This window comes from Nonomuraea sp. NPDC049400 (assembly GCF_044466425.1).
In the GTDB taxonomy this organism is placed as follows: Bacteria; Actinomycetota; Actinomycetes; order Streptosporangiales; family Streptosporangiaceae; genus Nonomuraea.
The window spans coordinates 1-57,671 of the sequence record NZ_JBITMP010000024.1 but is presented as its reverse complement, the minus strand read 5'-3'; the positions used below and the strand labels follow the sequence as shown (position 1 = coordinate 57,671).

At 70.5% G+C, this 57,671-nt stretch carries 41 protein-coding genes (1 of these 41 running past the window's edge); 28 read left to right on the top strand and 13 right to left on the bottom strand.

Annotated features, from left to right (window positions below):
- Positions 1-34, top strand: the 3' portion of a protein-coding gene (locus ACIBVN_RS32765; RefSeq protein WP_397143035.1) for an aldo/keto reductase. 965 nt of this gene lie to the left of the window's left edge; the window shows 34 of its 999 coding nt (coding positions 966-999); its start codon lies off the left edge, out of view; its stop codon occupies positions 32-34.
- Positions 35-273: 239 nt separating this feature from the next.
- Here ACIBVN_RS32765 and ACIBVN_RS32760 read toward each other — a convergent pair whose 3' ends face one another.
- Positions 274-1,125 (bottom strand): SDR family NAD(P)-dependent oxidoreductase, encoded by an 852-nt coding sequence (locus ACIBVN_RS32760; protein ID WP_397143033.1) that lies wholly within the window; start codon positions 1,123-1,125, stop codon positions 274-276.
- A gap of 240 nt (positions 1,126-1,365) precedes the next feature.
- On the opposite strand from ACIBVN_RS32760, the gene ACIBVN_RS32755 reads away from it, so the two are divergent.
- Together ACIBVN_RS32755 and ACIBVN_RS32750 are read left to right on the top strand one after the other, a co-directional pair.
- A complete protein-coding gene (locus ACIBVN_RS32755; RefSeq protein WP_397143031.1) occupies positions 1,366-2,307 on the top strand; it encodes an RNA polymerase sigma-70 factor in 942 nt (313 codons plus the stop codon).
- Between the two features lie 53 nt (positions 2,308-2,360).
- Positions 2,361-2,744, top strand: coding sequence for a hypothetical protein (locus ACIBVN_RS32750; RefSeq protein ID WP_397143029.1), 384 nt, complete (start codon positions 2,361-2,363; stop codon positions 2,742-2,744).
- 99 nt (positions 2,745-2,843) lie between these two features.
- On the opposite strand, the gene ACIBVN_RS32745 is transcribed toward ACIBVN_RS32750, so the two are convergent.
- Positions 2,844-4,073 (bottom strand): cytochrome P450, encoded by a 1,230-nt coding sequence (locus ACIBVN_RS32745; RefSeq protein WP_397143027.1) that lies wholly within the window; start codon positions 4,071-4,073, stop codon positions 2,844-2,846.
- Positions 4,074-4,119: 46 nt separating this feature from the next.
- Here ACIBVN_RS32745 and ACIBVN_RS32740 point away from each other — a divergent pair, with 46 nt between their 5' ends.
- Positions 4,120-4,323, top strand: a complete 204-nt coding sequence (locus ACIBVN_RS32740) for a hypothetical protein (protein ID WP_397143025.1) — start codon at positions 4,120-4,122, stop codon at positions 4,321-4,323.
- Here the strand turns inward: ACIBVN_RS32740 and ACIBVN_RS32735 are convergent.
- On the bottom strand, positions 4,307-5,719 hold the full coding sequence (locus tag ACIBVN_RS32735) for an MFS transporter (protein ID WP_397143023.1): 1,413 nt from the start codon (positions 5,717-5,719) through the stop codon (positions 4,307-4,309). The two genes, ACIBVN_RS32740 and ACIBVN_RS32735, sit on opposite strands and share 17 nt — an antisense overlap.
- Before the next feature lie 423 nt (positions 5,720-6,142).
- Between ACIBVN_RS32735 and ACIBVN_RS32730 the strand changes: the two genes are divergently transcribed.
- Positions 6,143-7,297: a serine hydrolase domain-containing protein gene (locus tag ACIBVN_RS32730; protein WP_397143021.1), complete on the top strand. Its 1,155-nt coding sequence runs from the start codon at positions 6,143-6,145 to the stop codon at positions 7,295-7,297.
- A gap of 381 nt (positions 7,298-7,678) precedes the next feature.
- Here the strand turns inward: ACIBVN_RS32730 and ACIBVN_RS32725 are convergent, their stop codons facing one another.
- Complete coding sequence (locus ACIBVN_RS32725; RefSeq protein WP_397143019.1) at positions 7,679-8,845, bottom strand: SGNH/GDSL hydrolase family protein; 1,167 nt, start codon at positions 8,843-8,845, stop codon at positions 7,679-7,681.
- An 815-nt stretch (positions 8,846-9,660) separates the two neighbouring features.
- Between ACIBVN_RS32725 and ACIBVN_RS32720 the strand changes: the two genes are divergently transcribed.
- Positions 9,661-10,728 carry an NBR1-Ig-like domain-containing protein gene (locus tag ACIBVN_RS32720; RefSeq protein ID WP_397143017.1) on the top strand — a complete coding sequence of 356 codons (1,068 nt, stop codon included), beginning with the start codon at positions 9,661-9,663 and terminating at the stop codon, positions 10,726-10,728.
- 53 nt (positions 10,729-10,781) lie between these two features.
- Here the strand turns inward: ACIBVN_RS32720 and ACIBVN_RS32715 are convergent, their stop codons facing one another.
- The 4 genes from ACIBVN_RS32715 to ACIBVN_RS32700 form a co-directional block, all read right to left on the bottom strand.
- Positions 10,782-11,717, bottom strand: coding sequence for a SpoIID/LytB domain-containing protein (locus ACIBVN_RS32715; protein WP_397143015.1), 936 nt, complete (start codon positions 11,715-11,717; stop codon positions 10,782-10,784).
- A 44-nt stretch (positions 11,718-11,761) separates the two neighbouring features.
- A complete protein-coding gene (locus tag ACIBVN_RS32710) occupies positions 11,762-12,607 on the bottom strand; it encodes a peptidoglycan-binding protein (RefSeq protein ID WP_397143013.1) in 846 nt (281 codons plus the stop codon).
- A 452-nt stretch (positions 12,608-13,059) separates the two neighbouring features.
- A complete protein-coding gene (locus ACIBVN_RS32705; protein WP_397143011.1) occupies positions 13,060-13,704 on the bottom strand; it encodes a response regulator in 645 nt (214 codons plus the stop codon).
- On the bottom strand, positions 13,701-14,828 hold the full coding sequence (locus tag ACIBVN_RS32700) for a sensor histidine kinase (RefSeq protein ID WP_397143009.1): 1,128 nt from the start codon (positions 14,826-14,828) through the stop codon (positions 13,701-13,703). The genes ACIBVN_RS32705 and ACIBVN_RS32700 overlap by 4 nt, the downstream gene beginning before the upstream one ends.
- Positions 14,829-14,940: 112 nt before the next feature.
- Between ACIBVN_RS32700 and lgt the strand changes: the two genes are divergently transcribed.
- Positions 14,941-15,759, top strand: a complete 819-nt coding sequence (gene lgt, locus ACIBVN_RS32695; protein ID WP_397143007.1) for a prolipoprotein diacylglyceryl transferase — start codon at positions 14,941-14,943, stop codon at positions 15,757-15,759.
- Positions 15,760-15,931: 172 nt separating this feature from the next.
- On the opposite strand, the gene ACIBVN_RS32690 is transcribed toward lgt, so the two are convergent.
- Positions 15,932-17,143, bottom strand: a complete 1,212-nt coding sequence (locus ACIBVN_RS32690; protein ID WP_397143005.1) for an MFS transporter — start codon at positions 17,141-17,143, stop codon at positions 15,932-15,934.
- A gap of 179 nt (positions 17,144-17,322) precedes the next feature.
- Here ACIBVN_RS32690 and ACIBVN_RS32685 point away from each other — a divergent pair, with 179 nt between their 5' ends.
- The 18 genes from ACIBVN_RS32685 to ACIBVN_RS32600 all read left to right on the top strand — a co-directional run bounded on the left by ACIBVN_RS32685 (position 17,323) and on the right by ACIBVN_RS32600 (position 49,138).
- Complete coding sequence (locus ACIBVN_RS32685; RefSeq protein ID WP_397143003.1) at positions 17,323-18,054, top strand: thioesterase II family protein; 732 nt, start codon at positions 17,323-17,325, stop codon at positions 18,052-18,054.
- Positions 18,048-19,373, top strand: coding sequence for a salicylate synthase (locus ACIBVN_RS32680; protein ID WP_397143000.1), 1,326 nt, complete (start codon positions 18,048-18,050; stop codon positions 19,371-19,373). Before ACIBVN_RS32685 ends, ACIBVN_RS32680 begins: the two co-directional genes overlap by 7 nt.
- A complete protein-coding gene (locus ACIBVN_RS32675; protein WP_397142998.1) occupies positions 19,370-20,416 on the top strand; it encodes a Gfo/Idh/MocA family oxidoreductase in 1,047 nt (348 codons plus the stop codon). The genes ACIBVN_RS32680 and ACIBVN_RS32675 overlap by 4 nt, the downstream gene beginning before the upstream one ends.
- Complete coding sequence (locus ACIBVN_RS32670) at positions 20,413-21,105, top strand: VOC family protein (RefSeq protein ID WP_397142996.1); 693 nt, start codon at positions 20,413-20,415, stop codon at positions 21,103-21,105. Before ACIBVN_RS32675 ends, ACIBVN_RS32670 begins: the two co-directional genes overlap by 4 nt.
- Positions 21,105-22,649, top strand: coding sequence for an ABC transporter substrate-binding protein (locus ACIBVN_RS32665; protein ID WP_397142994.1), 1,545 nt, complete (start codon positions 21,105-21,107; stop codon positions 22,647-22,649). The genes ACIBVN_RS32670 and ACIBVN_RS32665 overlap by 1 nt, the downstream gene beginning before the upstream one ends.
- Positions 22,646-23,590, top strand: coding sequence for an ABC transporter permease (locus ACIBVN_RS32660; RefSeq protein ID WP_397142992.1), 945 nt, complete (start codon positions 22,646-22,648; stop codon positions 23,588-23,590). Before ACIBVN_RS32665 ends, ACIBVN_RS32660 begins: the two co-directional genes overlap by 4 nt.
- A gap of 47 nt (positions 23,591-23,637) precedes the next feature.
- Positions 23,638-24,366 carry an ABC transporter permease gene (locus tag ACIBVN_RS32655; protein WP_397142990.1) on the top strand — a complete coding sequence of 243 codons (729 nt, stop codon included), beginning with the start codon at positions 23,638-23,640 and terminating at the stop codon, positions 24,364-24,366.
- Positions 24,363-25,922: an ABC transporter ATP-binding protein gene (locus ACIBVN_RS32650; RefSeq protein WP_397142988.1), complete on the top strand. Its 1,560-nt coding sequence runs from the start codon at positions 24,363-24,365 to the stop codon at positions 25,920-25,922. Before ACIBVN_RS32655 ends, ACIBVN_RS32650 begins: the two co-directional genes overlap by 4 nt.
- Positions 25,919-31,303, top strand: a complete 5,385-nt coding sequence (locus tag ACIBVN_RS32645; protein ID WP_397142986.1) for an amino acid adenylation domain-containing protein — start codon at positions 25,919-25,921, stop codon at positions 31,301-31,303. Before ACIBVN_RS32650 ends, ACIBVN_RS32645 begins: the two co-directional genes overlap by 4 nt.
- Positions 31,300-33,117: an ABC transporter ATP-binding protein gene (locus ACIBVN_RS32640; protein WP_397142984.1), complete on the top strand. Its 1,818-nt coding sequence runs from the start codon at positions 31,300-31,302 to the stop codon at positions 33,115-33,117. The genes ACIBVN_RS32645 and ACIBVN_RS32640 overlap by 4 nt, the downstream gene beginning before the upstream one ends.
- A complete protein-coding gene (locus tag ACIBVN_RS32635; protein WP_397142982.1) occupies positions 33,114-34,844 on the top strand; it encodes an ABC transporter ATP-binding protein in 1,731 nt (576 codons plus the stop codon). The genes ACIBVN_RS32640 and ACIBVN_RS32635 overlap by 4 nt, the downstream gene beginning before the upstream one ends.
- The gene (locus ACIBVN_RS32630; protein ID WP_397142980.1) at positions 34,841-35,890 is read left to right on the top strand and encodes a hypothetical protein; all 1,050 of its coding nucleotides are present in this window, start codon (positions 34,841-34,843) and stop codon (positions 35,888-35,890) included. Before ACIBVN_RS32635 ends, ACIBVN_RS32630 begins: the two co-directional genes overlap by 4 nt.
- Complete coding sequence (locus tag ACIBVN_RS32625; RefSeq protein ID WP_397142978.1) at positions 35,887-36,891, top strand: class I SAM-dependent methyltransferase; 1,005 nt, start codon at positions 35,887-35,889, stop codon at positions 36,889-36,891. The genes ACIBVN_RS32630 and ACIBVN_RS32625 overlap by 4 nt, the downstream gene beginning before the upstream one ends.
- 11 nt (positions 36,892-36,902) lie before the next feature.
- Entirely contained in the window at positions 36,903-38,564 is a 1,662-nt protein-coding gene (locus ACIBVN_RS32620) for a class I SAM-dependent methyltransferase (protein WP_397142976.1), read from the top strand.
- 11 nt (positions 38,565-38,575) lie between these two features.
- Positions 38,576-40,144 carry a (2,3-dihydroxybenzoyl)adenylate synthase gene (locus ACIBVN_RS32615; RefSeq protein ID WP_397142974.1) on the top strand — a complete coding sequence of 523 codons (1,569 nt, stop codon included), beginning with the start codon at positions 38,576-38,578 and terminating at the stop codon, positions 40,142-40,144.
- Entirely contained in the window at positions 40,141-41,292 is a 1,152-nt protein-coding gene (locus ACIBVN_RS32610) for a cytochrome P450 (protein ID WP_397142972.1), read from the top strand. The genes ACIBVN_RS32615 and ACIBVN_RS32610 overlap by 4 nt, the downstream gene beginning before the upstream one ends.
- Before the next feature lie 11 nt (positions 41,293-41,303).
- The gene (locus ACIBVN_RS32605) at positions 41,304-47,555 is read left to right on the top strand and encodes an amino acid adenylation domain-containing protein (RefSeq protein ID WP_397142970.1); all 6,252 of its coding nucleotides are present in this window, start codon (positions 41,304-41,306) and stop codon (positions 47,553-47,555) included.
- Positions 47,556-47,917: 362 nt separating this feature from the next.
- Positions 47,918-49,138, top strand: a complete 1,221-nt coding sequence (locus ACIBVN_RS32600) for a hypothetical protein (protein ID WP_397142968.1) — start codon at positions 47,918-47,920, stop codon at positions 49,136-49,138.
- Positions 49,139-49,242: 104 nt separating this feature from the next.
- Here the strand turns inward: ACIBVN_RS32600 and ACIBVN_RS32595 are convergent, their stop codons facing one another.
- Positions 49,243-49,770 carry a GNAT family N-acetyltransferase gene (locus ACIBVN_RS32595; protein WP_397142966.1) on the bottom strand — a complete coding sequence of 176 codons (528 nt, stop codon included), beginning with the start codon at positions 49,768-49,770 and terminating at the stop codon, positions 49,243-49,245.
- Positions 49,771-49,925: 155 nt separating this feature from the next.
- On the opposite strand from ACIBVN_RS32595, the gene ACIBVN_RS32590 reads away from it, so the two are divergent.
- Entirely contained in the window at positions 49,926-50,501 is a 576-nt protein-coding gene (locus ACIBVN_RS32590) for a GNAT family N-acetyltransferase (RefSeq protein WP_397142964.1), read from the top strand.
- A gap of 160 nt (positions 50,502-50,661) precedes the next feature.
- On the opposite strand, the gene ACIBVN_RS32585 is transcribed toward ACIBVN_RS32590, so the two are convergent.
- Positions 50,662-51,498 carry a S1 family peptidase gene (locus ACIBVN_RS32585; protein WP_397142962.1) on the bottom strand — a complete coding sequence of 279 codons (837 nt, stop codon included), beginning with the start codon at positions 51,496-51,498 and terminating at the stop codon, positions 50,662-50,664.
- A gap of 110 nt (positions 51,499-51,608) precedes the next feature.
- Here ACIBVN_RS32585 and ACIBVN_RS32580 point away from each other — a divergent pair, with 110 nt between their 5' ends.
- Both ACIBVN_RS32580 and ACIBVN_RS32575 read left to right on the top strand, forming a co-directional pair.
- Positions 51,609-52,787 (top strand): sensor histidine kinase, encoded by a 1,179-nt coding sequence (locus ACIBVN_RS32580; RefSeq protein ID WP_397142960.1) that lies wholly within the window; start codon positions 51,609-51,611, stop codon positions 52,785-52,787.
- A complete protein-coding gene (locus ACIBVN_RS32575) occupies positions 52,784-53,449 on the top strand; it encodes a response regulator (RefSeq protein ID WP_397142958.1) in 666 nt (221 codons plus the stop codon). The genes ACIBVN_RS32580 and ACIBVN_RS32575 overlap by 4 nt, the downstream gene beginning before the upstream one ends.
- Positions 53,450-54,462: 1,013 nt before the next feature.
- Here ACIBVN_RS32575 and ACIBVN_RS32570 read toward each other — a convergent pair.
- Entirely contained in the window at positions 54,463-55,947 is a 1,485-nt protein-coding gene (locus ACIBVN_RS32570; RefSeq protein WP_397142956.1) for an RICIN domain-containing protein, read from the bottom strand.
- Positions 55,948-55,994: 47 nt separating this feature from the next.
- On the bottom strand, positions 55,995-57,350 hold the full coding sequence (locus ACIBVN_RS32565; protein ID WP_397142954.1) for a family 43 glycosylhydrolase: 1,356 nt from the start codon (positions 57,348-57,350) through the stop codon (positions 55,995-55,997).
- Positions 57,351-57,671 lie beyond the last annotated feature (321 nt).

Genomic DNA, 57,671 nt, shown 5'->3' with positions numbered 1-57,671 from the left:
GACCGGCGTGGGCGAGGGCCCGGCGCGGCCCTGAGCACGGCGTCCTGGGGTTGTCCTGGGGTTACAGCCTGCGCCGGGTGACGGCCTTTCCGTCCAGCAGGTGCTCGACCATCTGGACCGGCCGACCGCTGCGGTGCTCCTGGGCCCAGCGCGCGCAGCTCGGCCAGCACCGGGCCGGCCTCGGCCGGGTCGAGGTCGGCGCGCGGGTCACGGAGCAGCCGGCCGACCTCGTGGGTCCCGTCCCGGCGCAGCACGGTCGGTTACGGCGGAGGGTCACCGATCTTCTTGGTCGAGGTTGCCGTGAGCCTCTGCCGAAAGGTCCTGCCAGTCGGCCCAGGTCTTGAGCCGGTCGGCGTAGGCCTGCTGGATCATCGGGTAGAAGCCCTGGCCGAACAGGATCCGCAGGGGCGGGTTGTCGGAGTCGACGAGCTTGAGGAGTGTCTGGGCCGCGGCGGCCGGGTCGCCGGCGGGCTGCTTGCCGGCGATGGCGGCCAGCCGCTGGCGCAGGGCGTCGTAGACGGGGTCCGTCTGGGCCATGTGGCCGTTGTTGAGCGGGTCGGGGTTCTTGCCGGAGCGGGTGGCGAAGCCGCCGGGTTCGATGATGGTGACCTTGACGCCGAAGTCGGCGACCTCGGCGGCGAGGGCCTCGTTGAGGCCCTCGAGCGCCCACTTGGAGGCGTGATAGGCGCCGCCCAGCGGCATGGCGACGAGCCCGGCGGCGGAGGACAGCTGGATGATGTGTCCCGCGCCTTGTTCGCGCAGGTACGGCAGGGCAGCCTGGATCACCCACACCGCGCCGAACAGGTTGGTCTCCAGCTGGTCGCGCAGATCCTGCTCGGTCAGCTCCTCGACCGCGCCGACCTGGGCGTAGCCGGCGTTGTTGACGATGACGTCCAGGCGGCCGAAGTGCTCTGCGGCCCGCTTCACCCCGTCGAAGACGGCGGCCTTGTCGGTCACGTCCACCCCGAGGGGGAGCACCGCGTCGCCGTAGGCGGCGACCAGCTCGTCAAGGCTTGCGGTGGTGCGGGCGGTCGCGGCCACCTTGTCGCCGCGCGACAGGGCGGCCTCGACGAAGTGGCGGCCGAGGCCGCGGGAGGAACCGGTGACGAACCAGACCTTGCTCATGATGTCTTTCCGTCCTTTCTGCGGTGGTCACCACGCAACGGGGCCAAGGTGATCACTCGTGGAGCCGTGTGCCGCGCGGATCGTTCGCGCGGCGTCCTGACGACCATGAGGCGTCGGCGACCTGTGCTTTGTGACAGTGCGGTCATGTGACATACGCCACCCGTCACAGGTGTCACACAACGGCGAGAATCGGCGTCTGGTGCATGGAGCACCCTTGCGAGCAACAGCTGGGAGACAGGTGTGAACGAGCGCAGCGAGCCGACGACGGGCTCAGCCGAGCCGCCCGCTGACGGCGGCCGGATGGAGGCCGCCACCGAGGCGTTCCTGGCCCACCGCAACCTGCTGTTCACCGTCGCCTACGAGATGCTCGGTTCGGCTGCCGACGCCGAGGACGTCCTGCAGGAAACCTGGCTGCGCTGGGTCAAGGTCGACATCGCACAGGTGTCCGACCGGCGCGCCTACCTGGTCCGGATCACCACCCGGTGCGCGCTGGACCGGCTGCGCAGCTTGAAGCGCCGCAAGGAGGCGTATGTCGGTCCCTGGCTGCCCGAGCCGCTGCTCACCGCGCCGGACGTGGCCGAGGACGCCGAGCTCGCCGAGAGTCTGTCGATGGCGCTGATGCTCGTCCTGGAGACGCTGTCGCCGACCGAGCGGGCCGTCTTCGTGCTGCGCGAGGTCTTCGATGTCAGCTATGAGGAGATCGCGGCCGCCGTCGACAAGAACCTCGCGACCGTCCGCCAGATCGCGCACCGCGCCCGCCGGCACGTCGAAGCCCGCCGCCCCCGCGAGGAGGTCTCCCCGAGCCAGGCACGGGCGGCGTTGGCGTCGTTCCAGCGCGCGCTGGAAACCAGGAACCTGCAGGCTCTGTTGGACGTGCTCGCCCCCGAGGTCGTCCTGGTGAGCGACGGCGGCGGCGTCAAGCAAGCCTCGCCACGGCCGATCATCGGCGCCGACAAGGTGGCCCGCTTCTACCTCGGCGGCTCCGCCAAGGTGGAAGCGGCGATCACCTGGGACGCCACCCTGGTCAACGGCAACCCGGCATTCATCGTGCGCATGGACGGCGAGATCGACGGCGTCATGGCGATCCAGGTCGAGGACGCCCGCATCACCGGCCTCTACTACGTCCGCAACCCGCAGAAGCTGACCCGCGTCGCCTCCGAGACCACGCTCACCCTCCGCTGAAAATCCGGACCACCCATCCACTGCCACACGCCAGAAAGAGGAGACCACGCACCATGGCCGGACAGATGACGGCAGCACGCGGCGGCCTCACGTTCCTGAAAGCCGCGGTCGCCCTGCAGACCCTGAGCCTGTTCTTCCAGGCCACCACCGCCGGAATGCTGCTGTCCTCCTCCCACGGCTCGGAGCTGCATCACATCGGATCACCAGTGATGTACGGCGCATCGATCCTGTACGTGCTCGCCGCGATCCTGGCCTGGCGCCCAGGCGGCGGCTCGCCCCGCCCCATCCTGTACGCCACCGGTTTCCTCGTCCTCGCGTCGGTGCAGGTCGCGCTGGGCATCGCGCACATGACCTCGCTCCATGTCCCCCTGGGCGTCCTGATGTTCGGCCTCAGCACCCTGGCACTGGCCAGATGCTGGGTAAGCAAACGTTCTTGAGTTGAACTCGTTGGATCTCCCTCGACTTCCAGAGCCCCGCACACCCGGTTCATCTCACCACCGAACCGGGTATGGGGTACCGCTTCACTCCTTAAGTGGCTACGCGAAGGTCCTGACGGGCAGCGCGTCGAGGCCGCGGAAGATCCTGGTCGGGCCGCCGGTTCGCCAGCGCAGGTCCTCGGGCGGGGAGGCGAGCGCCAGGCGGGGGAAGCGGCGGAGCAGTGTGCCGATCGCGATCTCCCCCTCGAGCCGGGCCAGCGGAGCGCCCAGGCAGTAATGGATGCCGTGACCGAAGGCGAGGCTGCCGTGGTCGGTGCGGGTGATGTCGAGCGTGTCCGGGCCGGATGTGTACGAGGGATCGCGGCCGGCGGACGCGAGGACCACGGAGACCACGCTGCCTGCGGGGATGGTCACGTCGCCGATCGTGACGTCTTCGGTCGCGTAGCGAGGGGTGGCGCGCTCGACGGGGCCGTCGTAGCGCAGCAGTTCCTCGATCGCGCCCGGCAGGAGCTCAGGTTTGCCACGCAGCAGCTCGAACTGCTCGGGGTGGCGCAGCAGAGCGAGCACGCCGTTGCCGATCAGGTTGACGGTGGTCTCGTGCCCGGCGACGAGCAGCAGCTCGATGGTGCCGAGCAGTTCGCGTTCGGAGAGGCGGTCGTGCTCGTCGGCCGCGGCGACGAGGGCACTGACCAGGTCGGGCTGGTCGTCGACGGCCCTGGTCAGGTCGATGATCGAGCGGGTGCGTGCGATCAGCTCGCCGACGTAGCCCTCGATGCCGGCCCGGCCCTGCCGCATCAGCTCGTACCCTTCTGGGCTGAGCGGGGGTGTGCTCAGGGCCTGGCTCCAGGCCCGGAAGTCGGCCCGATCCTCGGCGGGGATGCCGAGAAGTTCGCAGATCACGATGATCGGCAGGGGGAAGGCCAGCGCGTCGATGAGATCGACCTCATGCCGCCCCTCCATGCGGTCCAGCAGCGTGTCTGTGATCTCCTGGACGCGCGGTCGCAGCCGGTCGACGCGGCGGCGGGTGAACGCCTTGTTCACGAGCTTGCGGAGCCGGGTGTGGTCGGGCGGATCGGAGCTGAGCATGTTGATGCCGACCGGTCCCTCGTTGTTCTTGACGAGGCCGATCTCGCGCATCCACGCCGGCGCATGCCGGGAACTCTTGGACAGGCGGGGGTCGGTGAGCGCCTCGCGGGCCTGCTCATGGCCGACGATCAGCCAGATGTCACTGTCCATCGGGCCGCTCGTCCTGTGCACCGGCGCCTCCTCGCGCAGGCGCGCGTAGCCCGGGTACGGGTCGGCTTGGAACTCCTCGCTCCACAGATCCATGCGTGTCCTCCTACGTCGGTTGTCACCCGGATGACGAAGCCGCGCGATGAAACGTGACCGGTCGCGGAGCGCGGCGGCCATGGCCGGCACGCCGAGCAGCGCGACACCGCCCGCGATGTACAGCCAGGGCGCACCGGCGGCGACGGTCCGCGAGCGCCCCGCAGCCAGCCTCGTCCACAAGAGAACCAGGGCGGCGGCCGGCAACGGGTCGAGCCAGTCGGTACGGGAGGGCCTTAACGACCCCGGGTGAGGGTCAGCGCCGCGGCGAGGATGGCCGCCAGGTAGAGGGCGCCGCCTGCGAGGATTCCGGCGGTGTAGCCGTGGGTCAGGGCCGCGGCGACCGCGGTGCCGGGCGGCTGGCTCCTGGTCGTGGAGGTGGCGATGGCGGCCAGTACGGCCAGGCCGAGCGCGCCGCCGATCTGCTGGGTGGTGTTGATGAGACCGGAGGCGATGCCGGCGTCCTGGTCGGCGACGCCGCGTACACCCGCGATGGTGATCGCGACGGTGACCAGGCCCAGCCCGATGCCGGCGATCAGCTGGGCGGGCAGCAGGACGGTGAAGGCGTTCTGGCCGGGGGTGAGGAAGCTGAACCAGCCCATGCCGAGCGCGGCGAGCAGCAGTCCCGTCATGGTGACGTTCCGCGCTGAGGTACGGCCCAGCAGCGGTGGCCCCACGGCGCCTGCGCCGAGTCCGATGCCGACGGCGAACGGCAGGTAGGCGAGGCCGGTGAGCATGGGCGCATAGCCCTTGACGGCCTGCATGTAGAGGGTGAGGAAGTAGAACGTGGCGAGCATGCCGCCGCCCATCAGCAACATGACGAGGTTCGCGCCGAGCCTGCCGCGATCGGCCAGCACCGAGGACGGCATCATCGGGGCGGCGCTGCGCCGCTGGATCACGACGAAGCCGATCAGCAGGACGGCCGCGACCGCGTCGAAGGTGAGGGCGAGGCCGTCGCTCCAGCCCGCCTGGCTGGCCCGGTTGATCGCGTAGACCAGCGAGCCGAGGCCCAGGGTGGCGGTGATCGCGCCGGGCAGGTCCACCCGACCCCGTTCGCGTTCGCCCTCGACCAGCACGCTCGTGCCGAGCAGTACGGCGATGGCGAACGGGACGTTCACGAACATGATCCAGCGCCAGTTGAGGTACTCGGTGAGCGCGCCGCCGAGCAGCAGGCCGACCACCGCGCCGAGCCCGCCCATCGCCCCGTACACCCCGAGCGCCTTGTCGCGGGCCGGCCCGGCGGGGAACGTGGTGGCCAGCAGCGACAGCGCGGTGGGCGCGACGACGGCGGCACCGAGACCCTGCAGGACGCGGGCGGCGATCAGCACCACCCCGTTTCCGGCCAGCCCGCCGAGCAGCGAGGCCAGCAGGAACACGACCAGCCCGAGACGGAACAGCCGGCGGCGGCCGAACAGGTCGCCCGCGCGCCCGCCGACCAGCAGCAGCCCGCCGAACGCCAGGGCGTAGGAGGTGAGCACCCAGTTCAGGTCCGATTCCGCCATGTCCAGGCCGGCGCGGATGCTCGGCAGCGCGACGGTCACGATGGTGCCGTCCAGCACGATCATGAGCTGCGCGGCGGCGATGACCAGCAGCGCCAGACCTAGCTTGCGGCCGGTCACGGCTGCGGGGCTTGTTTCGTGGAGAGACATACAACCTTCTCGAAAGCGTTCGGACTAGGGCAGTTCCAAGTGGTCCCGGCCGCCGCCGCCACCAGCTCCAGCACGTGGACGCAGGCACTGCCGCGGTTGAGCCGGCTTGCCGGCAGTACGGCCGGCGCTTCCCTCATCCGGGCTCGCACGATGACTTCTCCTGGTCACTCGACGGGGTCGGGTTCGTCACTGCACTGACGGACCCCGACGAACGGACGTGACCGATGAACGACCATGAATTTCTGGCCACGCACCTGCCCGACGTGGTGCTGCGTGCCGACCTCCTGCGCCGGCTGGACCTTGCGGTCCTGGACGACTGACAAGCGTCTGGCGGTCACGTTCACCGGCCGCGTTCCGTCAGTGCGGTAAGGGACGCGACCCCGAGGGGATGCGCCGCAAGTGATCAATTCAAGGGAAACGACATTGAACGAGATCCAGGTCCAGGGAAGCGTGGCAGAGGGCTTCGAGGAGGTGCGCGAAGAGTTCGCCGCGATCGTGCACGAGGACCAGGGGGCGGCGGGCGCGCAGCTGGCCGCCTACGTGCACGGCCGGCGGGTCGTCGATCTGTGGGCAGGAGAGGAGGTGACCGGCGACTCGCTGACCGGCCTCTTCTCCTCCACCAAGGGCGCCGCGACGCTCGTCGTGGCGTTGCTGGTGCAGGACGGCGTGCTCGACCTGGACGAGCCCGTGGCCAGGTCCTGGCCGGAGTTCGCGGCAGGAGGCAAGGGCGGGATCACCGTCAGGGACGTGCTCACGCACCGGTCCGGGCTGGTCGGGGTAGACGGCGGGCTCTCCCTGGAGGAGATCGCCGACGACCGGGTGATCGCCGCGCGGATCGCCGGGCAGCGGCCGCTGTGGCGGCCCGGTACGGCCTATGGCTACGGCGGCTTCGTGGCCTTCGCCATCGTGGGCGAAGTGGTGCGCCGGGTCACCGGGCGGTCGATCCAGGAGCACTACGAGGAGCGCATCCGCGAGCCGTACGGGCTGGATCTGTACCTCGGCCTGCCTGAGGCGCTCGAAGAGCGCTACCTGGAGGTGCTGCCGTGGCTGGCCACGCCGGAGATGCTGGAGGACTTCGCGGCGAACAACACGCCGAGCCCGCACAGCATCGGCGGCATGTCCTACAACCTGAGCGTCTTCCAGGTCGCGGACGTGCTCAACTTCCCCAACCACCGCCGGGTGCGGGCGCTCGGCCAGGCGTCGGGCGGTGGCGTGGGCAATGCCCGCGGGCTGGCGGGCCTGTACGCGGCCGCCATCTCGGAGGTGGACGGCCGGGCGCCGCTGCTGAAGCCGGACACCCTGGCGGAGTTCTCCATGATCCACTCGACGGGCAAGGACCTGGTCGGCGGCGAGCGGGCACAGTACACGATCGGCTTCATCGCCGAGGGCCTGCGGTATCCGTTCCTGAGCGCTAACGCCTTCGGGCACGACGGCTCGGCAGGATCGGAGGCGTTCGCCGATCCGCGCAGCGGCGTTGCCTTCGGCTACACCCGCCGTCGGGCCGCCTTCGGCTTCTATGCCCCGGAGCACAACAGGCTGGCAGCGGCGGTCGTGCGTGCCGCCGGCGCCGCCGCGTAGACCGGCCCTGTCGTCAGGGCGATGGCGCAATGAGGGGCGGCAGGCCGAGAGGCCTGCCGCCCTTCGTGGCGCTCTTGCCGCCGGTCAGGCCAATGCCGCGGCCCAGTCGAGTTGTTGCCGGTGGAAGGCCTGTGCACCGGCAAGTCTACGGCGGCGGCACCGCCCATCGAGTGTCCGGTGAGCACGGTGCCAGGGCAGCGGTCACGGCGTTGCCCCCGCAGTTCGCCGACGGCGTCGTTCAGGACCGCGGCGTTGCGGCGGAACGAGATCTCGCCGGACAGAGGGTCACTGTCCCCGAAGCCGGGGCGATCGAGCACGGCGATGGGGAACCCGCGCTCACCTCAAGTGGCCGGTCCGTCGTCCTGACGGACCGGCCCTCGCCTACAGGGACGCGAGGTCGACGGCCTCGGCCATCGCCCGGTAGCCCGCCGGGCTCGGGTGGAGACGGTCACCGCTGTCGTAGGCCGGGAGCAGCCGGCCTGCGTGTTCCGGATCGGCCAGTACCTTGTCGAAGTCCACGACCGCGTCGTACTCCCCGCTGCTCCTGATCCAGTCGTTGACCGCCGCGCGGACCGTCTCGCCGTCCTCGGTGTAGTACTCGGCGCCCTCGAAAGGCGGGAGCGTTCCTCCGATAATCTTGATCTTCTGTTCGCGAGCGGCGCGGATCAGCATCCGGTAGCCGTCGATCAGTTCCTTCGCGCTCACCCGGGGGTTCGGCATCGCGCAGGGCGATCGGTCGTGCTCGAGGATGATGTCGTTGATGCCCTCCAGCACGATCACCGTGCCCACCCGAGGCCGGCTGAGCACGTCACGCTGGAACCTGGCCGTGGCCTTCTCCCCGAAGCACATGGAGTCGTTGAGCACCCGGTTGCCTCCGATGCCGGCGTTGACCACCGGCGTGGCACGGCCTGCGGCCACCAGCCGCTTGGCGAGCTCGTCCGGGTAACGATCGTCGGCGCCCGGGGTCGCGCCGTATCCGTCGGTGAGCGAGTCACCGAAAAGAACGACCGTGTCACCCGTGTCAGGGACGTCCACGCCCGCCAGGTAGTACCAGGAGAAGCTCGTCTGCGTGAACGCCGCCGCGCCAGGGGCGTCCAGGTGATCGCCATCGGCCCGGTACGAGAGCGACATCGCGACACTGTGGAAGGTGGACGGCCCCGTGGCCTCTTCGAAATAGAGCGTGACGGTCAGCTGCTCCAGCGCCTCGACCGGCAGCTCGATGGGATCGCTCGCCACCTGCTCGCCGGCCGGGACGGTCACCGCCGTGGACCCTCCGAAGCTCAGCGGGCGCATCGTCTCCGGACGTACGGCGGCGCCTTCCTCCGTCTTGCCGATGCTCGCGCCGCTGAGCCGGAGCGGAGCCGTGCCGTACTCGTTGGACAGCCGGATCCGCAGGCGTGAACCCCCCACGCTGACCCGGATCACCTGCCGGACGGAGTGGTGGTCGAAGCCGTCTTCCGACCAGTTGGGGTACCACGGGGTGAGGGACGGCCGCTGTACGGCTGTCGCCCACGCTGCGGCCCACTCGTTGGATTCTGACGTGGTCATGCGATATCTCCCTTTCTGATGAGCACCGCGCACTCCTCAGCGCGGGAATGAGCAGGCTGAGTGTCAGGTGAGACGAAAGACGGTGATCTCCCAGGAGGGCATGATGCGCAGCACCTGTTCCTTGACCGCACGTCGCAGATCGTGCCTCGTCATGCCTTCTTCGCTCCCTTGCGCCTTGACCGCATGACGCCGGCCGGTGCGCCGGGCGTCACGCGTATGACGAGACCGAGCGAAAGAACGTGACTGATGTCCTTGGGGAAGAGCGATCGCCACGTGGCAGAACGCGAACCCCCGCACGTTGACCACGACGCAGCGCTACACACTCATCACCGAAACCCTCGCAACGGAGGCGGCGGCGCGCATGGGTCGCGCCCTCTGGGAGACGTGATTGCGACCCGTATTGCGCCTTTGATCTATCACTCTGCCGGCGAATGTCGGTATCCACCGTTCTTATTCGCCATTAGATTTACTGGCTGTTGTCCGCGCAGCCCGCAGGAGGGTTTGATCAGGCACTCGACCCATGCCGTTCCCCGCCTGGTCCGAGCCGCTCCGCTCGGCTCGGCTAAAGGCGTTCCGGTCAATGTGGTGTCCGGATTGTTGTAGCGCCCCAACTCCTAGGCGTAATCGTCTATGTCCATCTCGGGTCTCCGCCGTCGCGTTCGGCCAGGATAGGGGCCTGTTCGGCCTGGTGCGCGGCCGCTTCCAGTCGCAGCGGGGATGAGCATTATGGCTTTTTGCGCGTTCATCCGCCAGGCCTTCGCGCAGATTCCGGTTTTGAGTTGAGTGAAGACCGTGGGTGCTGTTACCTTCGCACGGTGGACGACAGGCGTGCACGGGCGGAGATAATCGAGGATTTCGCGACTACCCTGCGAGAACTGCGCGATGCAGTCGGTAATCCACCTTTCCGGGAGATGTCCGGCCGGTCGGGGGCGATTTCCCACACGACGTTGCACGAAGCCACGAAGGGTAACCGGCTCCCGAGTTGGGAGACCACCGTCGAGTTCGTCAAGGCGTGCAACGCGGACCCGGGCGCGTACCGCGAACTCTGGGAGAGAGCGAACAGGGCGGTCAGATCGGCGAGCGCCGGCAATCCCTCAATGCGCGTGGACACCTCGGTGGACCGTCCGGCTGGTGGAGTCGCAGCCGTCGCGGAGCTTCGTACCGTGCACCTCGCCGGCGGGTCGCAAGCGCTCCAGTCGGCTGGCGAGACCTCGGCATTCGTGCGTACGCCGCCGCCACCGTCCGACGAGCTCGCGGGCGACGTCCAGCTTCCGCTCCTTGCGCCAGGGAGCAGAGGGCGATTACGGCTGACCCGCCCGGCCGCGTTCGCGGCAGCGGCTGTCATTTTGGGGGCAGCGGCCCTCGTCGTGGCCGCAGTCAATCGCGGCTCCACGCCCGACGGAGAAAGCCTGAACCCGACCGGTGGAGCCAGCCTGAGCCCGACCGGCAGCCCATCGATCGCCGCGCCGTCCCCAGCCGATTGTCCGGTGCGTTCGACCAACCCGCCTTGGGCCCCGCCGCTGCACAAGGGTGATGCGGCCGTGTTCATCAAGGATGTCACGCTTGCCGACTGCACGCGCGTCGGTCCCGGCAAGACCATGACCAAGGTGTGGCGGCTCAAGAACGCCGGGGCCGTGCCGTGGAAGGGATATTCGCTGCGTCGCCTCGACCTCACGCAGCAAGCCGATCAATGCCAGACCATCCCCGACGTGCCGATCAAGGACACGCAACCTGGCGAGACAGTCGACATCCGAACCGTCGTCACCACGCCCAGGAAGCCGGGCTTGTGTTACGTGCGATTCAAGATGGTGGACGCTTCGGGAGCGGTCGTGTTCCCCGGAAGCCGGCCGATCAACTTCCAGATCATCGTCGATGGACGCTAGTTCCCCGCCGTGCATGACACGGCGGGGAACCGGGGTCGGACGGTCTCAGGAGGTCAGGAGCTGAGTACGATCCCCGTGTAGTAGTGCCGGAGGATCCTGGAGTAGCTCCAGCCCGCTCTGGCCTTGTCGCGAGAGCCGTTCTGCGACATCCAGTCGCCGTCGACCCAATTGCCGCACGCCGTCGTCGTAGCGCAGTATTGAGCTCGGAAGATCTTCCCGTTGCGAGTCAGCCGGGTGCCCCAGGTCGCGTCCACCGCGGCGCTCGTCACCGCCTTCGCGGAGCCGGGCTTGTACACCTGACTCGACGTGTGGTCGTAGACGTCGAAGCACTGGCCGCTCGCCGTCTTGCGGTTGGAGTGCAGCGCCCAGTACCAGCCGAAGTTCTTCACGGCTATCGCCCCGGCCTTGAGGGACTCGCTCGGCCAGCTCGACACCCACTCGTTGGGCAGGACGTTCTTGACGTAGGTCTTGAACTCCACCCGCTCCACGCGATCGAGGGACTTCCGGTACACGAGGATCGTCGTGGGCAGCTTGGTGTCCGTGCCGTCGGTCTTGCACCCGGTCGGCGGTGCGGAGCTCAGGAACTGGTGTGAGGCGTTCTGGTTCTTGAGTGTGGGGTTCAGGTTGCCTTTGGCGCCTGGGGCGAAGTCCTGGTGGGTGCCGGTGTGGCCGGTGTTGTAGTAGACGCGGACGGTTTTGCTGCTGCGGTTCCAGACGGAGGCGGCGGCGTTCTTGATGCATTTGCCCTTGCCGTCGCCGGGCCCCTTGAAGTCGTAGCAGGTGGGCTGTGTGGTGGCGTAGTCGGCGATCGATCCGGTGAAGTCGGAGACCGATCCTTGGTTGTTGCTGTTGAAGTAGTAGCAGAACTCGCCGGAGTCGCAGATGCCGTCACGGTTGGCGGCCGAGGCGGGCGATGCGGTGGCGAGGACCGTCCCGCCGAGCGCCATCGCGGCGGTCGTCGCGGTGAGGATCCTGGTGAGCGTTCTCATGCTGTTCTCCTTCTGTTTGCGAGCCTGGATTTCGGATGGATGAGTCAGCGGCGCCGGTACTCCTCCCAGGTGCGGATGGTCACCTTCGGGCCGTCGTCCGGGCCGCGGCCCGCGAGTCCGTTCAGGCCGAGGTAGTAGTCACCGACCTGGCGCTGGGCCTGGCTGGAGAGGCTTGTGTCGCTGATGGCGGCGGCGTGGATGTGCCACGGCCAGTCGTCTTGCTGGGGGCTACGCAGCCATGCGGCGAAGCCGACAAGGCGCAACGCGCGGACGGCCGCGGTGCGGGTGGCGGAGTTCATCCCCTTTACCGAGATGTCGACGACCCCGCCGCCGTCGTGGGTGCCCGCGGACGTGGGGTCGCCGCCGGGGTTGTACGAACCCTGATCCAGCTTGAGGTCGCGGCCGAGCAGTCGCTTGGCCTCCGCCAGCATGCTTCGCGTGCGGGCGTTGATGACGAAACCGCCGGTGGACACCCGGGCGCCCGGGTCGATGATGTCGGTGACCTTGAAGCGGCCGGCACCGAGCCTGGTGAGCGACGTCTTGCCTGGCAGGCCGTTGGCGTCGAGACCAGTGAGGCCGAGCGACTTCTGGTAGTTCGCGTAGGCGGCGACCGTTGTGGTGCCGAAGTAACCGTCCACCCACTTCGCGTCGAGAAGGCGACGGTCACGCAGCGCCTGCTCGACGAGGAGCACGCTGGCCTTGGCGCCGGGGGTCAGCGTGCCGTCGGGCCGCCGCGGGTCGATCTGGGCCGCCTTGACAGCGGCTTCCATATTCAGGTTCGGAAGGGCCTCAGCGTCAGCCGTCTGTGCCGCCGACGCCTCGGACGCTCCAGTCAGCGAAGCGAACAGGACGGCCGCCATGAGGGCAGCGGCGCATGAGGGCAGCTTCATCGTTACTCCTGGTTCAGGGGCTGGGGCGATTCCTGTGTGGCGGAACCCAACGTTTCGGTTCGCTCACGTGTCCGGTAGAAGATCGGTGTTGTCAGCCTGTTCGACAGGCTTCTCCGTACGGGCGTACGCGCCGTTTGACAGGCGATCCGATGGCGAGAAACGCCAGCTCAGCCCGGGTTATGAGGCGGTGCATGGGCACGCGTTCGTCAAAGATGACTGCTGGATGCCTGAGGCGGCCACTTACGAGGGCGGCTCGGCTCCCGAACGCTCCGCCAACGGCCGGCGGGTCCCGTTGCCGCCCGATGTGGGGCGTGCGTAACTGAGGCCGAGATGGCCGCACTGCAGCAGGACGGGGCGACGGCCGGCTCCGACACGAAGGGACCGGGCTTTGCGCGAGCGCCGGCCGCTCACCTCATGGCGACGCGCAACTCAGCGAGCACGAAAGACCTCTGCTAGCCGCCGAGGCGGATGATCCCCCGCGTGGCCGCCACGGTCACGGCGGCGGTGCGGTCGTCGACGTCGAGCTTGGCGAAGATGTGCAGCAGGTGGGTCTTGACCGTGGCCTCGCTGATGCACAGGTGGGCGGCAATGGCCTTGTTGCTCATCCCCTGAGCGACCGCGCCCAGGACCTCGATCTCCCGGCCGCTGAGGGAGCCGGGCGCGTCGGCGCGCGCCCACGACAACACCCGGGTCGCTATCGCCGGCGACAGGGCGCTCTCCCCTCGGGCCGCCGCCCTGATGGCGTCGAACAGCTGCTCACGGTGGGTGTCCTTGAGCAGGTAACCGATCGCTCCGGCGTCGATGGCACGGGAGATGTCGCTGTCGGTGTCATAGGTGGTCAGGACGATCACCCTGGCGCCGGGGTCGTGCTCGCGGATCCGGCTGATCGCTGTCGCGCCGTTGAGCTCGGGCATCTGCAGGTCCATCAGCGTGACGTCCGGCCGCAGGTCACGCGCCAGCCGTACCGCGTCCGAGCCTGAGACCGCCTCGCCGACCACCTCCAGATCGTCCTGGGTGCCGAGCATCGCCCGGATGCCGTCACGGACCACCGGGTGGTCGTCGGCGATCAGGACCCGGATCGTGCTCCGCGCGGTCATCGCGTCACCACCGGGAGGCTGCCCACGATCGTGGTGCCCTCCCCGGACGCGCTTTCCACGAGGAGCGTGCCGCCGAGCTGCTCCATCCGCTCCAGCATGATCTGTAGGCCGTGGCCGGCGGCGGCCCGCTCGGGATCGAAGCCGTCGCCGTCGTCGTGGACATCCAGCACGACCAGGTCCTCCATGTACGACAGGGTCAGGGTGACCTGCTCGGCGTTGGCGTGGCGGCGGGCGTTGGCGACCGCCTCCTGCGCCACCCGCAGCAGTTCCACCTGGATGTGCGCGTCCAGGGGCCGCAGCGCCCCGGTGATCACGGTGTGCGCGTGGATGCCGGTCTCGTCGGACAGCCGGCCCGACAGCCGCCGCAGCGCCTCCGGCAGGCTGCCGTCGTCGAGCTCGCCGGGCCGCAGCGCCCGCACCACGCGGCGGCTTTCCGCGAGGTTCTCCCTGGCCGCCCGCAACGCCTGGGTCAGGTGCCGGTCGTCCGGCAACCGCTCCTGCGCCGCCTCCAGCAGCATCACCACGCTGGCGAACCCCTGGGTCAGGCTGTCGTGGATGTCGCGAGCCAGCCGCTGCCGCTCGGCGGCCACGCCCGCCTGCCGTTCGGCCGCCGCCCGCGCCTCCTGGGCGGCCTGCAACTGGTCGATCAGCTCCTTGCGCTCGGCGCTCTGTCGGGCCACCGAATAGAAGTACCCGACCGAGGCGGCCGCGCTGATCGCGATCAGCGCGGTGATGGCGATCTCGGTCCAGGAGATCGACCCGCCTTCGTGGTAGCTGTGCCACAACCAGCCCCCGGCGCACGACAGCACCGCGACCAGCCCGATGCGCACGGCGTCCAGGCAGTACGGCACGAGCACGCTCAGGCAGACCACCAAGAAGGACGAGTCGATCGCGAACAGCCCCAGCCAGAGCAGCCCGCCGCCGACCACGTACGGCAGGGGCACTTCACCCGCGGGAGGCGTGCGCAGCACGAACCACACCGCATACCAGGCGGCCAGCCCGGCCACGAGCGCCACCGGCAGGACCTGCCCCACCTCCATCAGCGGCCCGGCCGAGGTCAGCACCAGCCACGAGACGAAGAAGGCGTGCTGCCACCGGCGTCGGGACCGCTCCCAGGACTCCACAGCACCGACGATAATCAGCCATCCGCCGGTCCGGCATCAACCAGTCGACTGACCCGGCGATCGGTGCCCCGCTCGATGTGCGCGCAGCCGCACCGGAGAAAGACTCGACGGCGTGACAGCCATCCCCAGTCCGTCCCAAGCCGTCTGGTACCTCGGCCCGCTGCCCATCCGCGCCTACTCCCTGCTCATGGTGCTCGCCGTAGCCGTCGGCATCTGGGTCACCCAACGCCGCTGGACGGCCCGCGGCGGCGAGCGCGGCATGGTAGGGGACATCGCCACATGGGCCGTGCCATTCGGCCTGATCGGTGCGCGGATCTACCACGTGGCCACCGACTGGCAGCAGTACTTCGGCCCCGGCAAGGACCCCCTGCGCGCCTTCGCGATCTGGGAGGGCGGGATCAGCATCTGGGGCGCCGTCGCCGGCGGCGCGCTGGGCGCGTGGCTGGCCTGCCGTCGGCACGGCATTCCGCTGCGCGACTTCGCCGACGCCGTCGCGCCCGGGATCGCACTCGGGCAGACGATTGCCCGCTGGGGCAATTGGTTCAACCAGGAGTTGTACGGCGGACCGACCAACCTGCCCTGGGCGCTCGAGATCGACCCCGCCCACCGGCCGCCGGGCATGGAATCCACGGCCACCTACCACCCGGCCTTCCTTTACGAGTCGCTGTGGAACCTGGGTGTGGCCGGGCTCGTCCTCTGGGCCGAGCGGCGTTTCCAGCTGGACCGTGGCCGGGCGTTCGCCCTGTACGCCGCGGCCTACACCACCGGCCGCGCCTGGATCGAGTGGCTGCGCATGGACCCCGCCCCTCTCATCCTGGGACTGCGCTTCAACGTCTGGACCGCGCTGCTGGTCTTCGGGGTGGCGGTCGCCTACCTGACCGCCACCCGCCAGACGCCGGCCACGGACCCCCGGCCTGTGGGACGAGGTTGAACGGGCTCTCGGCGCCCGCCGCCCAGCGGCCAACGGGTGGCGTGGCTGACCGGCTTCATCGCGCCCGCGCGAGGTCGCTGCCCGCGCAGAGCGGTGCTGTCCGCCCCACGCTGTCCGCCCGCTGATGTGCTGGGCGTGTGCCGAAGACTTTCGTGGACGGAGTGCTGTCTGGCTACAGGGGCTCGGTCACGGGTGCTTCGACGTGGCGGGCGGCGGGGGACAGCCACACCAGTGCCAGCGCGACAACGCAGGCGGCGAGCGAGGTGAGGATCGGGATCTCGGGCTTGATCTCGTAGAGGGCGGTGCCCAGAAGCGGGCCGACGATGAATGTGGCCCCTACCGTGGCGTTGACCAGCCCGGAGATCGCGCCCTGCCGCTCTGGCCCGACGAGCAGCGTGGGTGCGGCGGTGAAGCCGGGAATCGCCAGCCCGAGCCCGAGCGCGAGCACGGCGAAGGCCACAGCGATCAGCAAGAGGTTCTGGGCGAAGGTGAGGAGTACGAAGGCGGCCCCGGCTATGGGCGTGCCGGTGCGCAGAAGTCGCAGCGCGGGCCAGCCGAGGGCCGGTACCACGACGCCCTGCACGCCGACGAGCACTAGTCCGGCGGTGAACAGGGCGATGCCGACGGCGCCCGCCGTGGCCTGCGAGTCCAGGTGCAGCCGATCCGCGACGAGGAATCCGACGATCACCTGAACCAGGCCGAGCGACAGGTAGAGGAAGAACCCGGTGGCGAACAACGGCCACAGGCGCGCGTCCCACGGCCGCAGAGAGCCGCCGCGCGGGCGCTCGGCCCGCTCTGCGGGCGCCGGTCGGACGGTCACCAGCGCCCAGAGCAAGAGCAGGGCGGCGATCGCCGGAGCCAGGTAGAGCGGGAGCAGCAGCGAGGCGACGGCGAGCGCGCCACCCCCGGCCGGTCCCAGCACCAACGAGACGCCCTGCGCGGCACCCACCAGGCCGGTGGCGCGCGTGCGGTCGGCCTCGCTGGTCGTGGCGGTGCCCGCGACGGCGAGCGCGGCGACGGGCAGGGCCGCGATGCCGGCGCCGAAGATCAGGCTTCGAGTGACAAGCATCAGCGTGAAGGTGGTCGCCGGGGACGCCTCACCTTCCAGCCCGACCGCCGCGACCGCGGCGAACCCGGCCAGTCCGGTGGTGGCCAGTCCGAGCCCGGCGAGCAGGACGGCGCGTAATCCGATGACCCGCAGGGCGCCGCCCCACAGTGGGCTGGCGATGGTCAGGGCTGCGGCGGCGGTGGTGATGACCACCCCGAGCTGGGTTTCGGTCAACCTGAACTCGCGCGACAGTGGCGCCAGCACCGGGGTCAGTAATTGTTGCGCCGAGAACAGCACGACGACGGCGACCAGCAGTGGAGTCATGGCCTTACGCACAGATCCGGTCCTTCCCTGGGCACCTGTGGCAGACAGAGGGTTGACACTTAGGTAAGGCTAACCTAAGGATGATCAAGCGTACAGCTCGATTCCTTCTTTGATTCACCTTATCGACAACGACAACGGTTTTCATTATCTTGGGTGCGATCCCACCCGAAAGATCCCGCTTGAGGAGTCGCGTGACTGATCTGTGGTTACGGTGCCGTACCCGAAAGGTGGCGTCCCGGGCGCGCGTCGTCTGCCTCCCGCACGCCGGCGGAACCGCCGGTTTCTACCTCTCGTGGGCGGCGAATGCCCCTGCGGGTCTCGAGGTGCTCGCCGTCCAGTACCCGGGCAGGGAGGACCGCATCACCGAGCCGTGCACGGCCGATCTGGACGAGCTCTCCGACGCGATAGCCGCCGCGCTGGCCCCGCTTGACGACCGCCCACTCGTGCTGTTCGGGCACAGCCTGGGCGCGATCGTCGCTTACGAGGTGGCCAGGACGCTTGAGACGGCGCATGGCGTGCGCCCGGCCCATCTGGTGGTGTCGGGACGCCGCGCGCCGTCCGACCCGCCGGGAGGAGACGTGCACCGGTGGCCCGACGCGGACATGGTCGACGAGCTCGTACGGCTCGGCGGCACCGACGGCACCTTGCTCCGGCAGCCGGAGGCACGATCGGTTTACCTGCCGGCGATCCGCGCCGACTTCCGGCTCGCGGAGACCTACCGGCACCGCCCGGGCCCGGAGCCGGGTTGCCCGCTGACCGCAGTGATCGGCACGGGGGACACCGAGGTGAACGCGGAGCAGGCCCGCCAGTGGGCGGCGCACACCACCGCGGCCTTCTCCCTGCGCCAGCTCCCCGGCGGCCACTTCTACCTGCTGAAAGAGGAGGAAGCCGTGCTCGCGATCCTGGAGGGAACGGCATGGTGAGCTGGGTCGAGCGCCGGGTTCCCGTCGAAGCCGACGCGCTGGCCACGACTGCGGCGCTGGCGGCCGGATCGCCGGAGCCGTACGTGGTGTACGAGAGCCAGGGCAGGCTCTGCTGGGCCGAGGGCGAGCTCGCCACCGTGACCGTACACGGGTCAGGGGCGAGTCTGGCCGTCGATGGCGAGCGGCGCGAGCTGCACGGGTCGCCGCTGCAGGCCGCGGGTCAGGCGCTCCGGAGTCTCGCGGGGGCTCGCTGGCGGGCCTACGGATGGGCCAGCTTCGAGCTCAGCCACGCGCTCCACGGGCTGGAGCCGTTCCAGGAGCACACACCGCTCGCCTATCTGGCCGTGCCACGACGCGAGATCCGCATCGAGGGCGGCACGGCGCTGCTGCGCGCCGGCGACGAGGCCGAGTTGGACGCGCTTCACGACCGCCTGGCCGGGGCCGTAGCCGCCGGCCGTGCCCCCGTGGCCGAGTACAGGGTCTCGGTGGACATTCGCGGTGGCGACGCCTACCGGGCCGCCGTCGCCTCGGCGGTCGCCGACATCACGGCCGGAGGGCTGGACAAGGTCATCCTTTCGCGGATGGTCCCGCTGGCGGAGGAGATCGACTTTCCCGCCACGTACGTGGCGGGGCGACGGGGCAACGATCCGGCGAGATCCTTTCTCCTGCGGCTGGGCGGCTGGGAGGCCGCGGGGTTCAGCCCCGAGGTGGTCGCGCGCGTCGACGCGGACGGCGCGGTCACCACGCAGCCGCTGGCGGGGACGCGGGCCCTGGGCGGCGACCCGGCCGATGACCGGGCGCGCCGCAACGAGCTGTACCACGACGCCAAGGAGGTCTACGAGCACGCCATCTCGGTCCGGCTGGCCATGGCCGAGCTGGAGCGGGTGTGCCTGCCGAGCACGGTGCGGGTGGCCGAGTTCATGTCCGTGAAGGAGCGCGGCAGCGTGCAGCACCTGGCCTCCGAGGTGGGCGGCCGGCTGGCCGATGGGCGCTCCGGATGGGACGCGCTGGCTGAGCTGTTCCCCGCCGTGACGGCCTCGGGCATCCCCAAGGACGCGGCCTGTGGGGTGATCCGCCGTGCCGAACCGGGTGACCGTGGCCTCTACGGCGGCGCCGTCCTCACGGTCGACGCCGACGGCACGATCGACGCGGCGCTGGTGCTGCGCAGCGTGTTCCGCCGGGGTGGCCGCACCTGGTTGCAGGCGGGCGCCGGGATCGTCGCCCAGTCGCATCCCGACCGCGAGCTCGAGGAGACCGTCGAGAAGCTACGGAGCGTCTCCCGCTTCCTGGTCTCACGCGCCCGGGTGGCCGCGTCGTGAGCGAACCGTTGCGCGTGGTGGTGGCGGGGACCGCTTTCGGCCGGATCTACCTGGACGCCGTACTGTCCGACCCGGCCTTCTCCCTGGCCGGGATCCTCGCGCGGGGCGGCGACTTCTCGCGCGAGTGCGCGGAGCGCCACGGTGTCCCGCTCTTCACCTCCGTGGACGAGGTGCCCGGCGACGTGCGCCTCGCCTGCGTGGTCGTGAGCTCAGGAGCGCTCGGCGGCCCGGGGTCGATGCTGGCCCAGGACTTCCTGCGCCGCGGCATCCACGTGTTGCAGGAACATCCCGTGCACGCCGAGGAGATCGCAGACTGCCTGCGGGCGGCCCGGGCAGGCGGCGCGGCGTACGCCGTCAACACGCTGTATCCAAGGCTGCGGCCCGTCCGGCAGTTCCTGGCCGCCGCGCAGGCGTTGCGGCTGGAGTTCGTCGACGCCGCCTGCAACAGCCAGGTCGCCTACCCGCTGCTCGACATCCTCGGCCGGCTGGCCGGCACGCTGCGGCCGTGGCGGTTCGGCGACGTCGCCAAGGGCGCCGGCCCGTTCCAGAGTCTGCACGCCGAGATCGGTGGGCTCCCGGTCACCCTGCGCGTGCAGAACCAGGTGCATCCCGACGACCCGGACAACCACTCCTACCTGCTGCATCGGATCACCACCGGCGGCGAGGCGGGCGTGCTTGCGCTCGCCGACACTCACGGCCCGGTGTTGTGGAGCCCTCGCCTGCACGCCCCGCGTGACCGGACCGGCCGGTTGATCATGACGGGCTCGGCGGTGCCCAGCACCGTCATGCTGGGCGACCCGCCAGGCACGCACCGCGACGTGTTCGCCACCCTCTGGCCGGACGCGGTCGCGCGAAGCCTGCACAGCCTCCGCCGCGACATCGCCGACCCCGCCCGCCGCGCGAGAAGCGGGCAGTGGGCGCTCGCCGTGTCCCTGGCCTGGCGCGACCTGACCTCGCGGATCGGGCTGCCCGAGCTGATCGATCCGCCGGAGCCCCGAGCCATCCCGATCGAGGAGCTGACCACGAAGGTGGGAGAGGTTTGAACTGCAGTCACGTCCTGCTCAAGGTGCGCGACCTGCACGAGGCGGTCAAGGACTTCCGCGAGCTCGGCTTCGTCGTCGACTACGCCTCCGCTGAGGCCAGGGCCCGGCACGCGCACATCTGGTTCGCCAAGGGGCCGATCATCGAGCTCCTCACCACGCCGCCGAAGGCAGAGCTGCTCAAATGGCCGATCGACCTCGCGTTCGGCCGCGGTTCCGGCACCCGGATGGCTCGCTGGGCGCGGGCCCCCGAAGGCTTGTGCGACGTGGCGGTCGTCACCGACGAGAACGACCTGGCCGTGCCCTCGCACCGCCTGCGGCAGGCCGGGATCGCGACCGGCAGGGCGGTCAAGTGGACGCGCACCCGCCCCGACGGCGCCCAGACCCGCTTCCAGTTCACCTACCCGCGCAACGACCGGCTCCCGTTCCTCGTCACGCCGTACGACCCGCCGCAGCACCCGGCGGAGGTCGCCCATCCCAACGGCGCCATCGGGCTGAGCGGCGTCCTCATGGATGTCAGCCCGGCGGACCGGCCGGCGTTCGACCTGATCGCCGGCGACGACCCCGTCTTCACCGCCACGACCGCCGACCTCACCCGGATCACCGCGATCGAGCTGTCCGGGCTGACCGGCGACCTGAACCCCGCGCTCCTGCATGGCGCGCTCCTACGACCCGCCTCTCGGAGGATCTGATGCCGATCAATCGCCGCGACCTGCTCAGGACGGCGGGCACGGCGCTCGGCGCGTCGCTGCTGCTCGGTGCCTGCGGCACTGCCGGCTCCACTGCCGCTCCCGTACGTGATGCCGGCACGGCGACGCCTCGGCGGGGCGGGACGCTGCGCGCGGTCTTCACCGGGGGCGGTGCCGCGGAGAGCCTGGACCCGTTCGGCGGCGGCGCCCCGATCGACTACGTCCGCAACGACGTCATCTACGACTCGCTGTTCATTCTGCGCGCGGGCGAGGTGGTGCCCGCGCTGGCGACCGCCGCCGAGCCCGCCGCCGACACCCGCTCGTTCGTGGTACGGCTCCGCCCCGACGTGCGCTGGCACGACGGGTCGGCGTTCACCGCCGATGACGTGGCCTACAGCCTGCGGTACATGAGCTCGCCCGACCGGGCCTTCCCGAGCCAGCTGTCGGCGTACCTGGACGTCAAAGCCGTCCGGGTGCGGGACGCGCGCACCCTGGAGGTCCCCACGCTCCAGCCGGTCGGCGACCCGGCCCTGTTCCTGGCGGCGTTTCCCGGCAAGATGGTCAAGAACGGCGCCACCGCGTTCACGGCGGACAAGGCGGTCGGCACCGGCCCCTACCGGGTGACCGCGTTCGAGCCCGGCCGGGAGGCCCGGCTGGCCCGGTTCGACGGGCACTGGAGCGGGGCCGCCCCGATGGACGAGCTCGTGCTGATCGGTCTGGCCGACCCGCAGGCCAAGGTGAATGCCGTGGCCACCGGGCAGGCCGACTACGCCGGGGACATCCCGTTCACCACGGCCAAGACCGGCGTGCCCGCGGGGTTGGAGGTCAGAACGGCCGGGGAGGCGGCGCGTACCGCCTTCGGGTTCGTGCTCAACACGACGCGCAAGCCGTTCGACGACCCGAGGGCACGCAAGGCCGTACGGCTCGCCGTCGACCGTCAAGCACTGGTCGAGACCGTCCTGCTCGGATACGGCGCGCCGGGCAACGACCTGCTGTGCGCGGGGGCGAAGTACTTCAGCGACCGCGCGGCTCCGGCCCGCGACCTGGACCAGGCACGGCGGCTGCTGCGCGAAGCGGGGGCGGAGGGGGCGCAGGTCACGATCCGCTCCGCCGAGTGGGAGATCGGCTACAACGCCTCCACCCAGGTGCTGGCGGAGCAACTGAAGGAGATCGGGCTCGACATGCGGCCGCAGATCGTCAGCCCGGCGGAGTTCTACGAGCCCAAGGCACTGGCCGAGGCCAACGGCGTGGCGTTCACCTCTGGGCCGGTGCCGCCGGCCGTCATGTACGCCAGGCTCAGCGCGATCCCTGCGCTCGCCATGCCGGGCAAGGAGTTCAAGGCCGCGCTCGGCAAGGGCATCGGCGCCGCCGACGAGGCGCAGCGGGCCCAGGCGTGGACCGAGCTGCAGGACCTCATGGCCGAGCAGGGCAACACGATCGTATGGGGCCAGGCCGACGTGCTGAGCCTGGCCAGGACCGACGTCGGTGGCATCGAGGTCAGGGACCAGCCGAAATACCCCTACCTGGGCAAGGCCGGGCTGGCGTGAACCTCGCGTGTCGGCTTCTGACCAGCCTCGGCCTGCTGGCCCTGCTGTCATTCCTCGTCTACGTCGGCGTGGACGTGCTGCCCGGCGATCCGGTCAGCAGCAGGCTCGGGCCCACCGCCTCCGCCGAGCGGATCGCCGAGCTCCGCCACCACCTGGGGCTCGACCGGCCGGTGCTCATCCGCTACGCCGAGTGGGTCGCCGGGCTGGCCCGCGGGGACCTCGGCGTGTCAGCCTCGGGACGGCCGGTGGCCGAGATGATGTCGGACCGGGTCGGCAACTCCGCACTGCTGGCCGGCATCGCGTCCGCGCTGCTCGCGCCGCTGTCGCTGGTCCTCGGGCTGTGGGCCGCGGGGCGCCGCGGGAAGGCGGCCGACGTGGCGGTGTCGGCGGGCGCTCTCTTGCTGGTGTCGCTGCCCGAGTTCGTGGTGGCGGGCGCGCTGGTGCTCGTGTTCGCGGTCACTTTGCGCGTGTTGCCGGCGGTGTCGCTGCTCCCCGCGGGCGCGAGCCCGCTGGCCCATCCCCAGGTGCTGGTGCTGCCCGTGCTCAGCCTGCTGCTCGTGGGTCTTGGCTACGCGGTCCGGTTGATCAGGGCGTCGGCCTCGGCGACCCTGACCGGACCCCATGTCGAGTTCCTCCGGCTGAGCGGCGCCTCGGGCGCGACGGTGCTGCGGCGGGCGGTGATCCCGGCGGTCCTGCCGGTGGCCGTGCAGGTGTGGCTGGTCACCGCGGTCGCCTTCGCCGGCGGAGCCGTGCTGGTGGAGAAGGTCTTCGGCTATCCGGGGATCGGGGAGCTGCTGGTGGCCTCCGTGCAGGCGGGAGACCTGCCCGTGGTGCAGGCGCTGGTGCTGATGCTGGGCGCGGCGATGCTGGGCGCCCTGGCCCTGGCCGATCTGGGTGTGGTGCTGCTCACGCCGCGCCTGCGGACGGCGGCGGGGACATGAGGGCGGTGGGTTGGGCGCTCACGGGCGTGGTCCTGTTGGTGATCCTCGTGGGACCCGAAGTGGCGCCACACTCGGCGACCGCGCCGGTGGCTCCGCCGTACTCGCCGCCGGGAGTCGGCGGGCCGCTGGGGACCGACCAGCTCGGCAGGGACGTGCTTTCGCGGATGTTGCACGGCGGTCGCCCGCTGCTGCTGACCAGCCTGATCTCCGCACTCGCCGGCGCAGGGCTGGGCGCGCTCGCCGGGCTGTTCACGGCGCTCGGCGGCCGCTGGCGGCAGGCCGTCATCATGCGGCCCCTCGACGCGTTGGCCGCCGTGCCGCCGATCCTGGTCCTGCTGCTCGTCCTCACCGCCCTGCCGAACCGGGCCGGACTGGTCCTGGCGGTCGTGCTGGCCAGCGCGCCGCTGTCGGCCCGGGTCGCGCGGTCCGCGGCGGAGCAGGTGGTCGGGCGGGCCCATCTCGAGGCCGCCATCGCCCGCGGCGAGGGCTGGGGCTGGCTGCTCGGCCGCGAGGTGCTTCCGCTGGTGGCCGGGACGCTCCTGGCCGATCTGGGCATCCGCTTCGTCACCGCGGTCTACCTGGTCGCCGCGGCAGGATTCCTCGGACTGAGCACATCCAGCTCGGACTGGGGCCTGCTGATCGTGGAGGCGCTTCCCGGCGCCGCGCTGCAGCCCTGGGCACTGCTGGTGCCGGTGCTCGGGATCGCGGTCATCGCGGTCGCCGCCAACCTCGCCGCGGATGCCATGAGCCGCAAATCCAGGGGGATGCTGACATGAGCCCGCTGGTGGAACTGGCCGGGCTGCGGCTGTGCGCGGGGGAGCGCACCGTCGTGGACGGGGTCGATCTCGCGCTCGGCGAGGGCGAGGCGGTCGCGGTCGTCGGCCCGTCGGGATCGGGCAAGACGACGATGGCACTGGCCGTACTGGGGCATCTGCGCCCGGGGATCCGGCACGCGGGCGGACGGGTGTCGGTGGCCGGGCGGGAGATGTTCCCGCACCCGCCGCCCGGCGTTCGCGGCGGCACGATCGGCTACGTGGGTCAGGACCCGGGCGCGGCGCTGAACCCGTACGCGACGGTGGCCTCGGCCCTGCTCACGGCGACCGGACGGCGCGTCCCTCGCCGGGAGCGGGCCGCCACCGTCCAGCGGCTGCTGGAACGGGTCGCGCTGCCGGGCGATCCGGAGTTCGCGCGCCGGTACCCGCACCAGCTGTCCGGCGGGCAACAGCAACGTGTCGTGGTGGCCGCCGCGCTCGCCCGATCCCCTCGCCTGCTGGTGCTGGACGAGCCGACCACGGCCCTGGACCTGCTGGCCAAGGCGGAGATGCTGGCGGAGATCCGGCGGTTGCGAGAGGAGGGCGTCGCCCTGCTCTGGATCAGCCACGACCTGGGCACCGTACGCTCCCAGGTGGACCGCATCGTGACGGTCGACGACGGCAGGATCGTGGACGACCGTCCTGCCGGACAGGACCTGGCCGTACGAGAAGGCACAGGGGCGGCTCGCGCGCGGCTGTCCGTGGAGGGCCCGGCCGAGCCTGACGGTGATTCCGAGTCCGGGCGCGCGGTGGTGCTGGAGGCGCGGGCGGTCACCGCCGGGCACGGCTCGCGGACGGTCCTGTCCGAGGTGGATCTGACGGTTCGCCGCGGGGAGTGCCTGGCCGTGCTCGGGGTGTCAGGGGTGGGCAAGAGCACCCTCGCGCGCTGCCTCGCCGGGCTGCACCGGCCGGGCAATGGCACCGTGGCGCTGCACGGCGTCCCACTCGCCCGCGACGTCCGCGCCCGCACCAGGGCGCAGCGCGCCGCGATCGGCCTGGTCGCGCAGAACCCGGCGGAAGCGCTGCATCCCCGGCAGGACATCAGGACCGCGCTGGTACGCCCCCTGCGGCTGCTGCGAGGCATCACCGCGCGGGCCGCCCAGGACGCGGAGGTGAGCCGCCTCCTCGAGGCGGTGCGTCTGGAGCCGTCCCTGGCCACGCGGCTCCCCGGCGAGCTGTCCGGCGGCCAGCGACAGCGGGTGGCACTCGCCAGGGCGCTCGCCGCCGAGCCCGAGGTGCTGATCTGCGACGAGGTCACCTCCGCGCTCGACGCCGAGACGCAGGCGGGCGTCCTCGACCTGCTCGGCGACCTGCGGGCGCGGCTCGGGCTCGCCGTCGTCCTGATCGTCCACGACCCCGCGGTCGCCGCGACCGCATCGGACAGCCTGCTGGTCCTGGCCAAGGGCCGGGTACTGACCACGGGCCCGACCTCAGACCTGCTGCCAGCGGACGCGGAGCCGGAACGGCTCATCACGCGCCTGTTCGGCTCATCGAACCCAGCCGAGGAGCTTCTGGTATGACTGCCCCTGAACTTGCCATAGAAATCGTCGCCGAGTTGAGGACTCTGGGGGTCGACCTCTGGGAGGACTCCGGAAATATCCGCTTTAAGGCACCCCGTGGGGTGCTCACGGAAGAGCGTCGCGCGGCCCTGCGCGCGCACAAGGCCGAGATCGTGGAGCTGCTCTCCGGCGGCGCCGTCACCGTCACCCACGACCCGGCGGCCCGGGCGGAGCCGTTCCCGCTCACCGACGTGCAGACCGCCTACCTGCTCGGCAGGCAGGACTCCTTCGGCCACGGCGGCGTGGCCTGCCACGGCTACCTGGAGATCTCCTATCCCGGGCTCGACCGGGCCCGGCTGGAGCAGGCGTGGAACACGCTCATCGCGCGGCACGACATGCTGCGCGCGGTCATCTCGCCGGACGGCTACCAGCGTGTGCTGCCGGAGGTGCCGCGCTATCGGGTGCTGGAGGGCACCGACGTGGAGTCGGTGCGTGAGGAGCTCGGGCACCGCGTCCACGAGACGACCACCTGGCCGCTGTTCGAGCTGCGCGTCACCGCCGGCGTCCTGCACATCTCGATGGACTCGCTGATCGCCGACTGGGCCAGCGCGGGCGTGCTCCTGGACGAGCTCGACACGCTGCTCGCCGACCCGGCGGCTGAGCTCCCGCCGCTGGAGCTCACCTTCCGCGACTACCTCCTGGCGGAGCGCCGACTGCGGGAGACCCCCAGGTATCACCGCGACCGCGAGTACTGGCTCGCACGCGTCGACGACCTCCCCGCCGCCCCCGATCTCCCCATGCGCGTCCGGCAGGAAGGCCGGGCCCGCTTCCGCCGCCACCACGCCCGGCTCGATGCGACGCGGTGGGAGAGCCTGCGAGAGCGGGCACAACGACATGAGGTCACCCCTTCCACGGCGGTGCTCGCCGCCTACGCCACCGTGCTGCGGAGATGGGCCCGCCGTCCCCGCTTCAGCCTCAACCTCACCCTGCTCAACCGGACGCCCCTGCACCCGCAGGTGGACCGGCTGGTGGGCGACTTCACCTCGGTGAGCCTGCTGGCGGTCGAGGACGGCGCGGGCGTTCCGTTCGCCGAGCAAGCTCGGAGCCTGGCCGGACAGCTGTTCGACGACCTCGATCACCGGCTGTACTCCGGGGTCGAGGTCGTCAGAGAGCTCGCGCGCCGCAGGGGCCGCGAGGCCGCGCTCATGCCGGTGGTGTTCACCAGCGGGATCGGGCTCGGCCGCCGACGCACCGGCGTCGGCATCACGCAGACGCCCCAGGTGTTCATCGACTGCCAGGTGACGGACGGCGCGGGCGGGCTGGAGGTCAACTGGGACGTCCGCCAGGGGATCTTCCCTGACGGCCTGGTCGAGGACATGTTCGCGGCGATGGAGTCGCTGCTGGGCAGGCTGGCCGACGGGGACGAGGCCTGGCAGAGCAGCGAGCCGGTCCCGCTGCCCGCCTGGCAGGTGGAGGAGCGCGAGCGCACCAACGCCACGGCCGCGCCTCTTCCCGACTCGCTGCTGCACGCCGAGGTCTTCGCACAGGCGACCCGCACCCCAGGCGCGACGGCGGTCACCGGACCCGCGGGGACGCTGACGTACGGGGAACTCGTACGGCGGGCCGGCGCCGTCGCCGAGGCCCTGCGGGCGGCGGGCTGCGCCGCGGGGGAGCGGGTCGCGATCGTCATGGACAAGGGGCCCGAGCAGGTGCAGGCGGTCCTCGGGACGCTGCTCGCCGGTGGTGTCTACCTGCCGGTCGACACCACACAACCGCCTCTGCGCAGGGAGAAGCTCCTCAACGGGGTACGGCTGGTGCTCACCCAGTCATGGCTGGACGCCACCCGTGATTCCGGGCGCGTGGTGATCGACGTCGACCGGCTGGTCCCGCTGGATGCGCTTCCCGAGGCCGGGCCCGGCGATCCCGACACGCCCGCGTACGTGATCTACACTTCGGGCTCGACCGGCGACCCCAAGGGCGTGGTGATCACCCATCGCGCCGCGCTGAACACCGTCGAGGACGTCAACCGCCGCTTCGCCGTCACCGCCGACGACCGGGTGCTCGGGCTCGCGCAGCTCGGCTTCGACCTGTCCGTCTACGACATCTTCGGCCCACTCGCGATCGGCGCCACGCTCGTGCTGCCGGATGCGGCCCGGCCGGGCGACCCGTCGCACTGGGCCCGCCTGGTCGCCGAGCACGAGGTGACGGTCTGGAACTCGGTGCCCGCCCAGCTGCAGATGCTCACGAACTACCTGGACAGCGAGCCGGTCCCCATTCCCTCGCTCCGGCTGGCGCTGCTGTCCGGCGACTGGATCCCGACCACGCTGCCCGCGCAGGTCGCCGCGCACACCCGCGGGTTGTCGCTGGTGAGCCTGGGCGGCGCGACCGAGGCCGCGATCTGGTCCATCTACCACCCGATCGAACGGGTCGACCCGGAGTGGGTGAGCATCCCGTACGGGAGGCCGCTGGCCAACCAGGGATTCCGCGTACTGGACGGCGCGATGCGGGACTGCCCGGTATGGGTCACCGGCGAGCTGTACATCACCGGGGCGGGACTGGCCACCGGCTACCTCGATGACGAGGAGCTGACCGCCGCGCGCTTCTTCCGGCATCCCGCGGACGGCCAGCGGCTGTACCGCACCGGCGACCTGGGCCGCTACCTGCCCGGAGGCGAGATCGAGTTCCTCGGCCGCGAGGACGACCAGGTCAAGATCCGCGGCCACCGCATCGAGCTCGGCGAGATCGAGGCCGCCCTCCTCGCCCACCCGGCGGTGGGCGCCGCCGCGGCCGTGGTGGACGGAGAACGCGCGCTGCTCGGATTCGCCGAGCCGGCCCGCCGGGGGTCCGTGCCAGAGGGGGAGAAGGACGAGTGGGGCGAGCGGGCCGTGCGCCGTTTCGCCGACGCGCAGGTGTCCGGGATCACCGCCGCCCAGGTGGCCGAGCACGTGCGAGCCCTGCACGAGGCCGCCCACCTGGCCATGCTCAACGCGCTGGTGGAGCGCGGCGCCTTCGGCACGCGGCAGGACGCGCACACCGCCGACGAGGTGCTGCGGATCGCGCGGGTGCACGAGCGGCACCGCTGGCTGGTCCGCCGCTGGCTCGCGCTGCTGTCGGACGCCGGCTGGCTGACGTCCGACGCGGGCCGCTACACCAGGACCGCCGAGGTGGACGCGGCGACGGTACGGCAGGCGTGGCAGCGAGTGGAGCAGCAGGCCGCCGGGCTGTGCACCCCCGAGTTCGTGCGGTATCACCTGGCCCACGTCGAGCGGCTGGACGCCTTGCTGGACGGCGAGCAGAACCCGTTCGAGCTGCTGTTCCCCGAAGGCAGGACGGACCAGGCCCGCGCGGTCTACCGCGACAACGCCATCGCCCGCTACCTCAACCACGCCGCGGCCGCCCTGCTGAACCGCGTCGCGGCCGGGCACGAGGGCCCGCTGAGGGTGCTCGAGGTGGGCGCCGGCACCGGGGCGACCAGCGCGGCCGTGTTGCCGATGCTCGCCGGGTTCGACGTCGACTACTACTTCACCGATCTCACGCCGTTCTTCCTGCCTGAGGCCCGCGAGGAGCTCGGCGGGCATCCCGGGGTGCGGTTCGGGCTGTTCGACCTCGACCAGGACTTCCGGGCGCAGGGCCTGGCGCCGAACTCGTTCGACGTGGTGCTCTGCGCCGGAGTGCTGAACAGCACCGAGGATCCAGCGGCCGCGATGGCCGCCGCCGTCGAACTGCTCGCCCCCGGCGGCTGGCTGGTGCTCACCGAACCGACGGCGGACCATCCGCACATCCTGCTCACCCAGGGCTTCATGATGCGCGAACGGCCGGCCGGCGGCAGCCCGCTGCTGCCCCGCCGGCGGTGGCTGGAACTGATCGAGGCAGTCGGGGGGCAGGTCGAGCTGTGCCTGCCAGAGGCCGGGCATCCGCAGCACGAGCAGGGCATGAGCGTGCTCGCCGCCCGGGTCAAGACCGATCGGCGGCCGGTGACCGTACCGGAGCTCGCCGCCTTCCTGGCCGAGCGGCTGCCGCCGCACATGGTGCCCGCGCACCTGCAGGTGGTGGACGAGCTTCCGCTCACCGGCAACGGCAAGGTGGACCGGCGGGTCCTGGCCGGATGGCGGCCCGCCACCACGTCCGGCGAGCAGGAGAGCGACACCGCCCCACCCGACGACCTGGAAGGCAGGCTGAGCGGCCTTTGGGCCGCCGCGCTCGGGTTGCCGGGCATCGGACGACTCGACAACTTCTACGACCACGGCGCCGACTCCCTCATCATGGCGCGGATGGCGGGGCGGCTGCGGGAGGAGGTCCCCGAGGCCGCGGGCTTCGCCTACGACACGCTCCTGCGCCAGCTGCTCAACGAGCCGACCGTGGCCGCTCTGGCCGCCGCGCTCCGGGGCGGCCCGCGAGGCTCCGCACCGGTCGGTGAGCAGGTCGCCCGGCGCGCGAGCTCCGGCAACTCGCTGCTGGTGCCGTTCGGCGGCGGTGGCGGCGGGCCGCTCCGCGTGCTCTTCCACGCGGCCCTCGGGACGATGGACTACTTCCAGTCGCTCGGCAGGGCGCTGGCGGAGCAGGACCTCGGACCCGTGGTGGGGGTGGCCGTCGCCGACGCGGAGGAGTACTGCGCGATCGAGCCGAAGGAGCTCATCAGCCGGGTCGCCGACGACTACACCCAGCGGCTGCTCGACGAAGGGCACTCCCGGTTCCAGCTCATCGGCTACTGCCTGGGCGGCCTGCTCGCCACCGAGGTGGCCAGGCGGCTGCTGGAACGCGGCGCCGCCGTCGAGGACCTGACGCTGGTGGACAGCATCCCGATGTTCATCGACACCGACGAGGAGCTGGCCTTCGAGTCGATCTTCGTCCCCAACCTCAACCTGGACCCGGTCGCCACCGTCTTCGGCGAGGACGTCGACAGCGCAGACGTCTACCGGGCGATCGACCTGCTGATGACCCGCTACGACCGCAAGGTCCCGGCCGGCGCGATGGCCGCGCTCACCGGCGACCCAGGGCTTGAGGCGGTGGCCGCCGCCGCGCGCAGGCAGGGCGAACGCCCTCAGGAGGAGCGGCTGGCCGCCTACGCCGCCGCGGCGGCGGGCCAGGCCGGGGTTCCGGTCGGGCCCGAGCTGGTTCCCGCGCTGTTCCGGGTCTGCCGCCACAGCATGCGGGCCGCGCGATTCGACCCGGAGCCCTATGCCGGTGACATCACCTTCCTGCGCGCCGCCGAGCAGCAGTCGTTCGGCATCACGGCGGGCGTCGGCCATCTCGCGGCGCCGTTCTGGCAGGAGACCTGCCTCGGCGAGTTCACCGTGATCGACGTTCCCGGCAACCACTTCAGCGTCATCGAGCCGCCACAGCTCGACGTGGTGGCCGGACACCTGGCAGCACCACTGATCGAGAGGAGAACGCGCCCATGACGGTGACCGCCGACAGCGCGGACGCGACAGTGCCGGAACACCCACCGGAGGTCGCGGAGAGCAGGAGCGAGCAGCGCAGGCAGGCGGAATCCTTGCGCGAGCTGCGTAGCCCGGTGCGCTGGTGGACCAGGTCGGGCGTGCTGGTGGCCGCTGTGGGCGCGCTGAGCACGCTCGTCCCGTTCGCGGGCATCGCCGAGCTCGGCCGGACCCTGCTCGGCCCCGGCCCCGTCGAGGGCGGGGAGGTGGCGGGGGTGGCGGCCGTGGTCGCCGCGGCTCTCGTGGTCGGCTGGGCCTGCAACGGCCTGGCGCTCTGCCTGACCCATGTGGCCGACGCCCGGCTCCAGGCGCTGCTTCGCCGCCGCATCGTCGAGCACCTGGGCAAGCTGCCGCTCGGGTGGTACGCCGAGACGACCTCCGGCATGGTCCGCAAGGCGGCCCAGGACGACATCGAGGACATCCATCACCTGACCGCGCACCACGACGTCGAGCTGACCGGTGCGATCGTCCTCCCGCTCGGCGGGGTGGCCTACCTGCTCCTGCTCGACTGGCGGTTGGCCCTGCTGGCCCTGGTGACGCTGCCGGTCTACCTGGTCGCGTACGCGAAGATGATGCGCGGCTTCGGCGACAAGATGATCCAGCTGGACGCCGGTTTCACCCGGGTCAGCGCGGCGATCGTGGAGTTCGTCCACGGCATCACCGTGGTGAAGGCGTTCGGGCAGGCCAACCGCGCGCACCAGAGCTACAGCCGGGCGGTCGGCAAGTACGGCGAGCTGTACGCGGGCTGGGTACGGCCCATCCTGCGCCTGGAAGCCCTCACCTCGATGGCCCTCGCGGCCCCGGTGGTCGCCCTGGTGAGCCTGACCGGCGGGATCTGGTTCACCGCGCAGGGCTGGGTGACCCCGATGGAAGCGCTGGCCGAGGTGCTGGTCGCCATGATCATCCCGTCCACCCTGCTGACCCTCAACCAGGCGGTGACGGCGCAGCGCAAGGCCGGCGCCGCCGCCGCGCGGATCGCGGCGCTGCTGCGCACCCCGACCCTGCCGATCGCCGAGAACCCGGAGGAACCCCAAGGGCATCACGTCGAGTTCGACCAGGTCTCGTTCAGCTACGACGGCTCGTCGGCGAACGCCCTCACCGGCGTGAGCCTGGAGTGCCGCCCCGGCACGGTCACCGCGCTCGTCGGCGCCTCGGGCGCGGGCAAGTCGACCCTCGCCAAGCTGGTTCCCCGCTTCTACGACGTCACCTCCGGAGCGGTCCGCCTCGGCGGGGTGGACGTACGACAGATCGCGCCGGACGTGCTGTACCGCAAGGTCGGCTTCGTCCTGCAGGACGTGCGGCTGCTGCGTGGCACCGTCGCCGACAACCTGCGGCTCGGCCGGCCCGACGCGACCGACGAGGAGATGATCGCCGCGACCACCGCGGCCCGGATCCACGACCGGATCCGCAAGCTGCCCCGCGGCTACGACTCGGTGGTCGGCGACGACGCGGTCTTCTCGGGCGGCGAGGCCCAGCGCGTCTCGATCGCCCGCGCCCTGCTGGCCGACACGCCCGTGCTGGTGCTGGACGAGGCCACCGCCTACGCCGACCCGGAGTCGGAGTCGGAGATCCAGGACGCGCTGTCGGCGGTCGCCCGCGGCCGCACGGTGCTGGTGATCGCCCACCGGCTGGCCAGCATCACCGGGGCCGACCAGATCGTCCTGCTCGACGGCGGCAGGGTGGCCGAGCGCGGCACCCATGACGAGCTGGTCGCCGCGGGCGGCCGTTACACCCGCATGTGGCACGCCTACTCCAACGCTGAGGAGAGCGCACGATGATCCGGGACCTGATGACGATCCTCGGGCCGGAGCACCGGCGCTCGGTCCAGGTGTACCTGGCCTGGCTGGCCGCCTACTCCGTGCTCCAGGGCGTCGCGATGGCCTTCCTCGTCCCGGCGCTGGAGGCGATGCTGGCCGGTGCCACCGGCACGGCCGTGGCCTGGGCCGCGGGGACGCTGGCCGTGGTGGCGGCCACCTGCGTGGCGCACTACGTGCAGACCATGAAGGGGTTCGCGCTCGCCATCGTCACGCTCACCAGCCTGCACCACCGGCTCGGCGACCACGTCGCCTCCCTGCCGCTGGGCTGGTTCTCCGCTGAGAGGGTGGGCCGGCTCTCGCGTAGCGCCACCGGCGGCACGATGATGGTCACCCAGGTGACCGCGCACATGCTGACGCCGGTGGTGAGCGGGATCCTGACCCCCGCCACGGTGGCGGTCGCGATGGTCTTCTTCGACTGGCGGCTGGGCCTGGCCACGCTGCTGTGCGGCCCGCTGCTCTACCTGATCCACCGCTGGGCGGCCACATGGGTGGGCCGCGGCGAGCAGCTGACCGACGCCGCCGGAACCGCCGCCGGCAATCGCGTCGTGGAGTTCGCCGCCAACCAGCAGGTGCTGCGGGCCTTCGGCCGCACGAGCCAGGGGTACCAGCCGCTGGACGAGGCCGTCGAAACCCAGAAGCGGGCCTGGGGCAGGATGCTCTGGCAGAGCGCGCCACGCCTGCTGGCCAGCGGTCTTGCCGTACAGCTGGCCTTCGCCGCGCTGATCGCGCTCGGCGTGCTGCTCGCGCTGGACGGGGTCGTCGAGCCCGTGACGCTCGTGGCGCTGCTGGCGCTGGCGGCCCGGTTCACCGGACCGCTGGCGGAGCTGGCCGGGCAGTCCGGAATGCTGCGCATGGCCGCGAACGACCTGCACCGGCTCGCCGCCATCTTCGACGAGCGACCGCTGGCGGAGCCGTCCCGATCGCGGCCGGTCACCCGGCGCGGCGAGATCGAGCTGTCCGGCGTGAGCTTCGGCTACGCGCCCGCCCGGCCGGTGCTCCACGACGTCTCCTTCCGCGTACGGCCGCGCACGATGACCGCGATCGTCGGCGCGTCGGGATCGGGCAAGACCACGATCACCCGGCTCATCATGCGCTTCTTCGACGTGGACGCGGGCTCGGTCGCCGTGGGCGGCGTCGACGTACGGGAGTTGACCACGGAAGAGCTCATGGCGCAGCTGTCGGTGGTCATGCAGGACGTGTACCTGTTCGACGACACCCTGGAGGGCAACATCCGGGTCGGGCGACCGGCGGCCACCGACGCGGAGGTACGCGAGGCGGCGCGGCTGGCGGGAGTGGACGAGATCGTGGCCCGGCTCCCCGAGGGCTGGCGGACCAGGGTCGGCGAAGGCGGTGCGTCGCTGTCGGGCGGCGAGCGGCAGCGCGTCTCGGTGGCCAGGGCGCTGCTCAAGGACGCGCCGATCGTGCTGCTCGACGAGGCCACCGCGGCTCTGGACCCGGAGAACGAACGGTATGTGCGCAACGCGCTGCGGAGCCTGATGGACCGGGCGACGCTGCTGGTCATCGCGCACCAGTTGCCCACCGTGGTGGCCGCCGACGAGATCCTCGTGCTCGACGGCGGGCAGATCGCGGAGCGGGGCACCCACGAGGAGCTCCTGGCGGCAGGGGGCCGCTACACCCGGTTCTGGGCCGAACGGCGCCGCTCCCAGGGCTGGCGGCTGGTGTCATGATCGCTGTTCTGGGCGCCTCCGGCGACGTCGGCAGGCACGCGGTCAGGACGCTGACCACGCTGGGCGCTGGCCCGCTGCGCCTGGGCGGGCGCACGGCGGCCGGTCACGACGCCATGGCGGTCGACTTCCGGGATGACGCCTCGCTCGACCGGTTCGCCGCGGGCTGCCGGCTGGTGGTCAACTGCGCGGGGCCCGCCCATCTGGTCGGGGACCGTGTGGCCAGAGCCGCTCTGCGCGCGGGCGCTTCCTACGTGGACGCCGCGGGCGACGACGTCCTGCACGGGCTGCTCGACCCGGGGGAGTGGGCGGGGAGCAGCGCGGTGCTGTCGGCCGGTCTGCAGCCAGGGCTTACCGGGCTGCTCCCCAGATGGGTGGCCCAGCGGGACTTCGACGAGGTGCACGGACTGGCGGCCCATCTCGGTGTGCTGGACCGCTTCACCGCGACGGCCGCCGACGACTATCTGCAGGGCGCCGCCGACGGGCTCGGCGAGCCGCTCGCCGCCTGGCGGGACGGCCGCCGCGCCGGAGCGTTGACCCGGCAGGCCGATGTGACGCTGCCGTTCTTCCCCGGCGAGGTCACGCTGCTCCCGTCGCTCAGCACGGAGAACGCACGGCTGGCCGAGTCGCTCCGGCTGCACAGAGGCGACTGGTACACAGTGCTGTCCGGCAGCCACATCCGCGTGGCCTTCGACCGCGCGCACTCCCTGGACCGGGCCGAGGCCGTGGCGGCACTGTGCCGGGCCAGCCTGCTCGATCTCGCCGGGCGGGAGCCGTACGTGATCCTCCTGCTGCAGCTCGACGGCCTGAAGGGCGGCGTGCCGGTCACCCGCACCGTGGTGTTGCGCGGGCGCGGCAACGGCGAGCTCACCGGCACGGTCACAGCCCTGGCGGCGTGGGCCGTCATCCGGGGTGAGACGCCGCCCGGCGTCCACTACGCCGCCGACGCGCTCGACCCGGCGACCACCATCGAGCGCCTGTCGGCCACCGGTGTCACGCAACCGGTCACGCTCGACGGCCTCGCTCTCGCAGAGGAGGGGGCGCTGTGACGGCGGAGGCGGACCGCGCGCACGCGGCAGGCATCGAGGCACTCGCCGGCCGCGATCTGGAGGCGTTGCCGGTGGCGCTGCGACGACTGGAGGAGGTCAGCCTGCGCGCGATGGCGGCACTCCTCGGGTTCCAGGGCAGCGCGGAGAGCGAGGAGATCGTCGCCCGGCTCAGTGTCGCGCCGCGCCACGCCTGGCTGATCGACCGCTGGCTGACCGCGCTCGCCGAGGAGCCGGAGGTGGGTCCCGGGAAATACGACGCCGCCGGCTTCGAGGAGGCGTACGCGGTGCTGGGGTTTCCGCCGAGGATGGCGCGCTTCCACCGGGCGGCGCTGGCCAGGCTGCCGCAGCTGCTGCGTGATGAGGTTTCCGTGCAGGAGTTGCTGTTCGCCGACGGTGATGTGCTGGCGGCGCTGGCCGCGTACCAGGACAACGCTTTCACCGGATATCTCAACGCGGCCGCCGGGGAGCTGGTGCGCCAGGCGGCGGGCGCGGCGGCGGCGCCGCTGCGGGTGATCGAGCTCGGTGGCGGCGCCGGACTGTGCACCGCCGCCGTTCTGCGCGCCCTCCGCGGCACGGCCTTCGAGTACCTGTTCACCGACATATCACGGCTCTTCACCGTGGCCGCCGCCGAACGCTTCGGCGACCGGGTGACCTGCGGGCTGCTCGATCTCAACGCGGACTTCACCGTCAAACCGGGGTCGGCCGACGTGGTGCTGGCGGGCAATGTCCTGCACAACGCCACGCACATGGGCCGGACGCTGAGCCGGATCCGGGGCCTGCTCGAACCGGGCGGGCGGCTGATCTTCACCGAATCGACCCGGGAGAGCCCGGCGGTCCTCACCTCGATGCAGTTCCTGCTGCCCGGTCCCGCCTTCCTGGACGAGCCCGCCTGGCACGCTGCGCTGGCCGCCGCAGGATTCGAGCCGCGCCTGAGCCTGCCAGAGCTCCGATCACCGCTCGCCACCGCAGGTCAGCGGTTGTTCCTGGCGGTGGCGCGGTGAAGGGGTTCCGCATGGAGACGATTCGCGGCGCACTGGGCCGCCTCGGAGACGGTCCCGCTCTCGAATGCGACGGGCAGGTGCTCACCGGCGTCGACGTCCTGCGCCTGTTCGAGCAGGCCGACGGCGCGGCGTTCGCCGTTCGCGCGGTGGTGGAGGCGCTGACGGACCGCGACGTGTCTGATCTTCTCGCCGCACTCGGCGACGCGCCGAGCCGGGTCGCCGTCCTCGCGCCCCTGAGCGGGTTCGGCGGCGATGCGGTGCTGGCGAGTTGGAGCGCCGGAGCGACCGTCGTGTACGGCCAGGGCCCGTGGACCCCGGCCCGGGCGCTGGCCTTCCTCGAACGGACGGCGGCCGACGTGGCCGTGCTGCCCGCCGCCCTGGCCCGCGCACTCCCGGCGCAGCCCGCGGCGGCCCTGACCGACCTGTCCGCCCTGACCAGGATCGTGTGCGACCCGGGACCCATCACCGAAGAGGAGGTCGACGCCGTCCAGGGCACCTTCACCGTCGAGCTGGTCCAGACCGCTGTCCCCAAGGCACAGGAGGAGATGCGCCGGCTGGTCGGCGACACCGCCACCGCCGCCGACCGGGAGCTGCGCGGCATCGATCTCGAGGCGGCCCTCGACGTGCTCGACCGCCTCGGCCGCACGGCCCTGCTGTCCATGCTGAACGCTCTGCACCGCCGCGGCCTGTTCGCCACGTCCGGCGACTGCCACACCGCGGACGAGGTCATGTCCCGCACGCGGGTCATCCCGAGGTATCGACGGCTGCTTCGCCGCTGGCTCGCCGTGCTTACGCAGGAAGGGCTGCTGCTGGATGAAGCGGGCGGGCTGCGAGCCGTACCGGCTGCCGGCGAGTACGCCGACGCCGTGCTCCGGCACGCCTGGCACGAGGTCGAGCGGGCGTGGCTGGCGACGATGGGTGCGGCGGGGACCATCGAGTACGCGAGGAGGAGCGCCGAGCGGCTGCCCGAGCTGCTCAGCGGCGAATGCCAGGCCGTCGGACTGCTGTTCCCCGAAGGCCGGATGGACCTCGCGGAGGCGCAGTACCGCGAGAACCTCGTCGGCAGGTACCAGCATCGCGCGGTCGCCGCCCTCGTCGGCGGCATCGCCGCGAGCTGGCGGGAGGGGCGGCCGCTGCGGGTGCTGGAGGTGGGCGCCGGGACGGGCGCCACGACCGAGCGCATCCTGCCTGCCCTGGCGGAAACGGACGTCGACTACCTCTACACCGATATTTCCGCTTATTTCGTGAACCAGGCGGTCGAGCGCTTGCGCCCCTACCCTTGGGTCCGCTTCGGGCGCTTCGACATCGACCTCGAACCGGACACGCAGGGGTTCGCGCCCGCATCGTTCGACGTCGTGATCGGCGGCGGAGTGCTCAACGCCGCCCAGGACACCGACGCCTCGGTACGGCGGCTCACCGAACTGCTCGTCCCCGGCGGCTGGCTGGTGCTCACCGAGCCGACCGTCGAAGAGTTCTGGGTCCTGATCTCACAGGCGTTCCTGATGCCCGACGCCAGAGACGACCGGGCCGACGCCGGCACGACCTTCCTGTCCCTGCCCCAGTGGCACGACGTGCTCGACCGCGCCGGGCTGGACCGGGTCGCCGCCTTGCCCGAGGACGGCCACCCGCTGGCCCGGCTCGGCCACATGCTGTTCGCCGCTCGCACCACATGAAGGAGACCACGATGGACGGATTCACCGGATGGCCCGACGAGTTCGCGCGGCGCTACCGCGCCCGCGGCTACTGGAAGGGCCGGCTTCTCGGCACGGTCCTGAGTGACGGCGCGAGCACCTGGCCGGAGCGCACGGCACTGATCGACGGGGACCGGCGCTGGACGTACGAGGAGCTGGACGCCTGGGCGGACCGGGTGGCCGCCGGGCTCGGCGCGCGCGGGATCCGGCGGGGCGACCGGGTGCTCGTGCACCTGCCGAACGTGGCCGAGTTCGTCGCCCTGGCGTTCGCGCTGTTCAGGATCGGCGCCGTGCCCGTGATGGCGCTCCCGCCGCACCGTGAGAGCGAGATCGTGCACCTGGCCAAGCTCGCGACGCCGGTGGCCTACGTCGTCCACGAAGACCAACGCTCGCTGGCGCGCATGGTGCCGGAGGTCGAGCACGTGTTCGTCGTCGGCGACCCGGGCGAGTTCACCGCCTTCGCCGACCTCGAACACGACCAGAAGAGCCGGCCGGCCGGGCCGGATCCCGGTGATGTGGCCGTGTTGCTGCTGTCAGGCGGCACCACGGGCCTGCCCAAGCTGATCCCGAGAACGCACGACGACTACCACTACAACCTGCGAGCCAGCGCCGAGCTCTGCGGCGTCGACCACACCACTCGCTACCTGGCGGCCCTTCCGACGGCCCACAACTTCGCGCTGGCCTGCCCCGGCATCCTCGGCACGCTCTGGGCGGGGGGCGCCGTGGTGCTGACCACCACCGCCGACCCCGACGTCGCCTTCCCGCTGATCGCCCGCGAGCAGGTCACCATGACGGCCCTGGTCCCGCCGCTGGTGCTGGTCTGGCTGGAGGCCGCTGCCGAGGGCGGGGCGGATCTGAGCAGCCTGCGGCTGCTCCAGGCGGGCGGCGCCAGGCTCAAGGCCGAGGCGGCGCGGCGCGTCGGGCCGGAGCTCGGCTGCGCACTCCAGCAGGTGTACGGCATGGCAGAAGGCCTGCTGAACTTCACCCGCCCCGGCGACCCGGCCGAGATCGTGCTCGACACGCAGGGCCGCCCGCTGGCCGACGACGACGAGGTGCGGATCGTCGGCCCCGACGGCAAGCCGGTGCCACCGGGCGACGCGGGCGAGCTCCAGGTACGCGGCCCGTACACGATACGCGGCTACTACCTCGCCCCCGAGCACAACGCGGTCGCGTTCACGCAGGACGGCTTCTACCGCAGCGGCGACCTCGTGCGCCGCCTGGACAGCGGGGACCTGGTGGTGGACGGCCGGATCAAGGACGTGATCAACCGGGGTGGCGACAAGATCCCCGTCGAGGAGGTGGAGAACCTCCTGCTGAGCCACCCGGCGGTGGACGACGTCGTCATCGTCGGCATCCCCGACGAGGCGATGGGCGAGCGGAGCTGCGCCTGCGTGATCGCCCGCGGCGAACCGCCAACCCGCAGGGATCTGGTGGCCCACCTGACCGCTCGCGGGGTGGCCGCGTTCAAGCTGCCCGACCGGGTGCGGATCGTGGAGCGCTTCCCGCGTACCAGCCTTGGCAAGGTCGACCGGGCCGCCCTGGCTCGGGAGGTAGGTTCGTGATCGCCTATCCGTTCAACGACTTCGACGGCCTGGAGCTGGCACCCCAGTACGTCGCGGCGAGAGCCGCCCACGGCCTGACCAGGGTACGGCTGCCGTACGGCGAGACCGCCTGGCTCGTCACCAGGTATGCCGACGCGCGCCTGGTGCTGAGCGAGCGGCGCTTCAGCCGGGCCGTGGCCTTGGACCGGGACGCGCCGACGGCCCTGTCGCGCGTCCCCGGCGGAATCGTCACGATGGATCCGCCGGAGCTCACCCGCGTGCGATCCCTGGCCGCCAAGGCGTTCACCGCCCGCCGCGTGGAACGGCTGCGCCCGCACGTCCGCTCGCTCGCCGGACAGCTGATCGACGCGATGATCACCGCGGGGCCACCCGCTGATCTGGTGCGGGACTTCGCTCTGCCGATCCCGGTCTCGGTCATCTGCGAGCTGCTCGGCGTGCCCGCCGAGGACCACGAGAAATTCCGGGTGTGGAACGACTCGCTGCTGTCGACCAGCGCGACCGCCCCCGCCATGAGGGAGCTGACCGCGTACATCGGCGGGCTGATCGAGCTACGCCGCGCCGAACCCGCGGACGACCTCATGACCGCCCTCATCGAGGCCCGCGACGTGAACGACAGGCTGTCGGCGCAGGAGCTGATGCTGCTGTGCATCGCCATCCTCGTCGCCGGCTACGAGGCGACCGCCTCGCAGATCCCGAACTTCACCTACACGCTCCTGGACCGGCCGGAGGACTGGGCGCGGCTGCGCGCACAGCCCGATCTTGTGGACGACGCCGTCGAGGAGCTGCTGAGGTTCGTCCCTCTAGCCTCCAGCGCGATGTTCGCGCACTACGCCCTGGAGGACGTACAGGTGGGCGACGCACTTGTGCACGCGGGCGAGCCGGTGCTGGTGTCGATCGGCTCGGCCAACCGCGACGAGCTCAGGTTCGCCGGCGCCGACACCCTCGACCTGGGCCGCGCGGACCACGCGCACCTGGCCTTCGGATACGGCCTGCACCGCTGCATCGGCGCGCCACTGGGCCGGATCGAGCTGCAGGAGGCGCTGCGTGCTCTGGTGACCCGGTTGCCAGGGCTGCGCCTGGCCGGAGACCCCGCGTGGAAGACCGAGACGTTCTTCCGCGGTCCTCGAACGATGCCCGTCAGCTGGTGAAAGGAATCTCGATGAACGATCTGCGGGGCATGCTCGCGGACCTGCTGGACGTGCCCGAGCTGGGCGAGCACGACAATCTCATCGAGCTCGGCATGGACTCGATCACGATGATGCGGCTTGCCGGCGAGTGGCGGAGGTCTGGGGCGCGGATCCGCTTCGCCGACCTGGTCGGTGAGCCGACCCTGGCCGCCTGGCGCGACCTGCTCGCCCAGCAGCCAGTGGCTCCGACGCCGGCCCTCACGCCGGCTGCCACACCGGCTGCCACACCGGCCTCCACACCGGCCTCCGCGTCGGCCGACAGCCGGATCGACGAGGCGGAGCCGTTCCCGCTCGCCCTCATGCAGCACGCCTACTGGGCGGGTCGCCAGCCCGGACAGCGGCTGGGCGGCGTGGCGGCGCACTTCTACAACGAGTTCGACGGCTCGGGGGTGGATCCGGCAAGGCTGGAGCGTGCCGTGCACGCGCTGATCGAACGGCACGGGATGCTGCGCGTGCAGATCCTCGACGACGGCACCCAGCGCATCCTCGACCGCAGCCCCTGGCCGGGGCTCACCGTGCACCACGGGGTGGATCTGGACGAGCTACGGCGCCGCCTGTCCCACCGGGCGATGGACATCGGCGCGGGCGAGGTGTTCGACGTCCAGCTCTCCCTGCTGCCCGACGGCGGCACCCGCGTGCATGTCAATCTGGACATGGTGGCGGCCGACGCGCTGAGCCTGAGGGTGCTGCTGTCCGATCTGGCCCGGATCTACAACGGCGCGGCGCCGGCACCGTTGACCTACAGCTATCCGCGCTACCTCGCACAACGCTCCGCCGTGCAGCAGGAGGGCGATCGCGAGCACTGGCAGCGGCGCCTGCCCGACCTGCCGGGCGCCCCGCAGCTCCCGGTGTCGGGTCACGGCGAGGCCGCCACCGTCGTCAGGCATCACCGATGGCTGCCGCCCTCGGCCGTGCGCCGGCTGGAGCAGGCCGCACGCGGGCACGGACTGACCACGGCCATGGCCCTGGCCGCCGTCTTCGCCGAGACCTTGACCGCGTGGAGCGCCGAGCCGCGGTTCCTGCTCAACCTGCCGCTGTTCGACAGGGAGCCGCTGCATCCTGAGGTCGAGTCGCTGGTGGGCGACTTCACCTCCTCGGTGCTCCTCGAATGGGACGGCGGGGCGCCCGGATCCTTCGCCGAGCGGGCGCGGCGGCTGCAGGAGCGCTTCCACGCCGACGTCGCGCACAGCGGCTACTCAGGAGTCGAGGTCTTGCGCGACCTGTCGCGGCTGCACAGCGAACAGGTGCTCGCTCCGGTGGTGTACACGAGCGCGCTGGGCCTGGGCGAGCTGTTCGCCCCCGAGGTCACCGGCAGCTTCGGCGAACCGTCGTGGATCATCTCCCAGGGCCCGCAGGTGTGGCTGGACGCCCAGGTCACGGAGCTCAACGGCGGGCTGCTGGTCAACTGGGACGTCAGACAGGACGCGTTCACACCCGGTGTGCCCGAGGCGATGTTCGCCGCCTACGGGCGGCTGCTCGACCGCCTGCTGGCCGATGGCGGCACCTGGTCGGAGCCCGTCCCCGCGCTGCTGCCCGAAGAACAGGCGCAGGTGCGGCACCAGGTGAACGCGACCGCGGCCCCCTTCGAGCACCGCCGCCTGCACGACGGCTTCTTCGCTCGCGCCGCGGCCACGCCCGACGCGCCGGCCCTCTTTTGGGGTCGCGACGGTGTGATGACCTACGGAGAGCTGGCCTCGAGGGCTCTCGAGGTCGCCGGGCACCTGAAAGCCCAGGGTGCGGGGGACCTCGTCGCGATCTCGATACCGAAAGGGCCGGCTCAGGTCGTCGCGGTGCTGGGCGTGCTCGCGTCCGGCGCGGCGTACCTGCCCATCGGCGTGGACCAGCCGCCGGCTCGCCGCCGGCGCATCCTCGAGGCGGCAGGCGTCCGGCACGTGCTCGACTCCGTGGACGTCACCGCGGAGCCCCTCGCCGGACCGGCGGACGGCGCCGAGCTGGCGTACGTCCTTTACACCTCCGGCTCCACGGGCGAGCCGAAGGGCGTCGAGATCACGCACTCGGCCGCCATGAACACCATCGACGACCTCAACGACCGCTTCGGCATCGGACCCCAGGACCGCAGCCTGGCCCTGTCGGCACTGGAGTTCGACCTGTCCGTCTACGACCTCTTCGGGCCGCTGTCCGCGGGCGGCGCGGTCATCTGCGCCTCCGACAGCGGCCGTCGCGACGCGACCACCTGGGCCGAGCTGCTCAGAACCCATCGGGGCACGGTGCTCAACTGCGTGCCTGCCCTCCTCGACATGCTGCTCACCGTCTCCGAACCCGGCGAGGAGCTGCCCCTGCGGCTGGTGTTGCTCGGCGGGGACTGGGTGGGCCTGGACCTGCCCGGCCGGCTCTCCGCCGCCGCACCCGGCTGCCGGTTCGTCGCCCTCGGCGGCACCACCGAGACCGCGATCCACTCCACCGTCCAGGAAGTGGACAGCGTGCCCGCGCACTGGACCTCCATCCCGTACGGCACGCCGCTGCGCAACGTCGTCTGCCGGGTGGTGGACGCGCTTGGGCGGGACTGCCCCGACTGGGTGGCGGGCGAGCTGTGGATCGGCGGCGCCGGGGTGGCCCGTGGCTACCGCGGCGATCCGGAGCGCACCGCCGACCGGTTCGTGAGGTTCGAAGGGGTTCGCTGGTATCGCACCGGTGACCGCGCCCGGTACTGGCCGGACGGCACGCTGGAGTTCCTCGGCCGCGCCGACCACCAGGTGAAGATCCGGGGACACCGGATCGAGCTGGGCGAGATCGAGGCGGCGCTGACCGCCCACCCGGACGTCGCGCAGGGGGTCGCGGTGGTCGCGGAGAACCACCGCCTCGCCGCCGCGGTCACCGGCCGGCCCGATGTCGCGAGCTTGAGGGAGTTTCTCGCCGACCGGCTCACAGGTCCTATGCTCCCCGACTTCATCGCCGTGCTGCCCGCGCTGCCGCTCACCCCGAACGGCAAGATCGACCGTGCGGCGCTTCGACGTGGCCTCGCCGCGCACGCCGCCGAAGCCCCGCAGATCACCCCTCCCGCCGGCGAGGTCGAAGAGCGAGTGGCGGCGGCCTGGGCCGAGATCCTCCAGGTGCCCGAGATCGGCAGAGAACACGACTTCTTCGCCCTGGGCGGCGACTCCCTGCTCGCCACCCGGCTGATCAGCCGACTGCGCGCGGACGGCCTGCCCGGGGTGTCGCTCAGCCTCCTGTTCGCCAACCCCGTGCTGTCGGACTTCGCCGCCACCCTGAGCGTCTCCCAGCGCCGTGAGACCGAGGTGCTGGCCGCCGACCCGGCGAACCGGCACGAGCCCTTCCCGATGACAGAGGTACAACGGGCCTACTGGCTCGGCAGGAGCGAGAACTTCACGCTGGGCGGAGTCAGCTGCCACTTCTACCGCGAGTACGAGGTCGACGACCTCGATGTGGCCCGGCTCGAGACCGCGGTCAACAAGCTCATCCAGCGCCACGAGATGCTTCGGGCGGTCTTCAACGAGCATGGCGAGCAGCGCATCCTGCCCGAGGCGCCGTGGTACACCGTCGCCGAGGTGACCGAGCTTCGCGAAACCATGTCCCACACGGTGTTCGACCCGGGCAAGTGGCCGCTGTTCGCGATCGGTGTGGCGCGAGACGGCGAGAGCGGGCGGGCGCGGCTGGGCATCGGTGTGGACAACCTCATCCTGGACGCGCTGAGCATCCTCACCTTCTATGCCGAGCTCGGCACGCTCTACGACGACCCGGACGCGCAGCTCCCGCCGGTGGAGGTGTCCTTCCGCGACTACGTACTGGCCACCGAGCCGCCCGCCGAGGCCTCGGTCACGCACTGGCGCGCACAGCTGCCCACCCTGCCGCCGGCGCCCAGGCTTCCCCTGGCCAAAGACCCGGCCGAGGTCACCGGACCCCGCTTCAGCAGGCGCGCCGCCACGATTCCCGACGCCCTGATCGAGCGTGCCAGGCACCATGGGCTGACCCCGTCCGCGGTCCTGCTGGCCGCCTACGCCGAGGTGCTCAGCAGGTGGAGCGCCGGCCCCGACGTCACGCTCAACCTCACCCTGTTCGACCGCAGGGACGTGCACCCGCACATCGACCGGGTGCTCGGCGACTTCACCTCGCTGCTCCTGGTCCCCTACGAGCCCGAACCGGGCGAGACCTGGCTGGATCGGGTACGCCGGGTGCAGCGGCGGCTCTGGCAGGCCATCGATCACCGTGACGTCTCGACCGTATGGATGCTGCGTGAGCTGGCCCGCATCTCCGGGGATCCTTCGGTGACCATGCCGGTGGTGTTCACCAGCGCACTGGGGATCGCCGCGCAAGAGGGCGGCACTCTCCTCGGCAAGCAGGTGTACGGCGTGTCACAGACCCCGCAGGTGTGGCTGGACTACCAGGTCACCGAGGTCGATGGCGGGATCCAGGTGAGCTGGGACGCCGTGGACGAGCTGTTCCCGCCCGGCGTCCTCGACGCGATGTTCGAGGCGCACCTGTCGCTGCTGGACTGGCTGGCGGGCGACTGGTCCCGGCCGGTGCCCGACCTGCTGCCCGCCGGCCAGCGGGAGGTCAGGGCGGCGGTGAACGCCACCGAAGGACCGGTGCCCGACCGGCTGCTGCACGAGGAGTTCTTCCGCCGGGCCGGCGCCGAGCCGGATCTGGTCGCCGTACAGTCTTGCGAGGGCGACGCGCTCACGTACGGCGAGTTGGCGGAGCGCGCCCGGAGGCTGGCGGCCGAGCTTCAGTCGCGCGGCGCGCAGCCGGGTGAGGCGGTCACGGTCACCCTGCCCAAGGGCCCCGACCAGATCGTGGCCGTGCTCGGGATCTTGGCGGCGGGCTGCGCCTACGTGCCCGTGGGGATCGACCAGCCGGCGGCTCGCCGGGAGCGGATCCTGCGGCTGGCAGAGGCACGCTTGCGGATCCTGCCCGATCTGTCGATAGAGGTCGTGGACGCCACTCCGGTGACCACGCCTGGCCTCGCCTATGTGATCTTCACCTCCGGCTCCACCGGCGATCCGAAGGGCGTCGAAATCACGCACCGCTCGGCACTCAACACGGTCGCCGACCTCAACGAACGTTTCGCGATCGGGCCCGGTGACCGAGTGCTCGCGGTGTCCGCCCTGGACTTCGACCTGTCCGTGTACGACATCTTCGGCCCCCTCTCTGCCGGCGGCAGCGTCGTCACCATCACCGAAGACATCCGGCGGGACGCCCACGCCTGGCTGGAACTGGTCGAGAAACACCAGGTGACGATCTGGAACACGGTCCCCGCGCTGCTCGACATGCTGCTGACCGTGGGCCTGCCGCGTTCGCTCCGGCTCGCCCTGCCGTCCGGCGACTGGGTGGGCCTCGACCTACCGGGCCGCCTCTCGGCAGCCAGCCCGGGCTGCCGCTTCGTCGCCCTCGGTGGCGCGACCGAGGCCGCGATCTGGTCCAACCTCATCGAGGTCGAGGCGGTGGACCCTGCCTGGCGTTCGATCCCGTACGGCAGGCCGCTGCGCAACCAGCGCTTCCGTGTGGTGGACGACCTGGGCAGGGACTGCCCCGACTGGGTGGCGGGAGAGCTGTGGATCGGCGGCGAGGGCGTGGCCCGCGGCTACCGGAGCGCGCCCGACCTCACCGCCGCCCAGTTCGTCGTGGCCGGCGGCGAGCGCTGGTACCGTACCGGCGACCTGGGCCGCTACTGGCCTGACGGCACCCTGGAGTTCCTGGGCCGAGCCGACCAGCAGGTGAAGATCCGCGGACATCGCATTGAGCTGGGCGAGATCGAAGCCGCGCTCCAGGACGCTCCCGGTGTCGCCCAAGCGGTGGCCGCCGTGTCGGACGGCCGCCTGGTGGCCGCCGTGGTGCCGGAGTCGACCGACCTCGACGCGGTCCGGGCGCACGCCGCGACCCGCCTGCCGGAGCACATGCGCCCCGACCTGCTCGCCGCCCTCCCACGGCTGCCTCTGAGCGCCAACGGCAAGGTGGACCGGGCGGCCGTCGCCAAGCTTTCCGCACCGGCCGCGCCCGTCGAGCCGCCGCGAGGAGAGCTGGAGGAAGCGGTGGCCGCGATCTGGGCGGACCTGCTCGATCTTGACGAGGTCGGACGCCACCAGAGCTTCTTCGCGCTCGGCGGCGACAGCCTGCGGGCCACCCGGCTCATCGAGGCCCTCCGCGGGCGCCTGAGCGTGACCATCACGCTCCGGGAGCTGTTCGCCGCACCCACCGTCGCGTCGATCGCCCGAGCCGCCGCCGAAGTGGAGGAAGGCATGCTGTGACCTCACCGAGCCCTGTTCACTCGTAAGGCACGGCGGGCGGGGCCATCGGATCGACATCGGAAGCAGCCAGAGCGGGCGACGGGTACGGGTCTCCCGACTGGCGCTTCCGCCTCGCGCCGGTTCATCGCCGCCACCGAGCACGTTAGCGGTCGTGTGCCTCCGTTGCAGTACGTGTTGCAGTAGCCGCCGCCGGACGAGGTTCCCTCGTACATGGGCGCCGCCGCCAGCAGATTCGCAAAGAATGACCGCAACCGCCCAGAATCCCGCAACCGAGCTCGACGGAAGCCATACCAAGATCGTACTTAGTACGACACCGTTAGACTCGTCGCCCGGACCACCGTCGAGAGTGAGGATGTCTGCGAATGGCGGAGGGATACGCGCTCCAGGGAAACCCCTTCGGGCCCGGCGCGATGGACTTCGACATGATCGCCGGGAAGCTGGAAGGGCTTCGCTATCGGGGCGACTCCACCTCTCTCCCTGGCCTGGCTCTCGGGATCGCGGGTGAGTGGCCCGCGCGGCGCGGGTTCAACGACATCTGGGCCAGGCTCGGGCAAGCGTTCGACCGCGGTGTGGCCGAGGCCCATGATGTTGCGCAGACATTGGAGATGACTGGCGGCAACTACAGAAGGGCGGAATCAGCGGCCGGTAGGCATGTCCTGGATGTTGTGGCGACGGCCCAGCAAGCCAAAGCCTCGCTGCCGATACCTCCCGAGAAGCAGGACGACCTCGAATATGGGCACCTCGAGAGCATGTGGGAGAGCTTCGGCAAGGTCTGGGAGAGGCCGTACTTCCAAGGGTTCGCCGGCGGCATCGTCGGGCTGGGGCTGCGCGGGCAGGCCGCTGTGGGGAAAATGCTGTACGAAGACGAGCGAAATGACCGGCTGCGCTTGATCAACGACCGCGAGATAGATGCCCGCCTGGCAAGGGCCGAAAACCGCCCTATGTATGCCGACGATCACTCACGTGAGGCGGAGCGGGCGAGGACCAGGCTGTCCGAGTGGAGCAAGGCAACCGAACGCCGACTGGCTCTCGGTAGGAAAATGAGCTGGACCGTCGTCGCCGGGGCTCTGGCGTGGACGGCGGTGGTGGTGGAGTCGGGTGAGCCACTCGACCGGGCGGTCTACGAACTACGGGAGATCGCCTACCAGCTCGGTGAGGCGTTCGGGCACGACACCGACGCCGTCCGCCGGGCGGTCACCGCGTTCTGGGAGGGCGAGGCAAGCGGTGCTGCCGATGCACGGATGGTCACCTACATCGATGAGGGGAACCGGCTGACCATCGAGGTCGGGAAGCTGGCGCGGGCCATCGCGGAATCCGTCCGGGCGCTGGAGGTGATTCACTGGTCCGCGCTGGGCTTCTCCGTGGCCGTGTGCCTGGCGATAGCCGCGTTGAGGGTGGCCGCGCGGTTCAACATCACGCTCGACTGGGTGACAAAGTTCATGGGGTGGCGGTGGTCCACGTTGATCATTGTGCTGGCCAACCTCGTTCCCGCCGTCGCTGCCTTCGGGGTGGCGTGGTACAAGTCGTCCACGATCGGGGATCCCGGGAATATCTGGTCCGCTGTCGAGTCACACCCCCGCTAGCGCGAATGTGGGGTAGGTATCTGCCGTGGTCCTCCGAGCGCCATGTGTAGATCAGCACAGGTCGCCGTTCGAGAACGGATCTGGCTCTATCTCGGTTTGCACGGCTACAGTCCCTCGCTGAGCTGATCGACGAAGCCGAGACGTCGGTTCATCGTGATCGCGGACGTGTTACGCGGATGGTGGAACGTCGTGAGCCACCGATAGCCCGATGACCGGACGAAACGGATCGCCAGCAGCTTCAACGCCAGCGACAGCCCCTTTCCCCGGTAGGGCGCGAGGACGCCGGTCATCTCACTGAAGGCGTGGCGCTCGGCCGCGTGCAAGGACGTCGTCGACATGCCGATCCACGCGCCGTCGTGGATCGCGAGGATGACGCCCTCCGGGTGGAAGGTCGGCACGTCGATGCGCTGTGTGACGTATTGGTCGTACGTGTAGAACTCTCCCCGATCTGGGATATCGGCCGAGCACGTCTTGTTGAGGTTGTAGAGCGCGCGCTGATGGTCCTCCGTGTCACCCAGATCGGCCATGGTCGTGAACGTGATGCCTGACGCACGCGCCCGCCGCAGGTAGGGCTCGAACGCCTCGTCGTCGAACCCGTCCACATCCAGTTGAAGGCGTATCCACTCCACCATGAAGCAGACCCTACAGTCACCGCTGTCTCATGGTCGGAGCAGTGATAATCGAACCAGCGCGGCCCGCTGGCGAAGTCGGATTGAGGGATCACCAGTCCATGCTCTGCGCTGCCCCCGTCAACGTTGCCGTCAGTCCTGAACTCTACGATCTGCTTATGAACGACCTGAGCCCGACAGGCGTAGAGCTGAGGACCGCCCGGCTGGTGCTGCGGCCCCCGACCGAAGCCGATATTGATGCGATCTTCGAGATTCACAAGGATCCTCAAACCAGCCTGCACAATCCATCCGACGCGCTCGCCCAGTTCGACGAGGCAGAACAGCTCTATCAACGCTGGAACAACCAATGGCGGAACTGTGGATACGGGTACTGGGTCGTCCAACGCCACGGCAGTGCCCAGCAACTGGGCTTCTGCGGGATCAAGCCCATGCAACTGCACGATATGAAGGTCCTCAACCTGTTCTACCGCTTCGCCGTCTCAGCATGGGGCCGGGGCTACGCCAGTGAGGCCGCGACCGCGGTCATCACCTGGGCATCCGAAAATGTCTCCGACCTCCCGCTAATTGCCCGCGTCAGGCCGGCCAACGTCGCCTCCCAACGCGTGGCGGTCCGTGCTGGCCTGTCCCGGGCCGAACACCTCGACGAAAGCGGAGAGGACGGCCTCGATTGGATCTACGCAGCCAATCTGCCGGGGCCAACAGATCAGCCACGAAACCCGGTGGGCCGGGGCTGAGGAACGAAACCCCGGACCGTCGATCGCCCCCAACCCTGCACAGAGGTGACGGTGAAGGTCAGCTCGTTGACCGTCGGCCAACCCGCGGCGGCAGGTTCCGGGCTGCGGACTCCTTACAAGGTCCGCAGCCCGAAAAATGGAAGGTTTCTCAGCACATGGGCTACTGCGCTCCGACGCCGGCCGTTCTCCTGATCCAGCCCTTGTAGGCTGCGGCGTCGGTCCACACCCCGGGTCCGACGCAGTTCGGGTTGGTCTTCTCGTCACCGTCGCGGCTGGTGACGCCGACCAGCTCCCAGTGTGCGCTGATCTTGCGTACCATGGGGCCGCCGGAGTCGAGCATGCAGCTCTGGGCCTTTTGGGTGGGGTGTTCAGAGCAGATATCGCCCGCAGCGTCGATGCCCGTGCATCGGTTGTCGGGGACGATCTCGCTGTCCAGCTCCTGCAGGGTGACCGGCGGCTCCGGGCAGTCGTTTCCGTCTTCGCAGGTCATGCCCCAGCCCAGGAGACGGATCTGGGTTCTCGGAGCGCCGGACCCGGCGGCGATCCTGATCGGCGCCTCCCGGACCGGCCGGTCCAGCTTGAGGAGTGCGATGTCGTGCCGCAGGTCGTTCGGGTCGGCGGTGTAGTCGGGGTGCCTGACGATCTTCGTGATGCGGCGCACGCTGCCGCCCTTCTCGACGTTGGTGCCGCCGACCTTGGCGCTGACCTGGCCGACCGGGACGTGCGAGCAGTGTCCCGCCGTCACCACCCACTGCGGAGCGACGAGCGTGCCCCCGCAGTAGTGCACGCCCTTGCCGTCGCGCAGGGTCACGGTGAAGGAATAGTTCTCGGTAGTGTCGCGCCCACCTATGATCGCGCCCGCCGGTGGCGCCATCGCCGCAGCGAGGACCGCCGCGCCCCCGACCACCCCCGCGAGTGTCAGGCCCCGCGCCCGGCCGCGCCCGGCCCGGTCGCCGCGCTTCTTGAAGATGCTGGTGAGTCCGCGTCGTTCGATCATGCCGTCAACGGTCGCGAATCTGGCGGCCGGGAACATCGGAGCACGGTCTGGTATGGGTCTCATACCGTGGTCTGAGCCGGAGCCGGGCAGGCACGGGCTAGCGTTCCGCCATGACCCATGATCTCCGGCCGCCGCTGCTGTTGAGGATGCGGCCCGTGTTCCAGCTCCTCGGCGACCTGGCGATCGCCGTGTTCCTGACGTTCGTCGCCGTGGTGGCCACCATTGAACATATGCCGCCGGATGGGAGGGTCGAGCCGCTGCCCATCCTCGCCGGAGTTCTCATGGGGCTGCCGTTGGCGAGCCGCCGCCGCTGGCCTGTTTCGGTGCTGGCGGTCGTGGCCGGAACCAGCATGCTGGTAGTGGCCTTGCAGTGGGTGCCACCCCACGCGGCCTTCGTGCCCGACCTGCTCCTCGTCTTCGCGATCTACCCGGTGGCCGTGACGGCGCCGTCCCGACGTGCCGTGGCCGCGCTCGTCCTGTCCGTGGGCGGGATCTCCGCGGCGGTCCTCTTCGCGGTGGCGCTGGAGCCGCGGCCGGACTGGGGCAGATCGCTACCCATGCTTGTCACCCAGATGATCATTCCGGTCGCGGTGTGGGTGGTGGGACGCGCGGTGCGCGTCCGCCGGGACCACGAGGCGCGGGCCGCCCAGCAGGTGCTGACCGACGAGCGGCTGCGCATCGCGCGCGACCTGCACGACGGCGTCGCGCACAGCCTGAGCCTGATCACCGTGCAGGCGTCCGTGGCCCTCCACGTCGGCGACGAGCGGCCCGACGAGGCCCGCTCCGCCCTGACCGTCATCGAGGCCAGCAGCCGCGAGGCCGCCCGGGAGCTGCGGCGCATGCTCGGCCTGCTGCGCGCCGTTGACGAAGATCCGCAGGGCGCCGCGCAGCTGGAGCCGGCGCCGACCGCCGACCGGCTGGCCGAGCTCGCGGACCACGCGACCTCCGCCGGGGCCCTGGTCGACCTGCGGATCGGTGACGGGCTCGACACCATCCCGGCTACCATCGGGCTCGCGGTCTACCGCATCGTGCAGGAGTCCCTGACCAACGTGATCAAGCATGCCGCTCCGGCGCGCTGCGTGGTGCGGGTCGACAGGACGGACAATGCTTTGGAGATTGAAGTGACCGACGACGGCCGCCGGGCTCCGACCGGCCACCCCCCGGGCCACGGGCTGATCGGCATGCGCGAACGCGTCGCCGTCTACGGGGGCGAGTTCACCGCCGGGCCCCTGGCAGGCCGCGGGTTCCTGGTCCACGCGAGGCTTCCCCTGGAGGGGGTGCCCACGTGACCGGCGTCCGGGTGCTGATCGCCGACGACCAGCGGTTGCTCAGGGCGAGCTTCGCGGTGCTGATCGGCACCACCCCCGGACTGGAGGTCGTCGGCGAGGCCGGGGACGGGCTGCAGGCCGTCGAGCAGGCCACCGCGCTACGGCCGGACGTCGTGCTGATGGACATCCGGATGCCCGAACTCGACGGGATCGAGGCGACCCGGCGGATCTGCGGGGAACCGGCGACCGCGGGCGTGAAAGTGCTGATCCTGACCACCTTCGACCTGGACGCCTACGTCTTCTCAGCGCTGCGCGCGGGCGCCAGCGGGTTCCTGCTCAAGGACACCCCGCCCGGCGACCTGCTCTCCGCGATCCGGGTCGTGGCGGGTGGCGAGGCGCTGCTCGCGCCCTCCGTGACCCGGCGCCTCATCGGGGAGTTCGCCCGACAACCGCAACCTCGGCAACGGTCGGCCCGCTCCCTGAACGGCATCACGGCACGGGAACGCGAGGTGCTCAAACTCGTCGGCCAGGGGCTGTCCAACACCGAGATCGCCGAACACCTCATCGTCACCATGGCCACCGTGAAAACCCACATCGGCCAGTTGCTGGCCAAGTTACACGCCCGCGACCGCGCCCAACTGGTGATCGCCGCCTACGAGAGCGGCCTGGTCACCGTCGGCTAGCTGTACTGACCACGGAGGCTAGATACAGGGCGACCGGCAAGCGCAAGGGTCACAACCCCTCCCTCGCCAGGGTCTACCGCGAGGGAACATGCACTATCCGTTCCGGTGAGAAGGCCAGAACGGTGCCACTGCGAACCCAACGCGTGGCCCCACCTCACAAGAGAGGGTCGCACGCCTCAAGGGGCTGCCTCGGGCGACGTCTACCGGTCGTCCCACCGGCTTACTGTGGACGAAAATCCGCAGCTGTATGAGAACGCTGGCGGCTGACCCGCACTTGATATGGCCTGCCGAATGCTGACCAAGCAGCCCGCCGCACCCTTCTCGTCTGATCTTCTCCTGACCGTCCGAGGGGTCTGTCGATGCAGTAGGCGGCGAAATGATCTACCGTCCCCGACGCGCGGGCACAGTCCGTGCACGCGAGCAACATCCGAGCAACCAACCGAGATCATCTTCTCGCCTGGAGGTTGGAGATTCTGAGAAACTCCAGGTCGGAAGGGGTCTATGGTGGCAAGGTGCCCGGGGCTCGAACCCGGAACCTACGGATTAAAAGCAACGTCGGCCACTATCGAATCGTGTCTCGTTGTGTCGCGGTGTCACGTGTTGCCAGCTTTTGAGATGTCCAAGAATGCCGCCTGGCGTTATGCCGTATCAGGTGCCGACGAGCATCCAACGAGCAACCATGGCGCGGATAACATCCCTTGACTGGTCCCATTTTACGTCCGATTGGCGAGCTGTCATCGGGATGGCCTGTGGCCCGAGAGGGTTTGATGCGGTTCCCTATGGACCTGTGATGATCGTTCGGAAATGAGGGAATCCGCGATGGGGCCGCCGTGGACAGCTCGACGACCACGTCACGGTGCCTGGCCGGCAGATTGGCCAGGCGCCGGTGGTATCGTCGACCGCTTACTCTTTTCCCGATCCGTCCGGCTCCCCGGCACCGAGCACACAGCACGCGCTCGGTACCGGAGGCGTGAGGGCCGTACTGCGGATCCGCGGTCACGTCGAGACGACCGTTAGATGGCCGTGCGCGACCACTGCTGGTTGGTGCCGGTGTTGCACGGATACTGCTTGAGGATCACGCCGTCGGCGGTCGATGCGGCCGGTACGTCCACGCATTTGCTGCTGTGTCGTGCCCGGAGCTGGAAGTAGCTGCCGTTGGCGACCATCTGGAACTGCTGGTTGGTGTCGGTGCCGCAGGTGTACTGGATGAGCTCGGCACCGTCGGCGGTCGAGGCGTTCACCACATCGAGGCATTTTCCGCTGTGCTGGCTGATGATGCGCCAGTAGCCGCTGCCGGCGTCCTGGAACTGCCACTGCTGCCAGGCGTTGCCGTTGTAGGTGTACTGGCCGACGCGCGCGCCGTTGTCGGTGTTCGGCTGCTGGACGTCCATGGCCTTGCCGCTGTGACGCACGTTGATCCGGTAGGTGGAGTCGCCGCCGCCGATGGTGTCGCCCCAGGCATATCGGATCCGGTCAGCGCCGGAGGTGTTGCGGACGGTCAAGTTGAGATTGGTGCCGCTGCCGCTCAGGGCGTACATCGAGTACCAGTCGTAGCCGATGTTGCCCGGCTTGCCGCCGAGGGCGGGCCAGTAGGTGCCGCCCATGTGGTTGTCACGCATGACCTGGGCCATGGCGCGGATGTGGCGCACGAAGTTGTCGGTGCTGCTGGCGTCGCCGTAGTTGAGGCCGGTGGACATCGGCGCGCCGAACTCGGTCGCGACCGCGCGGGAGGCGCAGTTGCCCAGACGCGTCTGAATGTGGCTTCGGAAGGCGTCGTAGGTCATCGCGCTGTAGAAGAAGGCGTAGTGGTGGAAGGACAGCAGCGTCGAGTTGAAGCGGCTGTCGTTGCAGATGTCCCGCAGGTCCTGGCTGTAGCCGGTGCCGCCGATCAGCACCCGGTTCGCGGGGGCCGAGTAGTGGTAGTCCAGCCAGTTGGCGGCGATGTTGCGCCATTCGGCCGAGCTGTAGCCGTGCGGCTCGTTCATCGGCTCGAAGTAGACGTTGCTGTCGGAGCCGTACGTGTTGGTCACGCTGGACCACATCGAGTTCCACGCCGCGAGGTTGGTGATACGGCCGCCGGAGGCGGCGCCGTCCTCCCAGTAGGCGAGGATGACCTTGAATCCACGGGCGGTGGCGGCGTCGATGGCGCCGCGGTAGGCGTTCCACCAAGTGGTGTTGGCCACGGTGTGAGTGTTGATGGGCAGCCGGACGGTGTTGATCCCCATGGTGGAGGCCATGTCGTCGTAGAGGGCGTTGGCCTTGGCGCGTACTGTCGCGTTGCTGTCGGACTGGCTCAGGCCCTGCACGACGAGCGTGCCGGTGCTGAAGTTGTCACCCAGCACGGCCCAGTTCATGCCTCGGAATTGGCTGGTGGCGGCATTGGCCGGCGACGTGGAGACCACGAGGCTCGCCGCCGCGGCGAGCGCGGTCGCCACCAGGGCGATCAGCAACCGGCGTAACGACCGGGTGCTCCGCGATGGTCCTGATGTCAGAGTCATGAATGTCCAATCACTGGAAGGATCCGCGGTCATGTCGGGGACGATCGCTAGATGGCCGTGCGCGACCACTGCTGGTTGGTGTCGGTGCCGCAGGTGTACTGGATGAGCTCGGCACCGTCGGCGGTCGAGGCGCTCACCACATCGAGGCATTTTCCGCTGTGCTGGCTGATGATGCGCCAGTAGCCGCTGCCGGCGTCCTGGAACTGCCACTGCTGCCAGGCGTTGCCGTTGTAGGTGTACTGGCCGACGCGCGCGCCGTTGTCGGTGTTCGGCTGCTGGACGTCCATGGCCTTGCCGCTGTGACGCACGTTGATCCGGTAGACCGTCGGGGACGAAGCGTTGGAGTCGCCGGAGGGACCCTCGATCGTGGTCCCGGTCCTGACCGGCACGCCGAGGTTGGGCGAGCCGTCCGAGTTGAAGCTGATCTTCTGGGCCCGCGTGGTGCGCGTGGTGCCGCAGCCCTGGCCGGCGGAGGAGTTCGCGTGGTAGACGACCCAGGTCTCGGTGTTGTCGGGTGACTTGACGAATGAGGCGTGACCCGGGCCGTAGACGCCGTTGGCGTCGCTGCGCTGGAAGATGGGCGTGGACTCCTTCGTCCACGAGCTGGGCGACATCGGGTCGCCACCGGTCCAGGTCAGCATGCCGAGCTTGTAGTCGGGCGTCTGGCAGGAGCTCGCCGAGTACGTCAGGAAGGTCTTTCCGGCGTTGTAGACGGCGTACGGGCCCTCGTTGACCGGCGAGCCCTGCCGCTCCCACGACAGCGTCGGCGACGAGATCCGGACGCCGTTCCGCGAGACCTGGGTCGGCGACGACATCGGGGCGATGAACAGCCCTTGCTCCCCGCCGCGGAACGCGGAGTAGACGAAGTGGTTCGGGTACCCGTTGAACCGGATAACGCTGCCGTCGATCGCCCACCCGCCGTTGGGCTCCAGGTTGAGGATGCCCCGGTAGGTGTACGGGCCCAGCGGGTCGGAGCCGGCGCTCTCCAGCACGCCGGTCCGGCGCTCACCCTGGCCGGGCGACGCCTCCGCCGAGAAGTACAGGTACCACCGGTTGTTGATCCACTGCAGGTCGGGCGCCCACATGGTGCAGCAGCCGGGCCCGGGGCTCAGGGTGAACACCGTCTGCTCGGCCGCGGTCTTCAGGCCGGCCATCGTGGCCGACTTGCGCATGATGATCCTCGAGGACCACGTCGTGGCCACGTAGTACCAGTAGCCGCCGCTGTACACGATCGAGGGGTCCGCGCTGTTGGGCGTGTCGACGAGGGGGTTGGTGAACGACGGACCGGGTGCCGCCAGCGCCGGCGAGGCGGGGACGACCACGCCCAGGACGGAGGCGAGCACGACCGCCGCGGCAAGGCTGAGCAGCCGCCGCGCCGTTGCCAGGCTCTTTCGTAAGAACATCGGGGTTCCTTTTCGGGGAACTGCGCTGTCTTCGCATAGATTGTTAGCGCTAACATTTCACCGCACAAAAAGCCGAGCCGTGCCTGAGTGTTAACGCCTTCATCGCCCGCGTCAAGAAGTGGTAATTCAGAGAATCGTCATGTTAACGTTCACACAAATTTGTGACCCCCGTCATCCGGTAACCCTCCGCGACAGAGCCCGCACCATCCGTCCCGCGCTTCACCGCCTAGTACTCCAGTGACACTTGGCGATCTTGAGGACTTGGGGTCACATGGCGACGGCCACCGCGTGATCATTCGGAGTTTGTGAGAACAACCAAAG

What these genes read in the sequence shown, in the direction of transcription:
- ACIBVN_RS32645 (WP_397142986.1), top strand. Translation starts at nt 25,919, where the DNA reads ATGACTGCCCCTGAACTTGCCATAGAAATCGTCGCCGAGTTGAGGACT.
- ACIBVN_RS32635 (WP_397142982.1), top strand. Translation starts at nt 33,114, where the DNA reads ATGATCCGGGACCTGATGACGATCCTCGGGCCGGAGCACCGGCGCTCG.
- ACIBVN_RS32640 (WP_397142984.1), top strand. Translation starts at nt 31,300, where the DNA reads ATGACGGTGACCGCCGACAGCGCGGACGCGACAGTGCCGGAACACCCA.
- ACIBVN_RS32615 (WP_397142974.1), top strand. Translation starts at nt 38,576, where the DNA reads ATGGACGGATTCACCGGATGGCCCGACGAGTTCGCGCGGCGCTACCGC.
- ACIBVN_RS32630 (WP_397142980.1), top strand. Translation starts at nt 34,841, where the DNA reads ATGATCGCTGTTCTGGGCGCCTCCGGCGACGTCGGCAGGCACGCGGTC.
- ACIBVN_RS32605 (WP_397142970.1), top strand. Translation starts at nt 41,304, where the DNA reads ATGAACGATCTGCGGGGCATGCTCGCGGACCTGCTGGACGTGCCCGAG.
- ACIBVN_RS32740 (WP_397143025.1), top strand. Translation starts at nt 4,120, where the DNA reads ATGAAACGTGACCGGTCGCGGAGCGCGGCGGCCATGGCCGGCACGCCG.
- ACIBVN_RS32745 (WP_397143027.1), bottom strand. Translation starts at nt 4,073, where the DNA reads ATGGATCTGTGGAGCGAGGAGTTCCAAGCCGACCCGTACCCGGGCTAC.
- ACIBVN_RS32710 (WP_397143013.1), bottom strand. Translation starts at nt 12,607, where the DNA reads ATGAAGCTGCCCTCATGCGCCGCTGCCCTCATGGCGGCCGTCCTGTTC.
- ACIBVN_RS32760 (WP_397143033.1), bottom strand. Translation starts at nt 1,125, where the DNA reads ATGAGCAAGGTCTGGTTCGTCACCGGTTCCTCCCGCGGCCTCGGCCGC.
- ACIBVN_RS32680 (WP_397143000.1), top strand. Translation starts at nt 18,048, where the DNA reads ATGGTGAGCTGGGTCGAGCGCCGGGTTCCCGTCGAAGCCGACGCGCTG.
- ACIBVN_RS32580 (WP_397142960.1), top strand. Translation starts at nt 51,609, where the DNA reads ATGACCCATGATCTCCGGCCGCCGCTGCTGTTGAGGATGCGGCCCGTG.
- ACIBVN_RS32595 (WP_397142966.1), bottom strand. Translation starts at nt 49,770, where the DNA reads ATGGTGGAGTGGATACGCCTTCAACTGGATGTGGACGGGTTCGACGAC.
- ACIBVN_RS32725 (WP_397143019.1), bottom strand. Translation starts at nt 8,845, where the DNA reads ATGACCACGTCAGAATCCAACGAGTGGGCCGCAGCGTGGGCGACAGCC.
- ACIBVN_RS32570 (WP_397142956.1), bottom strand. Translation starts at nt 55,947, where the DNA reads ATGACTCTGACATCAGGACCATCGCGGAGCACCCGGTCGTTACGCCGG.
- ACIBVN_RS32650 (WP_397142988.1), top strand. Translation starts at nt 24,363, where the DNA reads ATGAGCCCGCTGGTGGAACTGGCCGGGCTGCGGCTGTGCGCGGGGGAG.
- ACIBVN_RS32590 (WP_397142964.1), top strand. Translation starts at nt 49,926, where the DNA reads ATGAACGACCTGAGCCCGACAGGCGTAGAGCTGAGGACCGCCCGGCTG.
- ACIBVN_RS32715 (WP_397143015.1), bottom strand. Translation starts at nt 11,717, where the DNA reads ATGAGAACGCTCACCAGGATCCTCACCGCGACGACCGCCGCGATGGCG.
- ACIBVN_RS32585 (WP_397142962.1), bottom strand. Translation starts at nt 51,498, where the DNA reads ATGATCGAACGACGCGGACTCACCAGCATCTTCAAGAAGCGCGGCGAC.
- ACIBVN_RS32600 (WP_397142968.1), top strand. Translation starts at nt 47,918, where the DNA reads ATGGCGGAGGGATACGCGCTCCAGGGAAACCCCTTCGGGCCCGGCGCG.
- ACIBVN_RS32620 (WP_397142976.1), top strand. Translation starts at nt 36,903, where the DNA reads ATGGAGACGATTCGCGGCGCACTGGGCCGCCTCGGAGACGGTCCCGCT.
- ACIBVN_RS32750 (WP_397143029.1), top strand. Translation starts at nt 2,361, where the DNA reads ATGGCCGGACAGATGACGGCAGCACGCGGCGGCCTCACGTTCCTGAAA.
- ACIBVN_RS32735 (WP_397143023.1), bottom strand. Translation starts at nt 5,719, where the DNA reads ATGTCTCTCCACGAAACAAGCCCCGCAGCCGTGACCGGCCGCAAGCTA.
- ACIBVN_RS32665 (WP_397142994.1), top strand. Translation starts at nt 21,105, where the DNA reads ATGCCGATCAATCGCCGCGACCTGCTCAGGACGGCGGGCACGGCGCTC.
- ACIBVN_RS32705 (WP_397143011.1), bottom strand. Translation starts at nt 13,704, where the DNA reads ATGACCGCGCGGAGCACGATCCGGGTCCTGATCGCCGACGACCACCCG.
- ACIBVN_RS32565 (WP_397142954.1), bottom strand. Translation starts at nt 57,350, where the DNA reads ATGTTCTTACGAAAGAGCCTGGCAACGGCGCGGCGGCTGCTCAGCCTT.